This window comes from Sphingobacterium chuzhouense, from assembly GCF_014692525.1.
GTDB classification, from domain to species: domain Bacteria; phylum Bacteroidota; class Bacteroidia; order Sphingobacteriales; family Sphingobacteriaceae; genus Sphingobacterium; species Sphingobacterium chuzhouense.
Genome location: NZ_JACNYL010000002.1, coordinates 865,070 through 922,740, shown reverse-complemented (window position 1 = coordinate 922,740; position 57,671 = coordinate 865,070). Strand labels below are relative to the sequence as shown.

Genomic DNA, 57,671 nt, shown 5'->3' with positions numbered 1-57,671 from the left:
GTCAAGAACTTTTTCCCCGTTAAGAAATAGGATCCGGCCCGACAGCATGATATTCTCTCCAGTGGCAACTTCTGGCGCCAAGGTTTCTAATGCTATCGGTTTTGCATCGATAGAAGGATCATTACTTTCTTTTTTACAGCCACCGAAAAACAATAACGCTAGGCTAATAATTAGGTATTTTAATTTCATATTAAGTTAATTCCTCAAAAGTAGAAAATTTTTGTCAATGTATAATGCGGCTTGACTAAATTATTCCTTTTTGAGGGTTTGGCCTTATGTGACTGTCTTATCGGCAGCTGATAATTTTTTCTTGGTCAAGCGATAGTCTACTGCTTATGCGAATGTAATATTGTGAGGAGCCTGATGTGTAAATATTTCGTAAGTTTATCGATAAGTAGATAGAAATGAATACTAACAACAATAAGACGATATTGACAATTTATCTGGACGGGTCTACCATCACCTCCATTCCTTCGTTCTATAAACAAATCAATGAACAATTGATGCAGGAAGAAGATTGGCAATTGGGAGAAAGCTTGGACGCACTTGATGATGTATTATATGGGGGATATGGCAAGTGGAAGGATTACGATCTGTTGGAAATTGTCTGGAAATATATTGCGGTTTCGGAAAGAGCTTTGGGCATAGAAGCCACCAAGGCGTATTATGAGGCAAAACTGGGTGCGGGCAGCCCGTACAATCAGGATTTTGTTAAGGAAAAACTGAAGCACTTGGAAGAAGGGACCGGGCAGACATATTTTGAAATGGTAATGGAAATTATCGAGAGTCATCGCGACAGGGTTCGCCTGACGAAAAAATCATAATATTTCGTAAGTTTGCCGTCATTTCGAAGGCGCATTTCGGCATTGATCACGTACGGTTACCGCATTATTCGATTGATGATCATCAAAAACCGTAGACGTAAAAACCAGCGGGTATGATGATCGTAATGCATCTTTTTTAATCTCCTTACGCTTTGTCAAGCTTGACCGAAAGCATATTTAGCGAACCGCCAATAAGGACATCGTTGAACAGGGTAGGGACTTCATCTTTTTCTTGAAGGCCTAAGGTATACATCAAAGGGATGTAATGCTCGGGGGTGGGGATCGCGAGCTGAAATGCGCTGCCTAGTTTGTCGTACGCGATCAGATCTTGGTGGCTGCCGTCCAGAATAAGCTGTTTGATTTTTTCATTGGCAACTTGTGCCCAATCATAGCCAAAGCCTACTTCGCTAAGCCTGGACCAGGCTACTTGTCTTAAGTTATGAACGGTATTTCCGCTCCCGATAATCAGCACGCCTTTTCTGCGCAGGGCTTTTCGCAAGTCGTTTAACTAACGATAAGATAATATTGGATGCTGACAAACTTCTCCGGTAAAGAGCTGTTATTAAAATACGTTCAGTCAAAAAAACGATATTATGAAACAACATACCTTTTTGATCTTATTTTTCGCGATTTTCCAGACTGCCTTTTCGCAGACAGGCCGTCCTGTGCTGGATATTATGTTGACCAATTATGAATATCCTTTTGAAGTGCACTACGTAGATATGAATAATCAAAATCAGCATTTGAAAATGGCCTATATGGATGTCGCTGCGAAGAACCCAAACAGCAAGACGGTCGTACTGCTGCACGGCAAGAACTTCAACGGCGCCTATTGGAAAACCACCATAGAGGCACTTACCAAAGAAGGATACCGCGTCATCGTGCCCGATCAGATAGGTTTTGGCAAATCGTCCAAGCCAGTTGGTTATCAGTTTACCTTTCAGCAGTTGGCGCAGAACACGAAAGCCGTTTTAGATGAGCTGGATATTGATAAGATATACCTGCTCGGTCATTCGATGGGCGGAATGTTGGCCACAAGGTTTGCACTGATGTATCCTGAAAGAGTTGAAAAATTAGTGCTGGAAAATCCGATCGGATTGGAAGATTGGAAGGTGGTGGCGCCTTACACTTCTATAGATAGCAATTACCAAAAGGAATTGAAGGCCGATTATGAGACAACAAAAAAATACCAATTAGGGTTCTACTATGATAATCAGTGGAAGGCGGACTACGATGAATGGGTATATCTGCTTACGGGGTGGGCAAAACACCCCGATTACCCGATAGTGGCCATGAACAATGCCCAAACGTCTGACATGATTTTTACACAGCCCGTGGTCTACGAGTTTCCGTATATCAAAGTGCCTACACTCTTAATTATCGGAACGCGCGACAGGACGGCTATCGGCAAAGACAATGTAAAAGATCCCGAGGTTGCTGCCAAGATGGGACAATATCAGCTTCTTGGAAAAGAAACGCAAAAGCTGATAACCGGGTCACAATTGGTCGAACTGGACAATGTAGGGCATCTCCCGCATATCGAGGTTTTTGACCGCTTTATAACGCCGCTAAAGGAGTTTTTGAAATAAACCAATAATGGAATCATCGCCTGAATGTTTTATGCCTTTGCTCCTTCGTTATACAAATAGGACTATGTGTTATAGATTTGATCCTTGTTTATTTTACCCTATTCAGACGCGTCGCGATATTCTGCACTTCCTCTACCGTGAAGTTGCCTGAAATCTGCAAACTTCCTCCAGGAATCTCTTCTTGAATTCGCGGTATCGAAAGGACGGTCTTGTTAACGACAATGGCCATATACTGACCGATATGGTCTCCCGTAAAAGAAGCTAGTTTTTCTTTCCCTTCTGCCGTAAGGTTAACCGTGACAACAGGTCTGCCATCCGGTGTAAACTCATGTTTAGCTATTTCGATATCTTTTAACGAGAGAACAGCATCATCTTCCAGATGTGTATTGGCATAGTTATCCCGGTCCACTTCCTTCACCCAATAGAAACCATCAGGTTTATCGGTCGGAAAAGGTGCTTCGGCATTGACAACGTTTTCTGTATCTGGAGACCATAGTTCCAGGGAGCCTTCACATACCGCGTAGAAAATCGGAGACTTGGCAAGGGACGACGATGTCGACGGTTGATCTTCGCTTTTTTGCAGCAGTACCTTACGGTATTCGATTTGTGTTTCATCATCCGTATAGGAATGTTCCTGATAGGCTATCAACGCTTCGTATTGTGCCTTCCATTGGAGGATCTCGTCCCATTCGGTATCTTCTTCTTGTTTCTTATACCCGTCCTCGCCGCCATAGTTAGAGAGTTTGAGCACGTTACCTTCGAGCCGGCCCACAAAATCCTGATGTGCTCTGTCCATCTTGTTATAAACCAGTACAAAATCATTGTATGTCGCTGTGTTGGCAAAATGAAATGTTTTGAAGATGGCCGAGTCTTCGGGTTGATTCATCAGGGTAATATGTTCTACCGGCTGCGTGCGGTTTGTGCTGTAAGGGTAGTTAAAGCAATTCGCATCCGCATTGAAAACCCGATAGATAGAATCCTGATCGAACTGGGCAAAGGTTTCTCCTTCTTCAAACCCCATAAATTGATAGCGGGACTGCTTCCCCTCGATTTGTGGATTTTGGATACCATAGACTTCAAATAAATCACGTTTGTCAGGATAAAACAGAATTTCGTCGCCTTGAAATTGGTACCGGCCAAATACGGCTGTAGCATAGCCATAAAGCAGAAATTGGCCATCTTCAAAAAGGCACACGCCGTCATTATGGCCATATCGGCCGATGTGCTGTTGTTCGCAGGGTTGCTCTTGTGCAAAACCACTTCGCATCGTAAGATAGCAGAGTATAATTATACAGACATGTTTCATAAAATGTAGGTGTATTGTCTCAACCATTATCTTCCAACTCCCGCTTGTAAGCGGCCTTGTGCTGTTCGATTTCAGGCGGCATCTCCGGATATTGGATGTCTTTGTATTTTTTGAGTTTTTCCAATATGATCTTCGCCACCAAATACCTGGAGATAGCTTTGTTGTCTGAAGGGATGATATACCATGGGGCATGCTTCTTGGAGGTGTGCTGTATGGCTTCTTCGTAACAGGTCATATACTGATCCCACAGCTCGCGCTCTTTCAGGTCGCCCGGCGAGAACTTCCAGTTATGTTTTTCTTGTTCCAGTCGTCTTAAGAGCCTGTTTTTCTGCTCATCCTTGCTGAGATGTAGAAAGAATTTGAAGACAATAATTCCGTTTTTTACGACGTGCTGCTCGAACGCATTGATCTGATCATACCGTGTTTTCCAGAAATCCTTTGGAATATCTTCGACAGTGTCTATGCTGGGGATATTCTCGTTGAGGATATATTCAGGATGCACGCGCGTTACGAGCACATTTTCGTAGTGGGTGCGGTTAAAGACACCGAATTTACCTTTTTCCGGCAGGGCAATCACATGACGCCATAAGTAGTCGTGTTGTAGTTCTTTGGAAGTCGGTGTTTTAAAGCTGTGCACCACAACGCCTCGGGCATTGAATTTTTGGAAGACCTCCCGGATAAGCGAATCCTTACCGGCGGTATCCATACCCTGAAAACAGATCAACACGGCATATTTGTTGTGCGCATAGATGATATCTTGAATTTTTGCGATTTGCTTTCTGACCTTTTTCAATCCTTCGATAGCCTCTTCCTCCGTTATGTCTGGGCGGACATCAGTAAGATGATCCGCCATGATAAAGTGATCGTCCGCCGTGAATTTTTTGAGCAGTTTGTTCATACAACGACATATTTTAAGGTTGTTTGTTAACTATTTGGAAAGGATCGATCAAATTTACTGCCAAATATAGCTGTTGCCCATGAAGAATGCTTAGATTTATAAATACAATTTTTATTAAGTTTACACCGAATGAAAGCACGACGTATGAAATTACACTACCTATTATTGGCTGGGAGCTTGTCATTGTCGCTCACTTCCTGCGATTTTGTATCGACGGCGTATAAAGAGACGTTTCAAATCAAAAACGATACAACTGTTGATACCATGGCTGATAGTATTTTACATGCTATGACAGGAGCCGCAACGCAACAAGCTATCGAGACCGCAGAGCAGGTAAACATATTGGAGGATGCCACAAAGCTGGACCAACTACAGGAAAAGCTGCAGGCCATGTTTCCCGGAAAGCCCTTGTCCATCTATCCGCCGCATATTTACTTTGATACAGACCGCATACGGTTACAGGTGCTTGATCCAGACACGCCGGAGAACATCGACTGGTATTATTATAATGCAGAAACGGATGCATGGGAGAAGAAGGAACCGGTCAAAACGAGTGTGCGTATCGTGCGAGAACCTATTCCGCTGGCTGCGGTACAATTTAGTACGGCACATCGTGTTTACCGACAGGTCGTCGAAAAGGCGACGGAAGTAGAAGGTGCTGAAATACCCGGTAGTATATATTTTAGCTTCAACGTCCCGAAATGGAATTGGAATGCACGAATTGCAGGCAGCCGCGCAGATTATGCCTTCACGGCCGATAAAGATGGAAAACAAATGGCGTTCAAAAAACAATAATCAATAAAATATGGGGGCAAAGTTTTGGTTTTTTTATAGTGCTTTTTTTGTTTTTGTTTTTCCACTATTCTTTAGTTTTTCGGGCGGCTTTCTCTGGTCGCCTATATGGGCTACCATATCGTTCTGTATAGGTATAATTGCTTGGTGTATATTTATCTACAAGATTTACGCGCGTACAATCGTACAGCCGCTTAAAACGCAACGGAATATTCATCGGTTGCTTGAAGATGGAAAGCGGGTACAGGGGACGGTACAGGATAAAGTGATTTTGCTGAAAAAGCAACAGGAGGATACGGAGATGATGGAGATTGCTGTAAGTTTTCAAAATCTGGAAGGAACGCCGGTAAATAAGGTTTTTCAATTCGTTGACACGAAACCACATTTGAAACGGTATGAAACTGGGCGTACGGTAGATTTATGCCTCAGCCGCACATTTCAGGTGCCCGCGATTATCCTCGCCGATACGCAGACCCGTTTCTCTTGGAAGACAGGGGTCTTTGCTTGCCTTTTTGTCATTGCGTATATGTTAGGAACATTCGTTTGGCACTACGCGACCTTTAGTAACGGGCACGGTTGGCGCTTCTTATCCTTATGGCACCCATGGTTGATGACCCCATTTATGGGGCTCCTTTTGTTTAACCTGCCCTTTTTACTAGATAGATTTTTCGGTGGCGGCAAGGACAGGGAAGAAAAGCTGTTGCTGTTCGGTAAGAAAGCAACGGCTATGGTGCAGCGTGCCGAACAGACCGGCACCTATATCAATGAACAGCCGCAGATAAGATACATCTTGAAATTTACGGACGATAAAGGAAAGGAACATGTCGTAACGTTTAAGAAAATAGTGTCCCTTATGGAATTGCACACCGTCAATGCGGACACGCAGGATATATTATACTTGCCTGAGGATCCTGAACAACTTACATTCTGCTAGGGGAGTGGGGATGAAAAAGACAAAATAATCATAGTTTTGTTGTGAAATTTAATGGAAACGATATAAATAACATGAAACACAAAACGATAATTTTCACACTCTTTATCAGCGTTATCGCTGTACTATCATCATGTAATACACCGAGCGCAGACCAGTTCTTTCAACGCACGGTATTAAATACAAATATTTTACACGATTTTGCCCAAGAGTCTTTTACAAGAACATTGACCTCTACCATGGTGACACATCAAGGTGTGCCAGCCGGCCAGGAGCAAGAAAATCAAGCACAACAAATTGTCGAAGCAAAAATTGCGTATGTAGAGCAGACGATCAGCCGCATTGAAGATATGACCCCTCCGGACGATGATGCTGGAGCCATCAAAGGAAAATCGCTGGCACTATACCACTACGTTCTTCCGGTTTATAAAAAAGAATATATGGATATCGCGACGCGTTGCGATAATAAAGAAGATTTGGAAAGCATTGAACAATTAGCTTTTGATGTAGAAGAAAAATATGGAGAAGGGTTTGAAAACCTGTATGTCGAGGTATTGGAATTGGGTAAAGCTTATGCAGAAAAACATAACCTCAACGTGAAATTCGGCAACTAGTTATCGACAACAGCTGAAACAGCCCAATTTGGGTAATCTAAGTGTTGAAGAAGACAGTTGTTTGTAATCAGTCTAAATAGTATTATATTTGTGCGTTTTGAAAACGTCTACAGATAGCATACAGGTTGACAAGAAGCAGTTTGAACTGCTGTTCCATTTGTATTGGAAGCGCATGTTTTCATTTGCCGTGAAAACGGTAGAGGAAGAAGAAGATGCCAAAGAGATAGTCCAGGATGTTTTCAAATCTCTTTGGGAAAGAAGGAAAGACCTGGAGTTGCAGAACGCCGAACGGTATTTATTGCGTTCTGTCAAATTAAGGACGTTGGAGTATCTGAGAAATAGGGGAAATAGATGGAGACATCACCAAGTTATACTGCAAAATAAGACGCCTTATTACGAAGAAGATAATTTTCATTACAAGGAATTATATAATCAACTGAATACTGTTGTTGAGTCCCTGCCTAATCAATGTCGAAATGTGTATAGGATGAGCCGTGAAGAGGGGCTGACAAATAAGGAAATAGCGAATAATTTGCTGATTACCGAAAGAGCTGTAGAGTATCATATCAGCAAAGCACTGTCTGTTATCAAGTTAAAGCTCAGTAAGAGCCTAAATATGATGAAAACAAATTAGTATTAATTTGTTTTTTGTAATTTTGGTTATAAACACACGACAACATGGAAATCAATCAAGATATACTTCATAAATATACTGCGGGACAATGCTCGGAGGATGAAAAGTTATTGGTTGAAAAATGGTTGGAAAATGATTCCTGGGATAGTATTGATGAAACCAACACGGCACCGTCGGAAATTGGGCAAACGATGTGGGTCAATGTGTCCACGGACACTGGTAAGACCAAAAAAATAAGTTGGCTACGTGTCACTGCAGCGGCTTCGATTGTTGTTCTGTTCGGAATTTCTCTTTTGCATTTTAAATACGACACACGTGATGCGCATTCTTTTGCAAATGAATCGTTTGATCAAACGAAGTTTTTCGCAGCAGATCATTACGACGTATTGTTGAGCGGAAATACCAAGGCAAATATTGACCTGATTAATAATAAACTGACCTTTACGGGTGATCTTATCATTAAACCAAAACGAAATTTTACGTTGTTGGATGCCGATCAAAATACATTGAATTTTAAAGCAGGTAGAGAATACTTTATTTCTGATTCGCCTGATTTCGGCAAAATTGTGGTCTTTCAAAAAAGTGATTTGGCATTTTTGCCATCCAATATGCAAATAAAAATCAAAGAGCAATTTCGCAGTATTTAGGTGTACAGGATGAGAGCATTGGTTTTTTTGTCGTTTTTCATTTCGATTTTTCTTTTTTCTTGTAATCAGATAACGGAACAAAATATCGATCCAAATTTTGTTCTTTGTTTGTTTAACAAAGAGGAAACGCCGACCAGTTTTCTGTTGGTCGAGAGTTTGGACGAGCATGAAGATGTTTCCATACAGATTCCGTTGTCTACTTCCCGCATCGGGGAAAGGGAATACCTCCAAAAAAAAGGCTCGTTTTATCGTTTATCAGATCGTAGCAGTGTCTTTACGAAATACCAGTTGCAGGGTGCATCGCTGATCCCTGTCGACAGCTTGCAGCTGCGCAACAATAATATCGAAACGGTAAGCTGGATAGACGAAGAAAATTTACTGGCAGTATGTCGGGAAGATGTAGCGGAAAAAAAAAGTCAAGCTCGCGTGTATCAGATCAATGTGAAGGAGATGAAGATCGTGAGGGAGGATACGATTATACTGCCACATGCGACGGATGAATTTTGGGCTTTGCATGTTGGTCTGGTGGATTTCGATAAAGGCGATCTGTGGCTGGCGTATTCGTTTTTCAAATCCAAAGGCAAGTATGGACACACGACATCGGATACGACCTATTATGCGACGATAAACTACGGTAATTTGGAGATTAGAAATGTCCAAAAAGAAACCCGTTCTACGTATCCAGGGGGATATAATATCATACAGTCCTATAGCTTCAAAGATGAAATAGGTGATTATTATTTTATGACAAATCCCGGTATAGCTTTGGGAAATAATGTCAAATTGCCGACGGCGATTTTTAGAAAAAAGAAAGGGCAACATCTCGTTGATGCTACGTATATGATCAATATTTCTGACGCAATTGGCAATCATGCGTATGGAATGTGGTACGTTGGCGATGGCAAAGCGGTGATCCGTAACGAACAAAAAAATTTATATACCGATTTTTCCAATTTTCATTCGGTGTACCAGTTTGAGTATAGAGTGGTCGATTTAAAAACAGGTGCGATTGAAAAAATCAATTTTCCCTTAGACAAGGGCACGCAGAAAGAGAACGTCTGGAGCGATGACCAGTATATCTATGTTGCTATCGATGATTCGAATGACGAACATCGCGTGTGGAAATACAACCTAAAGACAAAAGAGGTTTCGAAAGGAATCAAACTTCCGAATACAACAAATTATACCGTCCGCTTGGATTACCTAAAATAATACGCCCCGGTATTATTTTACGACAAATTTATAAATCTCGTAGTCAGTTGTTTAGCTTTTCTTTGTTAAAATAGTTAACCATATACCTTCGGTAAAATTAAGTATGTGCTACTCTCCTATATATACTTAATCTAAATAAGATTTGAAGTCAACATCTATTTTTATACTATTCATCATTTTAACGGTAATTGCGGACGCGCAGACAACGGATAAGCGTTCTATTTCGGGATTTGTCAAAGACAATTTTGGAAAACCCATCCAAGGTGCTACTATCACTGTTCAGGATCAACATATAGCGACATCATCTGATGTAGACGGATATTATAAACTGGCTCCCGCAGATCTATCAAACCAGACAATCCTCCACGTCACCGCTGTAGGCTATGTGGCCCAGCAACGTACATGGAACGGAAAATACATACACGACTTTCAGCTGAAGGAAGATCGCAACGCTATAGAGGAAGTGACTGTTTCGCGCTTTGGCAAAACCGATAATGAACGAAAAGTGGCAGAAATAAAACGATCGGGTTTCAATGTGAGCGTAATTGATATGAATGTACATGCGAACCAGACTGCAAATATAAATCAAATATTGCGTACCGCACCAGGCGTTACATTTCGTGAAGATGGTGGCTTGGGGTCAAATTTTGTATTTCGTATCAACGGATTGGATGCGAAGATATATATCGATGGTGTTCCGATGGATAATTTTGGATCTTCCATGTCGCTGAACAATATCCCCGTAAACTTGGTTGACCGGATCGAAATTTATAAAGGCGTTGTGCCGGCTTTCTTAGGCTCCGATGCTTTGGGAGGCGCGGTAAACATTATTACAAAACAACGATCAAGACACTACCTGGACTTGAGTTATAGCCACGGTTCATTCAATACGCATCAGGCTGCTTTGGTAGGCATGTATACCAATCCTAAAAATAAATTGTCTGTACGTACGAATGCATTCTATAATTATTCTGATAATAATTACACGATGTATAGTGAGCCTCAGTATGGTGTGGTATATGAAAAAACGGTTGACAATAAGTTTGTTCCGATCGATAAAGTCAAAAGATTCAGAGATCGCTATTATTCGGCCATGGGGCAGATCGAAGTCGGATTACGGGACAAAAGTTGGGCGGACCAGTTCTTTGTAGGGTTGACCTATGCTGCAAATAATAAGCAAAACCAGTTGGGAGCGACTATAAATGCGGTTAACGGGGGTGATTGGAGAGCATCACAGTACGTGATGCCAACAATAAGTTATAAAAAGCAGGATTTTTTGGTGAATCGTTTGTTTGCGGATATCTATGCAAGTTCCAGCTATGATGTAGCTACTATCCGTGATACCGCTCTTTACAACTACGATTGGAGTGGAACGTGGGTTGCCGGTAAAAACCCATCAGACGTAAACCCCCAACAACACGAAGAGCAAAATACGACCAACTTTTTAGCGCGATCCAATTTCAACTATGATTTTGACGATGAACGCAACCATAGCTTGAACGTGAATTATAACGTCAACACCAATAACAGACAAACCTATGATAGGATATTAGACTATAATAAATCCGGGTTACCGAGCCGTATGACACGGCATATCGTTGGATTGTCTTGGCAAAATCAATGGTTCAATAAGCGCTTGGTGAATAATTTGGCTATTAAATATTATGGCTTGGATACATATAAAGAAGTGGATGAACGGGAGTTCGATGCGAATCATCAGCTTCTAAATGGATCGATAGTTTCTTATGCGAAATATTTTAATTACCAAGGATATAGTTTCGCATCCAGGTATCGGATTTTTACAGATGGAGGTGCAAAATTCTCTGCGGAGCGGGCATACAATATGCCGACGATGAATGCATTATATGGCGATGGCCAGAATCAAATAGCTAATTGGGATTTGAAACCGGAACGAAGCGATAATTTGAATGCTGGGTTTTATTACAATACTTTTTTGAACGATGACCATTTTATCAACCTGGATATTGGCGGCTTTTATCGTTTAGCCAAAGATTATATCAATACGCGTATCGTGACGGTTGATGGTCAATCAAAATTTCAGGCGCACAATATTCCAGGTGTGAAGCTGTATGGAGCCGAAACGGAAATCCGTTATGGTTACAAAGATGTGATTACCGCAACCGTCAATGCGAGTTACGATAAAGCGCTGGACAATAATAAATACACCGACGAAACAAATCAGGAAGTAAGCTTGACGTATGGCTATCAAATCCCGAATAGACCTTGGATATATGGAAATCTAGACATTGGCGTAGCACAAAATGACTGGTTTGAGGAAGGGAGCCGGACGCAATTATCATGGACTACACATTATACACATTGGTATTATTTGAGTGATGCACACTTAGGATCATTAGCATCGAAAAATCATATCCCAAGCCAGAATGTGCACTCCATCATGTTAAGCTATTCTTGGCATCGCAATAAGTATAATGTATCTGGCGAAGTTCGAAACCTGACGAATGAAAGGGCTTATGATAATTTTCGTTTACAAAAGCCGGGTAGAGCTTTTTATGTCAAACTTCGGGTATCACTCATGTAATTTTAACACAAATAGATAATAATAAAAAAATGAAACGTAATCGTATTTTAGCTTACTGCGCACTAGCGGTAACAGTATTGGGATCGTGTAAAGATAGTCCTAATGAACCCGATCCTACAGATAAAATCAGTACCGAATATTCCCTATGGGTTACTTCGTCTACAGGATCATATATTTTGACGACAGATGATTTAATGAAAGATACCCTATTGACGCCTGCCGGAAATAAAGGCATCGATATTTCAGGTTACCTACCAGCAGCCTACTATGGTGTATATGCATACAATTATCAGGGGAAATTCTATGTGTCTAACGACGGCACCCGTTTCAGTCAGCTTGAAATTCAGGAGAATGCAACAATGAAAGAGACGAATAACTATGCTTTTTCAAGTACATTCTATTTAGGGAAAGTATTAACTGAAATCAGTTCGAAAGATGAATTGGTCTTGACAAAAACTGCAGGAACTTATAATGAGGCAAAAAATGTACTGGAGCAACCCCTTTATTTTATGAATGTCAATGATATGACACTTAATAAAACGTTGAATGTAGATATACCATTTTTAAAATATACACCACTTACACCTGATAATAAGCCTTATATCGCTCCTTATATGGTACCAACTAGTTTTACGGTCAGGGGCGACAAGTTGTTTGTAGGACACAAATACAGAGGGTCGGATGGGACAGGCAATAAAGATATATTGGATTCAACGTTTGTTTATGTTTGCGATTATCCTTCTATGGTTAACGGTAAACTATTGAAAGACCCTAGAGGGGGCGTGGTAGCTGGTCACTGGGAAGTCAATAACACGACATTCTTAGATGACAACGACGATTTATACTTTCTGACCAAGAAAATTGCTCCCGCAACATATGGTCTATTACGTATCAAAGCGGGAGAAACAGAGATTGATAAAGACTATTTCTTTGATTTGAAAGATTATAATGTTTTCAAAAATACCTCATCTTCTACTATTCAGAAGCTGGGTAACGGTAAAGCTTATATCAGTCCGTTTGTTGTTGACCCGGCAAATAAGAAAGTAACCGCCGATTTACGAATTCTGACCGGAGGTGCAGAGCCTAAAACGACCATGAATCTGATGGAGAATGGCAAGCTATACGATGTGTTTAAAACAGATGCTTCGAAATGGTATGTCTACGAGTATGACCCAACAACGAATAGTGTAAAACGCGGCGCCGAGATTGATGGCGGTATTACGCACGTGTATCATGTAAATAAACTAAAATAACGTATGAAAAAATTAATAGTAGTTATCCTGACATTCTTTTGCGTAGTGTCGGTATCAGCACATGCTGTATTTATAGAAACGGCGTTAAAAGGAACGAAAGGTAAATCGCATACGGTAAAAGTGGTATATGGCGAGCCCGATGAGCACGAGGAAAGATCGAAATGGTGGTGGTATAAGGAGGGTATGCAGATTACATTGACGTTGACAAAACCCGATGGCAGCAAAGAATCTTTGACAACGACCGCACAAGCAGACCATCTATTGGCAACATTTATCCCAGATCAGGATGGTGTCTATCACGTCTCGTTACAGCAAGATACAGAACGAAAAGAGGGAGCTAAAACGCAATATCAAATCAATGCTGTGGCGACCATCCAAGTGGGAAATGCAACGGTAGGAAATACGGCATCAAATATTGGTAACGAGTTATTGGTCTATGCAGATGAACGCTCTTATAAAAATAAGAAGGAAGTTTCGTTGATATTTTACGAAAAAGGTAAACCGGCTCCGCATTCATTTATCCAAATTATTGCACCTAGTGGTTGGATAAGATGGATAGAAACAGATGAACAGGGTGTGGCTAGATTTACGCCGGAATGGACGGGAAAGTATTTTGCGGAAGCATCCAAAAGAGAAAAGGTTGCAGGGCAAGATTTTGAAGAGTACAGCCGGGCCAGCTCCATGAGTTTCGAGGTGAAATAAATTCAAAAATGTCTGCAAAGGGAAAAAGGAGAAATTTATCGATATTTAGATTGGTCAATAACTGGCTTCATCTTTGGCTGGGACTTATTTCGGGTATTATTGTTTTCATCGTTTGCCTGACAGCGTGCCTATGGGTATTCAATTATGAGATCATAGATCTGATGATCCCAAAGAAAGAGAGACAGTATATGTTGGCTTCTAGTGAATCGTTGATTTCTCCTTCCAAAATTCTCGCCATTGCAGACTCGCTTTATCCAGATGATTTTGTACGGAACATTACGTATACAAGGGACTATCCGGTGTCTTTTACCGTTCGCGTGAAAAGCACGGATACGACCAAAAGCGCGGAACCAGAAGTTAATTTACTGCATCCATATACTGGTGAACATTTAGGTTTGCAACAGGAAGATAATTCGGATGAAGCGAAGTTGCGCGAAAAACTAAATAGCTTCTTTGCGTGGTCACTTAGTGGTCATCGGTTTCTATGGCTTCCTAGAGATATTGGACGTCCTATCGTCAACTATGCCACGTTAATTTTCTGTATCACCTTGATCACGGGGTTGATTTGGTGGTATCCGAAAAAATGGACGAAATCAACACGGGCGAAGAGTTTTAAGATAAAGTGGAAAGCGGGATGGAAACGGATAAATATCGATTTACATAATGTTGTTGGGTTCTATTCTTTTCTGCTGGTGTTGCTGCTGGCCGTTACAGGCATGTATTATGGTATCACTTGGGTAAACCGGGCGCTCTATTGGTCTACAAACTGGGGGCAGAGTCTAGCCGAGCGTACATCGGTGAGCTCGGATACAACGAAGATTACTGATGTATCACAGTTTCCGCAGGCATTTGACAAAGAAATTCAAACGATCTTGACGCAATATAAAGATCCGCATTACCTCACGATAACGTATCCGGATACGGTCAGGAAAGAGGCGACGATCTCGGTATACATTCGAAACGATATGGATCGTCAGTTTAATAATCGTTATTACTCTTTTGATCAATACACGGGGGGATTTCTCCCGAACAGTATTTCTCTGTTTAATAAAGATTACTACGAGTTAAGTGCGGGAGAGAAATTTCGAAGGCTCAATTACGATATCCATGTGGGGTCTATTTGGGGATTTCCGACAAAAGTTTTGGCTTTCTTCTTAACATTCATAGCGGGTTCGTTGCCCGTTACGGGTTTTATCATTTGGTACAATCGGAAATGGGGTAAGAAGAAGAAAAGAAAACCTACTGTTCGTTTTCGGCCAAAGTCTACAAATATTTAAAGGTTACAATTTAATTTATATACTTAAGCTGGTTCTTCCAAAATAGGAGGGACTAAGGAGATTATTACAATGAAATCAACGATACTATCTATACTATTTTTATGTTTTGTAGCGGGGCTTTACGCACAGAAAGAGGAAACAATAGAAGCTGTAGAAGTTGTTGGAAAACAGGCGGCTATCCGGCAATACGCTGACAAAATGGTAGTTGATGTAGAGGGCAGCGTCTTGGCAGAGGGAAATAATGTGTTGGAGCTGTTAGAGAAAACACCTGGATTGGTTTCGGACGGTAAAGGAAATTTTTCCATTCAAGGACGTGCTGGTGCGAATGTGCGGATAGATGGCCGTGATATGTATGTAACAGGTGAACAGTTGGCTAGTATATTGCGTGGTTTACAGGCGTCTGAAGTTTCCAAATTAGAGCTGATGAGCAATCCGTCCGCTAGAGAGGATGCCGCAGGTACAGCGGGTATAATCAATATTGTGACGAAGCGAAATGCGCGAATGGGTTTCGGAGGGGACGTGTCCTTACGCGGCGCGAAAGGGAGAGAATTTCATGGCGGTTTTGGTGGCGGGCTCCATTATAAAGTGAATGGTATCGATATGTACGTGCAAGGGAATAAAAGCTACGACCGTACCAATAGCCATAACCTGACGGAAAGAAGTTTTTTTGAACAGGGGAACTTATTATCCTTTCAACGGCAGCATGAAAAAAAGAGGCTCGATGATGCTTCGTTTAATAGTGTACGCGCAGGTGTAAAGTATGAATTCGCTGATGGGGGTGTATTGGATGGGAGTGTGCATTGGATGACAGGTAATTATAAGCCTTACGCTACTATTGATATGGATACGTGGAGTTATCCCAGTCAGGTACATGCGGAACGCGCATGGAGTCAGAACCGGTTTGACGAATCTTTTAAAAATTGGACGTTCAATGTCAATTATGCAAATAAATATGAGGGAGAAGATCACTTCTTGAAATTCAATTTTGATTTTGCTCCGCATGGTAATGATTATAATAATCGTTTTGAAACGGATATTTCTAATCTCCAAAATGATACAAAAACTTCTACAGGACGTACCAATGTGCAAGATTTGAGCAATACAACTTACGCTGGAAGATTGGATTATAGCCGGCCCTTCGCAGATGCAAGTAAAATTGAACTCGGCTGGAAAGGGACTTACTTTTTTATCAACAACGATGTGGTCAATACCGTACTGGATAATGGAAACTGGATGCCGGATGCAGCTACGTCTAACCGTTTCCAATACACGCAACATATTGAGGCCTTGTATGCTATTTATTCGGGAAAATATAAAAAATTGGAATATCAAGCCGGGCTGCGGGGCGAGTACACGTTTATTAATGCAAATCAGGTTACGCTCAACAAGAAAAATGACCAACGCTACTTTGATTTGTTCCCGAGCGGATCTTTATTATATAATCTGAATGACGACAATACATTAAGAACTTCGTTCAGTAGTCGTATCGAGCGTCCAGGTGATCATGATATCAATGTATTTCGGATCTATGAGGACGCCTATAGTTACTTTGAAGGTAATCCTGACCTAAAGCCGGAGAAGAGCTATATCACTGAAATAGGGCATGGTTATAGAAATAAATTGTTTACTACCGTGGGTGTCTCTTATGGGCGGGATATTATCAACTGGATTATACGTCAAGGGGATAGGGTGGGTGAAAACTTAGCTCGGCCTGAAAATATCGGACGTTATCTTAATTACAGTGCGAGTGTAATGTATAATCAAAGGGTGAATTCATGGTGGTCTGCCAGTCATTATGTCAATGCGTTCTATAATGATTATACAGGGGAAATCGGAGAGGCTAATTTAGCTTCTAAAGGTTCGAGTTGGACAGCCAATAGTCGTCAGACACTTCTGTTTAAATATGGGTTTCGCTCCGAAATTTCGTTGTATTATAGCTCCGGCGTTACGACAGGGCCAGTGCGTACAGATCAACGGTATGGTATGGACCTAGCGGCTGAAAAGAAAATGTTTGGTGACCGCGGGATGATCAAGTTGGCGGTAAATGGCTTGCTTAGAAATGCCAACCCACAGTTAACAAGTACATACGGAGACTTGACAATTTTTTATTCGGACTTTCCGGATAATAGGAAGGTTTTATTGTCATTAAGTTATCGCTTTGGAAATTAACCGTTATTTTCTAACGCTCTTTTGTAAGCCTTATGCTGTCCGATTTCCGGAACACCTTCCGGAAATTCCTTTTTGCTTTTATAGAAATTTTTGTATATATTTGTTAAATCTGAATAGCGTGTGAACGCTATTTTCTATTTGCACCATTCCTGTAATGGTCATCTTTTGGGAAGAAATTCCCTCCTTATAAAATCCTTCCAGGATTTAAAACATACGGAATTTATTTTTTTGTTGAACGCATGATCTTCTCATGCATAAAATTTTTATATGGTTAATTTTAAAGTTGGTATTATCGGTGCAGGCCCTAGTGGACTGGCCATGTTAAGGGCGTTTGAATCTGAACAGAAGAAGGGTAATCCGATTCCTGAAATTAAGTGTTATGAAAAGCAGGACAACTGGGGTGGAATGTGGAACTATACCTGGCGCACAGGTGTCGGAAAATATGGTGAACCACTTCACGGAAGTATGTACAAGTATCTATGGTCTAACGGGCCAAAAGAATGTCTGGAATTTGCAGACTATACGTTTATGGAGCATTTCGGGCAGCCAATCTCGTCTTATCCGCCAAGAGAGGTGCTTTTCGATTATATACAAGGCCGTATTAACAAAAGTAACGCGCGCTCGTTTATTCAGTTTAATACGGTAGCGCGATGGGTAGAGTACTTGGAAGATCAGAAGCAGTTTCGTGTGGTCTTCGATAATCTCGTGAAAAATGAAACGTTCGAAGAGTATTTTGACTATCTCGTCGTCGGTACGGGGCATTTTTCTACGCCGAATATGCCTTACTTTGAGGGTATCGACCAATTTCCCGGTACGGTGATGCATGCGCATGATTTCCGCGGCGCCGATCAGTTTGTTGACCAAAAGTTATTATTGATAGGTAGTAGTTACTCTGCCGAAGATATCGGTGTGCAATGCTATAAGCATGGGAGTAAATCGGTGACGATAGCGTACCGCACGGCGCCAATTGGGGTGAAGTGGCCGGACGGTATCCAGGAAAAACCTTTGCTCACGCATTTTGAAGGCGACCGAGCGTTTTTTAGCGACGGAACACATGAGCAATTTGATGCCGTGATTATGTGTACAGGCTACCAGCATAAGTTCCCGTTCCTGCCGGACGAATTGCGGTTGAAAACAAACAACTGCCTATATCCAGATAACTTGTACAAAGGTGTTATATTCAATGACAACGAGCGTTTGATATATCTGGGTATGCAAGACCAATATTATACGTTTAATATGTTTGATGTACAGGCGTGGTTTGCGCGTGATTACATGCTTGGACGTGTGGATTTACCGATTAAGGAGGAACGCGAAGCGGATATCAAAAAATGGGTAGATTACGTCGATAGTACGACCACCGACGTCGAACACGTCGATTTTCAAACGGATTATATCAAGGACCTGATAACGTTGACGGATTATCCTCCATTCAACCTGGATAAGGTAGCGGAGATGTTCAAAAGCTGGCTCAACGATAAAAAGGTGAATATACTGAATTATCGTGACCAGGTATATACATCGGTTATGGATGGAACCGAGGCTGTACCGCATCACACCCCGTGGATTGAAGAAATGGACGACAGCCTGGAGCGGTATCTTCAGCAAGAAAACATCATGGAAAATGTGAGTTAATAGAGTGAATATGCGATTAGTAATGAACTCCCGGTTAATACAACCGGGAGTTTTTAGTTAAAGCTCTTCCGAAATTCCAAAGGGGTTTGATTCGTCTTTTGCTTGAATAGTTTGCTGAAGGACTGGGAGTGTTCAAAACCGAGTTCGTACGCGATCTCACTGACAGAAAGTGGTGTATTCGACAGTTTTTCTTTTGCGCGATCGATGATCGTGTTTTGGATATGTTGCCGGGCATTTTGTCCGGTAAGATGTTTTAGTGTACTGCTCAAATAATCCGGAGAGATATGCAGTTCATCGCTTAGGTATTGTACGGTAGGTAAACCTTTTTCTACCAATGCATCGCTTTTAAAATAATGGTCTAGCACCTTTTCGAATCGGGTTAAGATTTCGTGGTTGCTCTGATCCCTGGTGAGGAATTGCCTTTTGTAAAAACGTTCGGAGTAGTTTAAAAGCAATTCGATCTGGGAAATAATAATGTTTTTACTGAAATCATCCATATTGCCGGAATACTCCTGCTGGATCTGTCGGAATATTTCGAGAATAACCTTTTCTTCTTTTTCTGATAAAAACAAGGCTTCATTGACTTCATATCCGAAGAATTCATACTGCTTCATCTTCTCCGCAAGACTGGTATTCCAAAGAAAGTCAGGGTGAAGAAGTAGGATGTATCCCGATGGGGAACGGTGTACGTCGTCCTTGGTATATTGGACTTGAAGTACTTGCTGTGGCGCAAAAAACGTCATCAAGCCCTCGTCAAAATCATAGGATTGCTGCCCGTAACGGTATTTTCCTACGACGTTTTTTTTCAAGGCAATACTATAAAACGATTTCAGATAATGGAAACGTCCTTCTTCTTTACGCAGATCAGCATAGTTTACTACGCTGATCAGCGGATGATCAGGAAGCAGTATGCCGTTAAATCGGTGAAATTCAGTAATCGTATCGATTCGGATTAAGTCGTTCATATATTCTTTCCAATTGTTTTAAATATTCATGCCGCCGGAAACTTCGATGCGCTGCGCATTGATCCATTGGGCATCTTCTGTACATAAAAACGCCACGACGCCACCGATGTCTTCTGCTAATCCGGCACGGCCCAAAGCGGTAACCGAGGCAACAGCTTTATTGTATTGTTCGTTATCCCGAACGGCGCCGCCCCCAAAATCTGTTTCTATAGCGCCTGGTGCAATGGTATTAGCTCGAATTCCTTTGCTACCCAGTTCTTTTGCTAAATAACGCGAGAAAACCTCGATACCACCTTTCATCATGGCATAGGCCGCATAGCCAGGCATGCAAAATCTCGCCAGACCGGATGATACATTGATAATTCCGCCACCTGTGTTGAGTATGGGAATAAGTTTCTGAGTCAGGAAAAATACGCCTTTTAGGTGGATATTCGAAAGCGTATCGAACTGTTCTTCGGTGGTTTCAGCAATGGAATTTCCAAGTCCAATACCCGCATTGTTAACTAAAAAGTCAATTGTTTCTTTTCCTAGTTTTTCTTTTAACGTGGTTTTGACCTCCGTAATGACGGCATCAAAGCTGTCTATTTCTGAGGTGTCCAGTTGTACCGCAAAGGCTTTCTGTCCCTTGGCTTCAACGGCTTCCACCACCTTGGCAGCCTCTTCTTTATTGCTTTTATACGTCAAGACGACATCCAATCCTTTTTCTGCAATGCGCAGCGCCATGTCTTTTCCTAAACCGCGGCTCCCGCCGGTTACGAATGCTATTTTACTCATTGTTTTTCTGTCTAATGATTACCATGCAAATATCATTTTAATACCGCTGCTATTTGTATCTCAAAACTGGATACTTGTAGGCAAAACCGTTTTTTGTCCATCTTAATCCTCTCTCGATCCATCGTCTGCCATACGGACAATTCTAGGGGAGAAGGTCGCCACAACATCGACTAAATCGGATTGAGCTGACATCACGGTATGGATATCTTTGTACGCCATAGGCGCTTCGTCCATTCCGGCTCCAAGTAACGTAATACCATGTTGCTCCAGCATTGTCTTCAAATCCGCGGATGCCAGTGTTTTGATTGCCTGTGTACGGCTCATCAGACGTCCGGCACCGTGAGAGGCCGAGTTAATGGCTGCCTCTTCTCCTTTGCCTCTTACTAAGAAGCCTGGGGTAGCCATCGATCCGGGAATGATACCCATGGTGTCTTTACTTGCAGGGGTAGCACCCTTTCGGTGAACGATCACCTCTTCTCCTTCAAATTGCTCTTTCCAAGCAAAATTATGGTGGTTCTCGACCTTGACCAGCAATTCGGCACCCAATGCTGTTCTAATCTTATCGTGTATAACCTCGTGACAGGCCGACGCATAATCGCCTGCTAGATTCATCGCTAACCAGTATTCCTGCCCTTCGGCGGTATCCAGATCCAAATAAGCCAAATTTTGCGCCGCATAAGGTAGCTTACAGATATCCTTAGCGAGTTTGGTATAATGACCCGCGATCGTAGCACCCAGTCCACGCGAACCGGAATGCGTTAGTAGCGCCAAATATTTCCCTCGCGCTACGCCCAAGGCTTCGTCTGCCTCGGCAAAGTCAATCACGCCGAATTCCACAAAGTGATTCCCTCCACCAGAAGAGCCTAACTGTGTCCAGGCTTTGTCCTTTAACGACCGGATAAAATCATGGGTATCAAACAGCTCATTGTCCAAAACAGCGTGATCCACGCGTTCGTGTTTCAAATAACCGTGACCTGCCCCAAAACGTGTATTACCCATTAACACCGCTTTTAACGTATCGTGGTTGGTATCCAAATAATCAGCCGGTAAATCAAATACCGAAAGTGCCATTCGGCAACCGATGTCCACACCTACACCATAAGGAATAACGGCGTTATTGGTCGCTAATACGCCACCGATCGGTAAGCCGTAACCTTGGTGTGCATCGGGCATCAGGGCGCCTGCAACCGTTACAGGCAACTTCATCGCGACGTCCATCTGCTTTTTGGCCCCCTCTTCAATATGGGCCTCCCCATACACGGAATAGGTGTCTGGAGTTTCTTTCAAAGAAATCGTTTCTTTTTCGATCGTATCGATTTTTAACAGTACCTCTGCCAATGGTTTAAAGATGTTGTCTGTCATATAGGACTCGGGGTGATCCAGTACATCCTTGAATTTAGCCAACATCTGTTCTCGACTGAAACCCAGTCTTTTTTTATTGATCTTTAACGCCACGCCCATAGCATGGTTTTCTTTGTATCCTAAGGCAAGTAAATCGTTGCCGCTAATTCTTTTATTTTCCATTTTTTTCTTCGTTATTAATATACATATTTTCAGCCAAATAAAATTTTTCTTACTTAAAGGTGACGAAGCAATCATGCTTTCCTGTAAGCAAGGAACAACAACCTCTTTACGTTGTTCCTTGCGCCTCTTTATTGCGAATGCTATTTAGCAAACAATTGTTTTAACTGATCGAGGATTTGACCGTTGCCGGAAACCAGGACGCCATTTCCAGTTAAAGGTTTCTTTGTGCCTTTCGGCACATATCTTTATGGCAATGATTTGCTTTTCTTCATCAAAGAACGATTGTCATACCCGACATGACAAAGGTGCAACCGGATATGCGCAGTTGTTTTGCGTAGTACGATGTATTTGATTAATAAAGTTTAATGCGTTGATATATAGTGGAATAATTTTCTGTTTAACATCTTAAATAACTTGAAATATCAATTCTACGCAGATACGTTGCGTAGAATAAATAAAGTCAGTAACTTTAAAACGCCACGCTAAACGCAAAAACGATATGTCAATTAATAAACTGGCTCTAATTCGCTATAAAATCATCGATAATTGCCTACGGCAAACACATCGAAAATGGACGTTGGACAATCTGATTGAAAAAGTTTCGGATGGATTGTACGAACTGGAAGGTATTCATACCGGTGTCTCCAAAAGGACGATACAAAGCGATATTCAGCTGATGCGCAGTAACAAACTCGGATATAATGCACCTATCGTTGTGGCCAAGCGCAAGTTTTATACGTATGAAGACCCGAGCTATTCTATTAGCAACTCCCCATTATCGGACGGTGACATGTCCAAAATGAGAGATGCGGTCGATATTTTAAAACATCTGAACGGATTCTCTTACTTCGACGAAATGAGCGATATGATCGCCAGATTAGAGAACAACCTCTCCAAACAGGAGAACAGATCAACCTCTTGTATCCAATTAGAAAGCAATAAGTTGTTGAAAGGGTTGAATTGGATAACACCGATACATAAAGCTATACGGGAAAAGATCCCGTTACTGATCATGTATAAGTCCTTTAAATCCCAGTCGCCACAGGAAGCTGTTTATTTCCCGTATCTGCTCAAAGAATATCGGAACAGATGGTTTTTGATCTGCAAACCGAAAAAAAGAAAAACACTCATCACCCTCGCGCTGGATCGCATAGAGGATATCGCCGAAATGGCAAAATCAGGATTTGTGGAATACGACGGCGTCGATTTTGAACGTTACTATGAGGATACGATTGGAGTCACTAAATCGGAAAGGGATAGGGGGCATCGGGTCATCTTGCAAGTCGACCCAAGCAATGCGCCGTACGTGCTGACGAAACCTATGCATGCTTCGCAACAACTTCTGAAAACGGGGGCGGATGGCAGCATCTGTATCCGATTGGATGTGGTGTTAAACTATGAACTGGAACGTGAAATACTTGGTTTTGGAGAGTGTATCAAAGTGCTTGCCCCTAAGATATTGCAGGATAAGATGAAACGAAGGGCGTATAAGATGTTACAGCAGTATAATTCCTAGGTTAAACTTCGGTTGTCACCTTCGCAAACTTGTTTCTGTACTCAATAGGAGTAAGCCCCGTAATCTTCTTAAAGATATCTCGAAACGCTTTGGTGTCGGTATAGCCTACATCAAACATGATTTCGGTGACGTTCTTTCTGGATGCTTCAAAGAAATTTTTGGCGGCCTCTATTCGTACCCGCTGGATATATTCGATAGGCGTGTTATTGGTGGCTTCCTTAAATCGTCTTTCAAAAGTTCGACGGCCTATATGCACTAAATTGGCTAATGTCTCTATGGATATTTTATCTCGATAGTGCGTTTCGATGTAATCCTGTACTTTCTGGATAGCATCGTCCCCATGATTGCGTTGGCCTTTGAAAATAGCAAATTGAGATTGGTTATCGCGCCCGATATCCAACGCGAAATATTTGGAGATCATAATGGCTGTTTCCCTATCGGAAAACTTTTCGACCAGATACAGGATCAGATTCCATAGACTATTTGCTCCGCCACTGCTATAAATATTATCGTGCTCGGTGATAATCGCACCGTCTTCGACTTCCACGTCGGGGTATCGTTCTTTAAATTCGTTCACATGCGCCCAGTGTGTAGAACACTTCTTACCGTGTAGCAAGCCCGTTTCAGCTAAAAGAAACGCCCCGATACAAAGGCTGGCGAGGCTTGAACCTTTTTCGTAAAGCTTTTTAAAGTATGGGATCGCTTCTGCATTAGCTTGGATTCCTTTGACGGTATCACCAAAGGTTGGCGGAATGATCAATAAGTCTGTTTCGACGACGTCCTTAAGTAATCTATTGGTTTTAATCATGTACTCCCCGTTATTGGCCGGTACGTAATCCTGCAAACCAACATACTCAACTGTAAAAATGGATTTCTTGCCGAATACGGTTAAGAACTCGTTGGCGGTTTGAAAGGTTCTGAATGCTGGTGTGACGGCTTCTATAACCCCATATTCAGGAACAAAGACAGAAATCTGCATAGCAACGAAATTATTTAGGATAACAAGTTAGCAAATAGTTTTGTCATAATTTACCCCTAAGGCTGTCGTTTTCACAACAGCTTAGATTTGCTATTCTCCGGTAACTTTGTATTGTTGGTTATGGGAATAACTTTCAAATAAAGGAGAAGTAAAAAATAAATAGTTCACTTAAATATTTTAATATCATGAAAAATTCAGTTTCATTACACAGGGTAATTCAAGCAAGTCCCGAAAAGGTTTTTCGGGCATTTTCAGACCCAATAGCGCACGCTACTTGGCTACCACCTTATGGCTTTGTATGTACCGTACAACAAATGGACTTTGAAGTAGGAGGTAAGTACCATATGACATTTATTAATTTCAGTACCGGGAATGGCCACTCTTTCGGAGGAACATATGTGGAAATAAAGCCCAATGAGTTTATTAAATACACCGATAGTTTTGACGATCCTGCCATGCCGGGGGAGATGACAACGACCGTATGGCTAAACGAGGTTTCATGTGGTACAGAGCTGAAAGTGCTGCAAGAAGGGATTCCGGAAATGATTCCTGCAGAGATGTGTTACCTAGGTTGGCAGGAATCACTGGACAAATTAATAAAGCTGGTAGAACCGGAAATACCGGATGGGCAATAAAGTTATGACCATTCTTCGTTCCGGTAGATTCGTGAGTGCTGTCTTCATTACTTTTTCCGGTAACTGCAGAGAAGCACTCACCTATTACCAAACTTGCTTTGGCGGTTCAATTCGGTTCGAAACTTTTGAAAAAGAAGAGCTGGGATCCATAGAAAAGCCAGTGGTTATCGGTTCACTTTTTTCTGATGAGATCACTGTCCACGGTTCAGATCTCGTACATAACGAAGGAAGGACACTAGGCAATTATATGGCTGTTTTTCTGTATTGTAAGACTGTGGATGAGAGGCAGACGCTGATTAAGAAACTTGAACTCGGTAAAGAACACCCTACCTTTATTGATGATAAAGACCAGAAATTGGTAGAAATAATCGATATATTTGAAGTGAGGTGGATATTGGCAGTGTAATTATCGCTGCAAGAGGTGCGTGACTGGCGAAACGGATAAATCAAACAACATTGTAAACGACTATTCTGCTTTCAATTTCCCTTTAAACACTTTTCTGAATTTTTCCAGCTTTGGTTTTATGACCATCTGACAATATGCCTCATTCTTATTATTGACATAATAATCTTGATGATAATCCTCCGCCTTGTAAAATTTACCATAAGGGCTCACCTCGGTCACGATCTTCTTGTCGTATGCGCCTTCGTCATCTAACTGCTTGATGTAAAAGTCCGCGAGTTTCTTTTGGTCTTCGTTGTGGTAGAAAATAGCTGAACGATATTGTGTGCCGACGTCCGCGCCCTGGCGGTTTAGCTGGGTGGGGTCATGGGCGACAAAAAAGGCGGCGAGCAGTTCGTCGTAAGATATTTCGTCGGGATTGTAAATAATGTTACAAGCCTCGGCATGCCCCGTCCTGCCTGTAGTGACTTGTCGATAAGTTGGATTGCGGACATGACCACCCGTATATCCGGATATGACGGCAGTGACACCGTCTAATTGTTTGAATTGCTCTTCAACACACCAGAAACAGCCAGCGGCAAATGTGGCTGTATCCAGGGCTAAATTACTGGTCTGACGATTATCCGTAAGATTTGAACCACTGTCGGATTTCGTTTGCGCACAAGAGATTGACAGCACAAACAGTAAAAAGAAAGTCAATCTGCTACCATAGGGTATTATATATGGAAATTTCATGTTGGTATCCTATTAAAAATTAAGCGACATCCCGCAAATCCACGGGCACGACACGTGAAACCCCTTGCTCTACCATCGTAACACCGTAAATAATATCCGTGCTGGCTATTGTTCGTTTGTTGTGCGAAACGATAATAAACTGGGAATTCTTCGAAAAGTCTTTGATGATGTTGTTGAACTTATCAATGTTGGTATCGTCCAATGGCGCATCCACTTCGTCAAATATACAGAACGGGGCGGGTTTCAATAGATATAATGAGAATAGGAGTGCAGTAGCGGTCAATGTTTTTTCACCACCGGACAACTGGTTGATCGATAATGGGCGCTTGCCTTTCGGACGCGCGATAATATCAATATCCGATTCCAATGGATTCGCCGGATCGGTCAATACCATATCACAGGAATCTTCCTGGTTGAACAGTGAACGGAACACATGCACAAAGTTTTCACGGACGGTATTGAAGGCGTACATAAATTTATCATTGGCCGTCTGGTCTATCTCGTTGATAGTCGCCATCAAGGATGCTTTGGCGTCCAATAAATCGCTTTTTTCCTTAGAAATAAAAGTGTGACGCTCCTGTATTTCGTCGTAAGCCTCTTTAGCCATCGGGTTGATAGAACCATACGAATCCAGTTGTTTTTTGAGCTTATCACAGGTTGTCGCCAATTCTTCTTGGCTAGCGGATATTTCCGGCATATCACCTTCAAGCAAGGAATTGATGTCGATATTGAACTCAACCGATAGACGCTCTTTTAAGCTATTGAGGTCAATCTGTAGAGCAGTCTTCTTATCTTTCAATTCAGACAGCAGGAAATCGTTTTGGTCTTTGCTACGTCGTAATTGGGTGATCTCTTCTTCCAGTTCGTTGATGATGCGGCGTGTCGTATAGAAATCCTCTTCAATTTCTTGGAGACCTTTTTCGAGCTCCTCTTTTTGGGCATACATCGCCACAAGGTCTTCATCATTATGGTCTGCAATATGGGAAGTATCTTTCATATCGACTTTCACCTGTTCATATTCCAACGAATTTTTCTCTATCCGGGCTTCGAAGGCTTCCTGTTGGCTTTCCCGATATTCCAAATCCTTTTGTAAGCTGGATACTTTATTTTGCTGCTGGTGGAAACGGATGTTCTCTTGATTAAAGGAAGCGGACTTCTCATTCAGCACTTCCACGATTTCGGCATGGGCATGTTGTAATTCCGCCAATTGCTTTTGTCCCGATTCTGCTTCGACTCTCCATATTTGCAGTTCCGGCTCCGCCTTTTGCAATTCATATTGGATGACCGTAATCTTGCTTTCAATATCCTGTTTACGGTTCTGGCTGTTGGTAATGAACGTCTGATATTGTTCTTGCTTGGTTTTTACTGAAATCAATTCGTTGTGCAGACGGTTTAATACCATGCGAAGTTCGTCGATAACATCTTTTTGCGACGCCGTGCGTAATGTCACTAGCTTATCTACGTTATCCGCTTCGTCCTGCTGTAGTTTTTCGATTTTTTGGTTAAGCTCCTTGATCTCTTTGTTAAGGCTTTCGAGGTTTTTTGCCCTACCGATACGCTTACCTTCAAACAGGCCGACAGAACCTCCGTTTAAGCCTAAGCGGTTTTTAGAGAATTTTCCCTCAGGGTGTAAGATAACTAGGTCGTCTTGAGGTAATGTCTCTGCCAAGCTATCCGAAGCTTCGGGTTTTAGTAAAAATACATGTTGTAGCAGTTGCTCGCAGAGCAAGCTGTATTTCTTATCTACCTTAACAACCTCTAATGCAGGGATCATATTTTCAGGTGTTTGAGGCTTTGTTTTGACCGTTTGGATAGCATCCAATACGAAGAAATTTGCTTTCCCGCGGGATGCATCACTCAATAACTGAATCGCCTGTACGGCTTCCTGTTGGTCTTGCACAACATAGTGGTTCATGACGGATTCCAGGTAATTTTCGATTGCAACACGGTATTCTTCCTTACAAAAGAGAATATCGGAAAAGAGGGGATAGGATTTCTTCCATCCGGCATTTTTGCGCAAAAATTTAATGGATTCCGGAAATCCCTCGAGATTATCCACCAAGGACTTGGTGAGGTTGTACTCGTTTTGTTTCGCGTCTACCAAACGGGATTCCCTATTTAGTTGCGCACGGGTTTCGTCGAGTTGTTCTTCAACCGCATGGATTTGCTGCTGTAATTCATTCTCCGCTTGCATAGCAGCATCATATTGGGTTTGTTGCTGCTCGACCCGTTCTTCCAGATCTGCAACCGCCTTGTTGAACTCGTTGAGCTCTTCCACCTTCGCAGAAGCGTCGGTCATTGTACGTACCGATTCCTGTTGTAGCGCCTCTTTTTGAATGTTCAGTACCGCAATGTCCTTTTCCAGTTTATATATCCTGTTTTGAAGTTCGCTGCTCTGTTGGGTAAAACTATCCAGCTTTGCTTTTGCAGATGATTGCTGCCCCCGAAGCTCTTCAACCTCCGTTTGGTTGCGGTCAATGTCTAACCGAAAAACATCCAATTTACCTTGTTCCTCAAAAAGCTCCTCATTCAGTCTTTTGATCGTATATTGAACATGTTCCAGTTGCTTTTTGTCGTTGTTAAGTTCGGCCGTAATCCGCGTTTCTTTTTCTTGCAAATGAATGATACGCTCATTCTTTATTTTTTTATCAGATTCGTAGCTACGGATTTTGTTCGCATATTCGTTGGTGCTTTTTTGCTGCGTAGCAAGATTTTTTTCTTTGGAAAGAATGTCCTCGCGCAATGTGCGTAGCTGATTCTCCTGGTTTTCAATTTTAGCCGATGTTTCCTTAATGCGCTCCTGCTGTCCTTTTTCTTGTTCGGCAATGCGTTCTAGATCCGTACTGAATCCCTCCAATCGATAATACGCCAATCCGACACTGGCTTCGCGATATTCCTCTTTAAGCTGGAAATATTTGTCTGCTTTTTTAGCCTGTGTTTCTAATTGTTTTAGATTCTTGTTGATTTCATAAAGGAGGTCATCGACACGATCCAGATCGGCTTCGGTATCCTTGAGTTTCGATAAGGTCTGTTTCTTGCGTACTTTGTATTTAGAGATGCCGGATGCTTCCTCAAACAGATTCCGACGCGAGTTGTCCTTGTTATTGATGATTTCGTCAATCATCTTCAATTCGATGATCGAATAGGTGTCCGCACCTAAACCGGTATCTAAAAAGAGATCGGTAATATCTTTCAAACGGCATTTAACGTCGTTCAAGCGGTATTCGCTGTCGCCATTACGATACAGCTTACGCGTAATGGTAACAGTCGAAAATTCGGTCGGGAGCAGTTTGTTATTATTCTCAAAGGTTAAGGATACTTCGGCTAGGTTTGCCGGCTTCCGGTTTGCCGTTCCGTTAAAGATGATGTTTTCCATCTTCTCGGAACGTAACATACGTGTACTCTGTTCACCCAATACCCACCGAATAGCATCCACCACGTTCGATTTGCCGCAACCATTGGGGCCGACAATGGCGGTTACACCTTCATTAAAGTTAATGGTGATCTTGTCACCGAAACTCTTAAACCCTTTAATCTCTAATTTTACTAACTGCATACGCTATGCCTTATTCCTCTAAAAATAAACAGACGAAAATACAGTTTTTTAGGCAGAACTAAAAAGCGTACTGCCCTTGAACAGATCGAGGGTGAATTTAATATTTCTGTATCTTATTTATAATAATTTGTCAAAGCCGCTGTCCGCATACCATTTTAAAGTACGATAATACGCGTGTGCCGTTTTTTCATTATCTGGATGGGGAATGTAACAGGTTAAACCTGAATTTTTGTCGATTGCAAAACCGTTGAAAAGCGGTGTGTTAGCCTTGTATATAACAGATTCTTGCAGTGCGGTTTTTAACTTTGGAAAGGAGGCGGCATGGTTATAATTCTGTTCGATAAAGTCTAGGAAGTCAAATGCGATCAGTGGATTTCCAATTCGATCAAAATCCATGCGCTGTACCTGATCACGGTTATAGTCTGCATGGGCAGGTTGTTGTGAAAGAAGAACTTGTTTGGTTTCCCGAGCCACGTCTTGTAGCTTCGAAGCATCAATAACAGATATGGTGGCTGACCGATGTAGACCGGAAAGATTGTCGTAATGGCTGTGGTATTTTTTTGCCAAAATACTATAGGCATTAATGTCGGAAGAGAAGAGATCGTTGGTGATTTTGTCATAGGGCATACCATTAGCAATAACTTCACCAGGTGATGCAATGAAATATTTCGCTTTTTCCTTGATTTCATATAGCACTTCTACGCTTGCCATTGAACACGCATCAAATAGGATGAAGTCAAAGGTGTAGGGTAACGCAGAATGGAAGTCTTTAATGTCCATTTGACTACCGCCGTCATCTCCGAAGGATTTCAGTTTAATGTTGCCATTACTGCTGGGTATCCAGCCCGTGGCGTGCGACCATAGCACCAATCCATACGTTTTTGCCGGAAATAGATTTCTAACGTCCTCTAAAACAAGGCGCATGGTAGCGGGGTCGCTAGAATCATGCGGCTCGTAGTCCCTAATCTTTGTTTTCCCGGCATTTGCACCATTTTTCTTATGGATGTGATAGAGTGATGATCGCTTGTTGGGTAGTTTTGTATAAACAATCAAGTTGCCATCGATGTCGCCCAAGGACTTTTCCATCTGTTCTATATTTTTATAGGCCTCGAGTTCTAGGTTATTGTTAGCGGCCAAGTATACCACTACCGTTCGGAACTTATCTTCGTGATCCGGTTTGATGTCGGTATGTTTACACGCCTGGAATACACAGAGCAGGCAAATAATAAAGTGAAAGAGGCGGGTTCTCATGGCGTTTCTTCTGTTAGCTTATCAAATGTAGAGAATTTTGATGGAGTTCAGCTGGACTGTTCTCTTTGAAGTTTTGCTTTCACGCGTTGTGCGATGAAAAGCAATATGCCGCTGGCAGTCATGTAGCCTACGGTCTCTATTATTTCTATATTCATAATTTTTTGGAGTAAAAAAAGGAAATTTTAGAAGAAGGGTGGTATGGAAACATACCACCTTCTTGCTATTGTTAATAAATTGAACTATTCCGTATTTGAATAATATAGAACATTAGTTTTGCGGGTTAACGACCACCTTAACTTCTTGCTCAATGTCAGAAAGGTTGTTGTTTGCGCCGTCGTTGTACCTGTTGGTAACTTTGATCTTGAATACTAATGTGATCGGTTGTGTGATCGTATTTGCACCGTTGTTCGTCCAACGAGCTGTAGCTGATCCACCGACGTTCACAATCGATACAGAAGTGGTTGCTGGTAATGATCCAGAGATGTCAACAGAAGGATTGCTGTTGTAGTATGCCCTATCCAGTGTCACCGCAGATGTCGATAACGTAGGATTCAATGCGCTACCGCCGAATACGGTGATACCATAACGTTGTAACCTCGTGTTGTCATATGCATTGTTGCTGTTCAAGACGCCTTGATAGTTGAATAATGTAACACCTTGATAATCTTCCACGCGCACGAAATTGCGAAGGGCTACATCCTGATTGTTGTTACCGCCTTGTTTGTCTGTTACGGTGGCTGCACCATTGTTTTTCAACACAACTGTTTTCACGGGGTTCTTGAAACGAACAGGTATCGATTCAGTTTTGAATGGAACTGGATTACCGTTTAAATAGTAGTTCACACGTACTGTGAAGGTATTTTTGGTAAATGTCCATCCTGTGATATAGTTGAACGCATCGCGGGCCGCGTTGGAATGGTGTTGCGGTGCCGCAGGATTTACCACGTGCAATTGCTCGCCACCTAATGCATTAACGATAGCGCTGGAAGACAGGTTGCCTGTTCCGAATGCCGCGATTGCTTGGTGATCAGCTGATGGGATAGAGAAGTTGTATGTTACACCAGGACCAGAAATGGTGTTGTTTAAGGTGATATACTCGTTCATGTCGCCACCCATGTACCAACTGCTGCCATTAGGTGTACCGTAAACACGTGCTGCATTGTTTTCCCAATAAGCAGGGATCGGTGCGTAAGAGATATTACCGTTGATGCTTACTTTTACCAAAATTTCTACGTTAACCACCGGATCTGACGAATTGGAAGCTGTTGGAACGTAACGACCAGTCAATTTGTAAGTTCCCGGATTTACCAGTGTTTGGTTGATTTCTACTTTTCTTGTTACGGCTTGTGTTGTGTTGTCCATGTCATGGAAAGTGAACCATGTTGTTGGAACAGTACCAAGCTGTGCAGAACCAGATGGGTCAGCAATAGTTCTTACGGCAGCATCAAATACCCAGTTGTAAGAATTGTGGAAATCGTTCGCTGATTTTCCTGTGGTGTTGTACGCTGCATCTAATGTTGTTGGTACGATCCATTGTACATCTTTCGTCGCAGACGCTGTGCTGGTTAAAGCATGGTTGATGTTTCCTTTTACGTCAACTGGTTGTATTACGCCCTGTGTGAAACCTACTTTTACGTAGCGGGTCGCGATAGACGTGGTTGAAGTAGCAGTAGCATACAAGTCAGCTTTTACAATTGCATGGTTGCCCAAAGCAGCCGTATTGTATTGACCGGGAGTAGACTCTTTTACGGAAATGGCACCTGTAGCTGCATCCACTTTCAGCCAATTTGCTTCTGTGGAGTTTGGATTTGCTAACGCAAAACGAAGGTCATAGCCATCTAGTCCGTTATCGTCCATAGATACAATTTGGTTGCCTACCTGTGCACGGCCGAAGAAACCTCTTAGTTCTTTTTCCAGCTCGATAGCACCTTCATAAGAATTTCCGCTGCCCAAATCGTTTTCGGCGTTATTGCGGATGTGCAGCGTGAAGTGCGCGTTGGTTTTCGCAGCGGCAGCAGTATTGCTCAATGATAAGTTTGGAGTGCCTGTGCCTGCCTCCACGAACGCACTACCGGTAAATGCTCCCGAACTATAACCATTAACTAATGTGTAAGGAGCAGTTTCCGATGCTTTAATAGCTTTTTCGATTGTTACTTCGTCTGTTTCGATGATCTCTTCTTTGGCAAGATTGAAAGGAGAGGCTACATATTGTTGGTTGCTCGCTGCTTTGTTATTTTTCACTTGCAATGCGATATGCAAATGCTCATTGCCTGACGGATTCGGGAATACGCTGTTCCCTGTATTGTTTACAGGTTTGTATTTCACCGTGATGTCACCAAAAGTTTTGGCTTCGCCTACTTTTGTAAAACTTGCGCTTGGTGTTGCTCCAGACGAACGGAAAGATACTTCCTCTGTTTTTTCGGTCAACAATCCGCTAGATTCATAGTTGGCGGTAGCTACTCCGAAAGGATTCAAGTTATACGTAATAGTAGCGTAACCTTGCATGTAAGTTGTTCTGCTGGTCGCATTATTGACAATGCGTGGGAACAGGACAACTGGTGTGTTGGAACTGTGAAGAGATGGAACCAATGTTAGGCTGCTAACCGCGACAGCTTCTGTTGCTAAAAAGACGCTGCTGGAGGAATTTCCTTCCGCATCGGTAAACACTACATTGTAGCCTCCATCGGTAGCAATCATGGCGATATCGCCAAAATAAGCTTGGACACCCGTATTTTGTCCATCAATGTGCCAGTATTGTTTGCCCCCTATCGTTTCGATAGTGACCACAGAGCCGTCTTGCCCTGGTGCTCCATCTTCACCATCCTGACCATCTTGGCCATCCTGACCTGGTGCTCCGGGTTGACCCGGTTGACCTGGTGCACCAGGCGTTCCTTGATCACCTTTTGCTTTGATACCCGTATCGACGTAATCAGTACCATTTTGGGCAATTTCCCAATTGCCACTTGTGGCGTTGATACGGATTAGCGGTGAGGTACCGTTGTTTCCTGTATCACCTTTATCCCCCTTATCGCCTTTATCTCCATTAACAATGTCATAAGAGAACGTGGTACCATCTGGACGTTTAAAAGTGATTTTGAAGCCTCCAGTTATAGAGGTGACCGATTCCACCACGTTGTTAGCGGCGAGTGTCGCAAGTTGTGTTTTCAGGCTGGCGATATCAGAACTGTTCTGCTCGATGCCTTGTTCAAGTCGTGTGATGTCGTCATCATACTTCTTACAGCCTTCAAACATGATCGCACTACTGAGTGCAACCGCTAAGGCTACTTTGGATAGTTGTTTGATTTTCATATTTGTTTTTATTAATTAATTTGAGATCGGTTAATTCTTAATTCGTCTCGTAATTTGTTTATAGTTATTTATTTTGTAAATATACAATATAATATTGTAATAAAAATTTTTTTTGAATTTATATTTTTTACGGGTAAGTTTTCAGTTCGATCTGAAAGGTGAGAACTGATCCGTCGATGTCCGTGACCTTAATTTCGTAATAATCGGTCTTGCGTTTCTTTTCTATAATAAGATGTTCTTTTACATAGTTTTTATCTTTTATTGGTATTTTACTTATTGATAATAAGTTCATTACTTCATTTACTGTGATTTCTTTTACGCCTTTTTCATCTTTTATTTTTTTAATTGAATCCATAGCTCATAGGTTATCATTAGTTGATGTTAGTAGGGTTATTTCCGTTTTCTTTTTATTGTTGACATGCTTATTTTAACTATGTTTGCGTGCAAAGATAATGGAATTGTTGATAAGAAAGCAATAATAAATTGTAATTTTGCAATTAATTATTGGTTTTATGTTAGTTTTTGCGTTTTGGCTTGAAATTTGTAAACTATGCATGATGTTTTATATCTTTACACAAATAGAATTTTGAATATGTCAGATTGGGCAAGATTAGACCGGGTTATACAATATTTCGGGCTAAATGTCAATTCCTTTGCAAGGGAAATCGGTTTAAATAGAGCCGAAAGACTGTATCAGATAAAAAAGGGAAACTATTCCATCAGTAAAAACCTAGCAGGTGTTATTGTCAAACACTTCCCCGAGGTCAGCGAGACATGGTTGTTAACCGGCCAGGGACATATGCTTGTTTCCGGCGCTGGTGTTGCCAAGATCCCATTGTACAGCATTGACCTGGACGCCTTTGGAACTGACCTGTCGACGCTTCCGGTTACCGACGAGCTGGAAATTCCCCTCTTGGCAGCCAGCGATTTTGCTTTTGTTAACCCCGGTGAGGCGATGAGCCCGGAAATAGGCAATGGAAGTGTGGTGTTCGTAAAGAAAGTGGATAAGGACGCTGTTGTGTTTGGCGATATATATCTTATTCTTTCTTCTCGCATGAATGTTGTGCGGTATGTTCGCGGGCTGGATGACAAAAATTGGCGACTGGTGGCTAAGAATGTGACAAATTTTGATGATATCATCATGAGCAAAGCCGATGTGAAAGCGGTATACAAAGTAAAGGGTGTCCTCTCCATGATTTCTATTTGAGGAGATTCGCTTTTCACGGTGTCGTAAAGTGGTTTCGTTTTCATGTCTTTATAGGGTTAGTTCGTTTATCCATCTACACCAGATAACTTCTTTTAGCCTGTCCCCGGCTGTCCATGTGCTATCTCTCCATTTGATGTAAGCAAAGTTATCGCCATCGCGCCATACGTATCAAGCGTAGCATCGCGGTATTTACCCCCGTGAAATCCCCCTCCCATGCCAGGTAGCGCTACGGTATTTTAAAAAAGTTAATAGTGTGGTTTGTAAAGACGGAATAGCCGCTAGGGACTATCTATGGTGCGGTTTACCTTGTAATGATGCAATTCAATAATTGACTTTTTGGAATGGGTATTGCAAAAAGATGAAATAATATTGTATCTTGGGGCTACAATTAACTAACATCATTTTTTAATAATATAAAATATCAAATTATGGAGCAAAAACTTCCAATTAGAACATTTATTTCTACGCCTGTGGGCGATGCGAGACAAAACTGGTACAAGACCAAAAAGAAACCGATGCTTGACAAGCTGGATGCTAGAATTCAGGCACCAGAAAATTTTGCGATAAGCTATATAAGGGCGTTTATCGAAAGTGTAAACAAGCTTATTAAAACAAATGGCAACCTAGCGGTGTATCTTGGTGCGGAGACGGAGGGAAAACCGGACTTCGTCTTGCTCTTTGCGGGCATTAAAAAATGGTCTAATCTTCCGAATACGTATCTTCTGTTGAACAAAGAGGGGAGACTGGAAGAGATTTCTACAGAAAGTGGAAATATGCTGCGGAACAATTATCAAAATGGTATTCAGCCTGTTTTGGCTGGATCAACTGGTGATGGGGATATTGAAACAGAGTATGTTTATTTCGAGAAAGATATTATTGCGGAAATATTGGGAGAATGCAAATTTCAGGCGGATCAAGGTCGAGTGGATGGCTTAAAAGTTCAGCTGGTTTCTTATGCCGATAAAGAAGCGGAAGTTGGTTTTCCTCGAAGCAGGGATACGGAACGTATATATCTGGAACGGCTTTCTATTATGTTTACGTATACAAAGGATGGCCGGGATACCAGCTTTGAAAAGATTGACCCCAAGAGGTATGAAGAAACTCGACGTAAGCAAGAAGAGGATAAAAGCGGTTTGAATAGTGGACGACCTGTTCCTCCGCCACCACCGCGAGGAGATATAAAGTAGTTCATGTCTCATGAATACCACGTATTATATTTATCTCGGAGTATTAACGATAGCTGCATTGACGGCTATCGTTAACCTAAAGCGGGGACATTCTTTGCCGGTTCAAGTTATTGCCCTCGTGGTGTTGTACACCGGTTTGGTAGAGTGGAGCGTTTTTTACAAAACTGAATTCTCATCAGAGACGACGAGCGTACATATCTATAACTTTTTTCATCTTGTACAATATTTAGCATTTGCTTACTATTTTCGACAACTCGTCAAATCACGTGTTTTTCGAAAAATCATGCAGATTTTTTTATACTTCTATCCGGTATGCTGGTACTTTCTGATATTCTTTGTTTTCCAGTTCGACGAATGGAATAGCTATGTGTTTATATCGGGAGGTGTGTGCACAATTCTTTGGGCAGTCGTCTACTGTTATCAATTATTAGCGGCAGACGAACCTGTGATGTTGCGGTTTAATGGTAATTTTTGGATTGCCATTGGTTTGATTTTCTTTTATGTATGTAGTGTCCCTTACATGGGGATGTATCGTTTTTTAACCGAATATCATCTTAATCTAGCTACGCTATTGTGGATTCCTCTGCAAATCTCCAATATCGTCATGTATTCCCTGTTTACCTATGCCTTTATATGCCAGTTGACCATTACCAAGAGATCTTAGCCGTCATCATTACGGTGGTTGTACTGTTCATGGCCTTGCTGTGTGTGATGGTATTGATTATGTTCAACCATCAGCGACGCAAATTCCGATACAGGGAAGAGAAAAGAGCGATGTCCGAAGCTTATCAGAAGCAATTGCTGGAATCGCGGTTGGAGATGCAAGAGGAAACCTTTGATACTATCAGCCGGGAGATACACGATAACGTAGGGCAATTGCTGAGCTTAGCCAAAGTACAGCTGAACATTGCTGGGCAAAGCGCCACGGCCGACAAGGATCTGCTCGAAGATATCAAGACAAACGTAGGGCAGGCGATGACCGATCTGCGCGACATCGCCAAAAGCCTGAGCAGTGAACGGTTGCAATGGATACCGCTAACGCAGGCTGTTAGCCAGGAACTGCAGCGCATCGGCCGCAACGGTTTGATGCAATGCCACCTACGTATGGTAGGCGAGGAGCACCCTCTTCCGGAGCAGAGTAAGACCATCGCTTTTCGTATGGTGCAGGAAAGTCTGCAGAATATCTTGAAACATGCACAGGCTACTGAAATAAAGGTCTTGTTCGACTTTGCCGACATCGGATTGCATATTCATATTCATGATAACGGTCTCGGTTTCGATACCGAAAAAGTTGCGACAGGAGGCCTCGGCCTACAAAACATCAAAAACCGGGCGGCGCTTATGGGTGGTCACGTCGACATCAATAGCGCCTCCGGAGAAGGTACAACTATTATATTACACGTTCCTTATGACTAATATCAAATATATCGCCATCGTAGATGATCATGCTCTTTTTCGTAAAGGATTGGCTGGACTCATCAACTGTTTTCCGGGCTACCAAGTCATCTTGGAAGCTTCTAATGGAAGGGATATGATCCATCGCTTACAAGTGGAACAATTGCCTGACATTATCCTGCTCGATATCAGCATGCCAGAAATGGATGGCTATGCCACGGCCGAGTGGTTACGGATCAACCACCCCTCTGTCAAAATACTTGCGCTTAGTACCATGGATGCGGAGTCAGCTATCATCAAGATGATCAGGCACGGTGCCAAAGGCTATGTGCTCAAAGATGCTGAACCTAGCGAGCTCAAAAGGGCATTTGAGGACGTACTGTCGATAGGTTATTTCTTCAACGAACTGATTACGCGCAAAGTGCTACTTTCCATACAAACCTTAACCGAGGAAAGCGATATCCGAACTTTTGTCAAGCTCACAGACCGCGAAACGGAATTTCTCAAGCAGATCTGCTCCGAAAAGAGCTATGCAGAAATTGCGGACGAGATGTGTGTCAGTGTACGCACGGTGGAAGGCTACCGTAATGCCGTATGCGAAAAACTGCAGCTCAAAACACGAACCGGCCTAGCGATGTACGCCATTAAAAATGGGATTGTAAAATTAGATTAGTTAAGGTAATTCATGTTTAACCCCTTCAAACGTCATTTTCACTGGATTGATAAAACCTTGATCATCAAACGTCATGCGATCAATGCAGGTTTCCCGTTCGTGCGCTTCTGTTTTATCTAGCGGACGACGATGGTAAACGATATAATAGGTGTCCTCGTTGGGAATTTTGATGACAGAATGATGCCCTGCACCGGTCGCGATAGTCTTATCCTGCTCCAAAATAGTTGCGATGCGTTTAAATGGGCCGAAAGGGCTGTCGGATATAGCATAGGCGACTTTATAATCTGGCCCGGTCCAACCGCCTTCTGACCACATGAAATAGTATTTGTTGTTTCGGATAAACATGAAAGGACCTTCCACGTAATTTTCGGGTGTTACTTCTTTGTAAATGGTGCCGTCATCGAAAGGCACCAAGCTTTTGAAGTCGTCGCTGAGCTTCGCTACATTGCAATGACGCCACCCGCCGTAGAATATATAATATTGTCCGTCTTTATCTTTAAAAACAAATTGATCAATAGGTTGTGCGCCGTGGACGATTTCGTTGATCAATGGTTTTCCCAACAAATCTTTATATGGACCTTCAGGCCTGTCTGCAACGGATACACCTATACCTCCGACTTCTCCTTCGTGGACATCATTCGCGCTAAAGAAAAAGTAATATTTACCGTCTTTCTCTATAATACTTGGTGCCCACATGGCTTTGTGCGCCCATTTCACTTCCGATGTGTCGATAATCCGAGAATGCTTTTTCCAGTTCACTAAATCTTTGGAAGAAAAAGCATCGAAGAATACCTGTTGTTCGTATGGTGCGGAGTAAGTTGGGAAAATCCAATATGTATTGTCGTATACGATACCCTCAGGATCGGCATACCACCCCGGAAAGATAGGGTTTTGTTGTGCCGATACAACAGACCATCCTAATAAGAGATAAAAACAGATAAAAAACGTTTTCTTATTCATAGCACGACGATTATATTCGTTCTAAAGATAAAAAAACAATCTGTTTTTTATGTACTTATAGTCCCAGTTGTTCTCTTCCCGCTTCACTGATATTGTCAATGCTCCACTCGGGTTCCCATACCAATTCGATTTTCACTTCACGGTTGGGAAAAGCCTCGTGCAAAACATTGATAACACCTTGTTCTATGGCGTCGCCCATCGGACAGTGGGGAGTGGAGAGTGTCATCGTTACCGTGATAACCTGTGGATGACGAAAATCAACACCGTATACCAAACCAAGATCAACGATGTTGACATTCAATTCGGGATCTATTACCTGCATCAATGCCAAATTTGCCTGCATTTCCTCTTGCGCAAATTCATTAGTTAACGATATCTTCATAGCCTATGTTGGTTTTGTGAAATATAACACGAAAGACATTATAGCCGTATAGCAGCGATACGATAATCCATAAGATACCGGTTATCTGCAATAGAAACGATTGTTCGAAAACAATACCTATACACATGGATAATAAGGCGCCTAGGTATAGATAATATTGGTAAGGAATTAACCTCTCGTGATACAGCTGCTTGGGCATGGGGATCTTTGCCTTCCCGTTTAAGTTTTTATAACGTTTATTCCAAACGATAAAAGGAAGTGTTTTAAAAGTTTTTCCCAGAATAATACCGGTAATCCACCCTAAAAAAATAAAAGTGCCATAAAGCGCAGCCCATTTCGTTTCTGACGATACAAGGATAACCGGAATGAACATAAAGGCAAGGCTTAAACATAAGAAAGAGAAACCGGCATGTTTCATTAACAAATCCACTTTTTTACGGGCACGATGCCTGTATGTGTCGATGATATAAAGTAACCAACAAGCGGTTCCCAATGCGACTAATACACCGTGCATGGACATGCGTAAGGTAACAGGGTTAAAATAGCCGTCTGCCAGAAAAAGGATAAGTCCGACGTTTTGTAAGATCAATGCGGCGTATAGCAGCCATGTTCTTTTCGATTTGCCCAGCAAAAACATCGGAATAAGCTTCGCGCCGACGCCACATATCAATTGCAGAAACCATCCCGCTATACCCGCATGTGCGTGCAGCTTGAGTATATCCAAATGGTTGCGTGGGATAAAGGTATAACGTAGATTGATTGCCAATAATAATCCTACCGTCGTAGTAAAACAGAGCCAAAAGGCAGAGAGCAACAAAAAATGCTGCTGCACTTGTGATTTATTGGAATCGTTGGCAGTTTGGTACAGATTGAAAGCATAGAGATAGCTACTGCATAGCACACAGGTGCCCGATATGATCATTAACCACTCCATATCAAATCTCCAGAAACACCAAATCATTCCGCAGGTGCCTATTGTTAACAATATATACGATAGGAACGCCAGGTGGTTGCTGAAAAGTTCCCGTTCGCAAATAACGGGGAGTAGCTGGTACGCTGCACCGAAAATCACCATCGTTGCCCAACCTAACGCCGCGGTATGCACGATGGCTAATATAGGTGGATTAAAATAATGTCCGGTAATCTCTGATGCGGACATGAAAAGTAAAATGCAGAGTACAATAAAGAAAAGGGCAGCCGTACCATAAAACGGGATAACGGCAAGCTCCTTAGGGGCTTTATTTACAAATATATCAGCCATATTTTAGCGTTGTACCATGAGGTGTATGTTACTTTCGATGTATCAAAAGTCGGACATCGCCGTCGGAAACCCCGCAAAGCTTGACGATAAATTCGTAGTTTCCCATCTCTTCCAGAAGATGTAACGGAACACGTCGATGCCTTACGTAGAGTGCCTTACCATTATCGAGTTCGGGCAATGTATCCAGAATTCGTTCCATCGGCTGGGGCATGGGAAGATCACGGACATCCAACTGAATAATATCCGGTTCTTGATAACGCTGTAGCAGGGCCTGGAAGTCTTCCCAGCTTAATGTTGAGATTTGGGTTTCTTGAACCTGTTCCTCTGTAGCATGCTCTTTCAAGAAATAGGTGAGATATTCGTTCTCGTTGACTTGCTCGACAAATGTTTTAGCGCCTTTCTTTTCCAATAAAGTAATGAGCGGACTGGGAATGAACGTATTGATGATGCAGAGAATATTTCCGGCGGACAATTGCCGATATTGTTCATTGATCTCCCGTAAGGGATCATGTCCTTCTTCAATCGCCTGTCTTACATCTAAGTGGGTGCATTTTTCCTTATCTAACCAGACGGGCTTCTCGGAAGCGGCCGTCTGGCTAAGTGATTGTAGGTTTTCATTTGTTTCTAACGACAACGAGAAGCCTAGTGGTTCCAATACCCGTTTAAAATCTGATAATTTGCAACCGCCTATCTTGGCAGCTTCGGAAATGGTTACTCGCGAAGCGAGGACTTTCCGTAACAATGGATTCTTTAGCTTTTGCAACGGCTTAGACAGGGCGGCAATAGCGCCAATACTTTGACTATTAGCGCGGATAAGCTCTGATATTCGGGTGTTGGGTGTAATAGTTATCATAAGGTACTTAACTCTTTACGACAGGTGTCGATAATTTTCGGAAATAGGATATTGTTTTCCAAATGGATATGCTGCAATAAATCCTGTTCAAAAGCTTTCATACTATCAAATAGATAGGTGTAAGAATTGCAGGCATTCTCGGGAAGTGTATAGTCTCTCGTCAATTGCTTGAATGCTGTTAACTCAGCACCTGCGTCCTCGTGCTCTTTTCGCAATTCATTTACGATATAGGTAATTTTTTCTTTTGACAGGGAAGATAGCTCTTTTGTGAGCGGGAACAATATGTCCTCTTCTTTTTGTAAATGATCGTATAAATCCGTCATGAATAGGTGCATATGCTGAGCAAGTTCCAATAGCTCTGGATGTTCGTTGCCGTGACGCAGAGCAACCTTATCTGCCAATTGTTCCAGTGTTGGGCCAAACTCACGGACATATCCATGGTGGATATTTCTGATATAATCGGCAAGGAATGTAATATCCCAACTGTTAAAATCAAGATGTACGGGGATACTGCCTTGTTTGTCTGCTGCTGCCAATTTTGTCCGCAGTTCTTCTTCGCTCAATCCGATGGTGGAAGCGGCTTCCTTCAACGTTGTTTTTCCACCGCAGCAAAAATCTATTCCCAGTTTTTTAAAGACTTCCGCTTTGCGCATGTCTGCAGCAGCAATTTCACCTACCGTTTCTTCCTGGTTTTCTTTTGCCGGTTTAGCGATGCTAACGCGCCACCATTCCGGTCCTGATTCCAAGTATTCCCATTGGAAGAAATTTCCTCTCTCGCCCAATAATTGATAATATAACGGACGGGGATCATGGTCGTTTAGAATGATGAAAGACTCGCCTTGTTCCAAGGCATCAAAATGATCAAAAATAGTCGGATGTTTTAGTCTTGGTTCGATGGCTGTGACATCTAATATGGCTGTTTTTATCATGGCTTTTATGTATTAAATATGAATTATTACACAAAGTTATATCGTTGATATCTGGTGTTTTATGCGTGGACTCATAAGGGCGAAAAAACATGTCAGAATAATGTTTTTTTTGTGTTCTTTTTTCCGTAAAAAGAACCAAAACCTCGTCGCCTAAAACCTTTGGCATATAGGATAGTACTAAGATAGTATTTGTACAGTTGCCAAAGCTTTTGATGCGACATTAGGTGTTAAGGAGGGGATGGTGCAATCGCGTAAATGAACATGGGTAGTCATAAATTGTGGTGATGTGGGATAAAATGGCCTTATATTGTTTTGCGGTCATTTTTCAGCGGGCTATTCCGTAAAAAACAGCATTATGTTTGAGCGAAGCGAGTTTTATGCTGTTTAGGAATAGCCAAGGAAAAATAGCAAAACCATATTCAGCCTTGATTTTTTGGTTACTTTTTTATCAAGAAAAAAGTAATATTAAAGATCCTTCTTCTTAAAGTACCGGGTAGCAAACCAAAGGGGTAGTGCCGTCCATAACAACATCACGAAACCGGTGATCAACATCCCGGTATGTGTGCCAAAGAAATTTCTAAAAATAGCACCCGTATAACCCATCATGGCGGAGAGGTCTATTTCTAACAAAATTAAGATGCGGCTGATATCTATTGGATTCAGCATAGACACCGCTATCATCATTTTTTCGATGGGATAATCGGCGAATTGGAACAACAAGAACAATAGCATGGCATCGAAAATCACTGCGAAGTACAACCATAAGATAATCGCCAAGCCGATTCCCTTTGATTTATCACGGATACGTACCGCCGTCCACATAGCGATGGATACAAATATCAGTGATAGCAATAAACCGCCAATAACGAGTGTTATGCCTGATGAACTATAAGCAAAGATAAAGGTCGGTATGCCCACGCCAACAAGAAAAGTTAGGGTCATCGCACTGGCGAGTCCAATGAATATGCTGAGCCATATACTTTGCCGTTTTAAAGGTTGGCTAACAAGCAATGCAATAAATTCCGTACTGTTGTATAGGTAAATGGTAGAAAATACGATACACACCAATGGTACAACAAACAGTACCAGATTCAACATACTGGCAATACCCTTATCGGTATTGTCTTCCATAAAAAAGATACTCAGCGAAAGAGCAAGAAGCACCAAGGTATAGAACAATATGGTGCGATTGCGCAACAAATCGGAAATAACGTATTTGATAATCTTATTGTTCATGGATAACTTCTTTGGTCAAATTTTTATATCCCATAACATGGGCTATAGCTCTCGATAGTTTATCGGTGCCGGTGTCGGCTTTCAATTCCGCAAGGGATTTGTGAAAACGTAACTGACCGTCTTGCATATAGATGATTTGGGAGACAAGGTCGTCCAGATCACTGAGTACGTGCGAGGTAATCAGAATAAGTTTGTTTTTCTCTTTCTCTTGGATAATTTTCTCTTTCAGGATTTCCGTAGCTACCGGATCTAGTCCCGCTGTGGGTTCGTCAAGAATCAATACTTTGGGATTAAACATAAAGGCGAGACAAGCACTTACTTTTTGGCGCGTTCCGCCGGAAAGGGTACGCATTCGTTTGTCCAGCATGCTCTCCAATTCAAATTTTTCGTAGAGTTCGTTGTCGAGTAGGTGAGAAGGTGTTTTGCGTATATCGATCATCATATCCAATACTTGGCCAATGCTCATGTTTTCCGGATATTCTCCTTTTTGCGGCATATAACCGATATCGCTACGGTATGCCCATTCCCGGTTTATATTTTTATCTTCAAAATAAATACTGCCGGAACTTGGAACGACCATGCCAAGAATGGATTTGATCAATGTTGTCTTTCCACTGCCATTAGGGCCGATGAGTGAAATACATTGGCCGGGCATTAAGGATAAATCGATGTTCTTTAACGCCTGGAGCTTACCAAAATGTTTAGAAAGTTTTTCAATTTTAATCATCGTATAGCATGTTTCGTCGAGCTTTCCGTCAGTTGACGGATCGGTTTCATCAAGGGCTCTTCGTCTTTTAAATTTTCTGGTGTCAAGCTTGGGATCATTTTTTCGCTACGGTCAAATAAGGTAACCATAAAACTACGGAAAAGTAGCATAGCCGCAGGATATCGCTCGACAAGCATAGAGAAAAGGCTGACCGGGTGATGCGGTACATCGCCAATGCCGTCTTTGTTAAGATCATAACCTTCGTAGTTATCCCAATAATTGCCCTGAAAGGTATTCGTCATTTTGCCACCGTTCGTGGCAACGTCAAATGTATTTTGGATAAAGGTATTTCTGCTTAATGTATTGTGCATGCAGCTGGTGAATATCTTGATGGCCCAACCGTTGTTCTCAAAACTGTTCTGCTCTATTTGAATGCGGTTACTGCCTTCCATGAAGATGCCTGTGGTATTTTTAACGAATGTATTGTGCTGTATATGGCTATCCGTGATGTCTTTCAGCAGAAGTCCGTACGTAGCATCCCCCCAGTTTTCTTCAAAAATATTGTGTTCCATGCGCACGCGTTGCGTATACATTACGGCTACGCCAGCGCCGTTCGCTTTAAATGTATTATAGTGGTATTGGTTGTCGTGCGAAAACATAAAATGTAGACCGTAGCGGAGGTTGTGTTGCGCTACATTTCGGTCTACTTGTGTATGGGTCACGAATTCCAGGTAAATACCGTCGCGGTGTCCGAAAATTTCGTTGTTAAGAATGGTGATACTGTCGCTTTTCCATGCGTGAATGCCGTTTCCGACTAAACGTTCCGTTTCGCCGTAAGTTTGCAGCCGGTTGTTTTCAATGTGGCAATTTTTTGCATTCTGTAAGTAAATCCCGAAAAAATTATTGTCGAGTATATTATTTTGTATGGAGACATATCGGCCATTATAGATTTTGATGGCGGCAACGTCTTTTATGGAAGAATGGGCAGAATTTTTAATCGTGAATCCCTTTATCGTGACATGGTTTGCCTCGATGGAAACGGGTTCATGTTTTTTTTGTGCGTCGATGACGGGGTTATCTATCCCGATAAGAGACAGACTTTTAGTAATTAAAATATTTTCTTCCTGATAAAGCCCACCATGTACGATAATCGTATCGCCATTTTCTGCTTTCGCAATGGCCTGCGTGATGGATTGGATGACGTGCTGTTTACCTACATGAATGGTAGTGGCACGTGTCGTACCAACTACCATACATAAATAAACACCAGTAATCAATATATGAAATAGAAAATTCTTCATGGCCATATCTTTACTCCCAAAGGTCTTCCCATGTGAGCGGTGTACCACCAACTTCTTTTAATGTCTCTTCCATATCGCTTTTATTTACAAATGCTGCGATATCACCCCGCATGGGGCTTTTTAACGCTTCGCTTTTCAAATAGAACATGTCTTCAGCGGGTTTAAGCTCGCTGGTTTTGAAGTCAGGAAGATAGAAAGCTGCTACATCATCGCGGTTTATATCGCCGTCTTCGACGTAGGCAATCATACATTGTACGTCATCAAAATTATAAGCGCGCCCTTTTTTTGTGACCAATTGGGTGCCAAAGCGGGCATCACTGATGGTCATTTTACAATATACGCATTGATCTTTTCCGTATTGAATAGGTTGCGGGCCGGCGTTGCTTGTGCAGGCATGTAGGCATGTAAAAACAAAGACCATAATAGCACTGAATAAAGCAATTTTAAAACTGATGTTTTTCATTTGAAGTATTTTTTTTAGATAACCATATTTCCCGTGCAGTGCAATATGCCAATAACACACCTACAGCGATAAAAGTCCAGCCGCCGATATCCGGAATGGAGAATGCGCCAAAGTTGAGCAATTGCTTAAAGCCGATAAGCGGAGGTTGATAGGCCATACCGGGAACGATAATAGGTGCATTAGGGTCGAGATCATGACCGTAATCGTACAGCCACCTGTAAAAATCGACCATAGCTACAATCCCGAATAAGAGGAAAGCAGCAAACAGCACATATACCCATTTCCTTTTACCACTTATTGCTACAGCCAGGAAGCTCAATGCAAAGAAACCAATGATATAGGGTAGGACAGTAAATTCGATGAAATCATCGGCATGAAGTGTTTTCATGCCGATGTAGTGATTCAACCCGTTGATAATCTCCACATTACCGGCTAGCTTATTGCTGTATATCTTTAATTCCAGTCCTTCGGGATATTGCGCTGCATCCAGCTCAATACGCCAAATCGGGAGAAAGATAACCGCAGCTAGGGCTAGGCTGCATACGATGAGTATGATGCGGTTCGCAGATGTCATAAGTGTTGAATTTTTCACGTCGTATATAGTTAGATGGTTACGTTGTTGGTTTGCTTTCGCCCGTATAATATTTAATAGGCGTGCTACTTCCTTTTGGTGAAACCCTGACGTAGCCAGACATTTCTTGGTGTAAAGCCGAACAAAAATCTGTACAATAGAAAGGGAAAATACCCGTACGGTCAGGAACCCATTTTAACGTGGTTGTTTCACCTGGCATAATCAAAAGTTCCGAGTTGTTTGCACCTTTAATAGCAAAACCGTGTGGCATATCCCAATCCTGTTCAAGGTTGGTGACATGGAAGTAAACTTCGTCTCCCATTTGGATACCCTCAATAACGTCTGGCGTGATATGGGAGCGTATCGTTGTCATGTAAACGCGTACGATATTACCCTCGCGTACCACTTTTGCTTCTGCTTCCCCATTTGTTTTGTATGGGTGTTTGTTCGCATTGATGTCGTAAATTTGAAGCGACTTATCCATCAACAAGTTGGCAGGTAACGCCTGCGCATAGTGTGGCTCGCCGATAGTCGGGAAGTCGAGCAACAACTCCATCTTATCGCCGCTGATGTCAAACAATTGTGCACTATGGCAAAGCTCTGGCCCGGTAGGCAAGAAACGATCTTTTGTGATTTTATTGTAAGCAACTAAATATTTACCGTAAGGGTTTTTCGAGTTTCCGCCAGCTACCATTAAGTGTCCAACAGAGTAATAAGTAGGCTGTCTGTCCAAAACCTCTAACGTTTCGATATTCCATTTTACAACTTCGGAAGAAACGAAGAATGATGTATAAGCATTTCCTTTCTCGTCAAACTCGGTGTGTAACGGACCCAATCCTGGTTTTTCAACTTCGCCGTGTAGGGCTGATTCGTATTTTACGACCGGAATACCATCGTAGCGCTCGCTTTCAAAATCACTATTGCTAATCGCGTTTTGAAGTTTTTCAAAACTGAATACGGGGATTAACGCTGCAAGTTTACCACTACCTACGATGTATTCTCCCGTTGGGCTCACGTCGGCGCCGTGAGGCGATTTCGGACAAGGGATTAAATAGGCCAAGTCTTCAAATTCTGTGATGTCCAGTACCGTAACTTCTGTTTTGATCTCGTGTGTTGCAGAATGTGTATGCTCATCCCATTTGTTGTGCGCATAGCGTACGTTGGTTTGTTTTTTGCCTCTTCCTGCTTTGAAATATTCTTCGGCTTTCTTCCAGTTGATCGCCATAATGAAGTCTTTATCGTTTTTCGACGCGTTAACCTCCAATAAGGTGTGAGCTTGCTCTGAGTTGTAGCAACTGATGAAGAGCCAGCCATTGGATACACCTTTACCAGCACTGGATAAATCGAAATTTAATCCTGGAGTTTTCAACTGAAAGGCGATGTCAAATTCGCCACTTTCCTTGTCTACGCTCACAAAGCTGATATGTCCTTTAAAGTTCTCTTTATAAGAATCGATAGCTACGTCTCCCTCACCATCCGGTGGAACACTGAAACGTGTCGCGGCAATGACGTATTCGGAGTTCTCTGTTGTAAAGGGCGAACAGTGATTACCACCCGTATTCGGAATCTCGATGATTTCGTCCGTGCGGAAAGTCTGTAGGTTGATTCTTGCCAAACGTGGGGTATTGTTGGAATTCGCAAACATCCATTTACCGTCGGGCATTCCGTCTGTGAAAGAAGACTCGATATGGTGTAAGTCATCCCATGGGACAAATCCGTGTGACGTTTGCAACATCGGTTTGGTTTCTTCGCTAAAGCCCCAACCTTTTTCAGGATCTACAGAGAATACGGGAATGACACGGAATAAACGGCCGCTAGGCAATCCGTATACACTCATCTGCCCACTGAATCCACCGGATACGAAATTGTAAAACTCATCGTACTGCCCGGGAGGGATGTACGTTCTCTGTGCTGCATCGCCTGTTACGGCGTTGCCCGCTCCTTTTGGACGACACGCCTGAAAGGACGTCGCCATGGTCGCCGCAGCAAGGCTTAATACTAGATACTGTTTTAGTTTCATAGTTTTATGTATTTTATGCTAACAATTAATTATTATTTTTTTGTTATTTAACGCCGTCGTTCTGACGCATAAACTCTAAGATACTCCGAGCTTCTGACTCGCTTAAGTTCTGGTTAGGCATACGCACTAAACACAATTCTAACTGCGCCTGTAATTCGGGGTCTTTATCAATCATCGGATCGGGATTCGTAATGAAATTCATGATCCATTCTGGTTTATGTTTTTCGGAGACGCCAGCCCATCCTGGCCCTACCAGACGTTCCTCTGTATATTTATGGCAGCTAGCGCATTTGACGTCAGCAATAGTTTTACCTTCTTTGGCCATAGCCACATCCAGCTTGTCGCCCACTTCTACGGCATCAAATTTACCTTCACCACGTTTGGGATCGTATTGGCTTGCGTCGGATGTCTTGGCTTTTTCTTCTGGAAATGAGCGTTTCGTTTGCTGTTCGTTGTTACTGTTGGAAGAACAGGCATATAAAAAGATGCCGATAATACCGAGGGTGATGATTTTTTTCATGGTCTTTTCAATTATGTTTTTATCTGATTCTCTCTGTAATATTTGTTTTACAAATTTACTTTCGGGGTCAGGTTCATTTTATGCGTTCAGTCATAAAATGACTTATATAGTAATTGTTTTTTGTTGTAAGTATTTGTATTTTAGATTGTTATATGTCTATTTGATTCTTGTCACTTATTCGTGTGACCTATGTCAATTGATTTATCGTTGACAAGCCCTTCCTTTGTAAGAGGATTATCTATAAAGTCGAATGTTATGATTCCTGTCGATTTACTTTTGCAAAAAGGAGCAGCCTACCGGAAAACAGAACCCGGAGAGATTATCTTTAACGAGGGCGGAATTGCGACTTATTATTATCAACTGGTATCGGGCCGTGTAAGATGGTGTAACCTTATGGACGACGGGCGTGAAGTACTTCATAAGGTTGTTGAGCCCGGTGATGTTTTTGGTGAACTCCCCCTTTTTGATGATGGGGTATACGCAGCGAATGCCATATCCGATACAGCCTGTACCTTATTGCGGCTGCGAGTTGATACGTTTAAACAGTTATTGGAGGATCATCCAGCCATTCATTTTGATTTTTCCAGATCAATGGCGAGCGACTTACGTTTTAAGTTTATGTTGACAGATATCATTAGTCGAAATTGTCCCGAAGATATTATTACGTTATTAATTCAATATCTTAATCAGGAGAAGAAATTGATTTGCCAAGAATGCAATCGCTTAATGTTGACGCGACAGCAACTAGCGAACATGACTGGTTTACGGGTGGAGACCATCATACGGGCAATAAAAAATATGGAGCGAAATGAACGTTTGAGTATTGTAAAGGGAAAAGTTTTTATTCCTGCAGATGGCATGGGGGGGATTTCGTGATGCTAGGTTTTATTAGGAAATGTACTATTCGCCGTTGGCTTATCATTGCTGTCCTCAACCTGTTGATGGTGGCGGGGGCGGGGCTTTTGATGCGTATAAAGATGATCTTTCCTTTAGCATGGGCTAATCAAAAGTACATTATGCACGCTCATTCACACTTTGCTTTCGCCGGATGGGTATCCCATGCTTTAATGGTCTTGATAATAATGGCTATATTTCGTTTGCGTGCAAACAATCCTTTGCCTTTGCGCTATCAATATATCATTACTGCTAACCTATTTGCATCTTATGGTATGCTTATTTGTTTTGCAGTGCAGGGGTATGGGTTATATGCGATCATCTTTTCTACGTTAACCTTGCTGATATCTTTTATTTTCGCGGGATTCGGTTGGCGTGATATAGGGCAATCTACTGTCCCGTTGGTGGTGAAATATTGGTTTAAAGCTTCATTGTTCTTTTCTGTGCTATCGTCTCTAGGTACATTCTCACTGGTAAGATTGATGGTTACACAACAGTTAGACCCCCTAAAGCAATTAGCATCGGTATATTTTTACCTCCATTTTCAATACAACGGATGGTTTCTGTTCGGCTGTGTGGGTTTATTTCTTTATTGGCTTTATGACAGTAGTGGGGTAGTCGCTTGTAGTAAAAAGCTTTTTTGGCTGTTCTTTTCTTGTGTTATTCCGGCCTATTTCCTTTCCGTTTTGTGGTGGAAGGCGTTTCCGGATTGGCTATATATAATTGTCTTAGTCACCGTCTTGCTGCAAGTAAGCGTATGGATTTGGTTTGTACGCCATGTTTTGCTGTCTCTTAAAGGAAGGAAAATCTTGCAGATGATAAATCCAACAACTAAAATCATTTGGACAGGAGTGGTGACAGCTGTTTTTCTTAAAATATTATTGCAAGCTGCCTCAGTGATACCATCGTTGAGTCAACTGGTATATGGCTATCGGCCTATTGTGATTGCTTATCTCCATTTGGTGCTTTTGGTTATCATTTCGCTTTTTATTTTAGGATTTGCTTTTCAGATGCAGATCTTACGTCTAAGCCAGATGGCGCATCGATGGATGATGGGATTGGCAATTGGTGTTGTACTCAATGAACTTATTTTGATGGTACAAGGGATTGGCGGATTATTGAAAACGTATATTCCGTTAACCAATCATTTTCTGGTGCTCGCTGCGGGGATTATGGTGGTTAGTATTTGTGGTATTTTGTGGAAACAACGGAAATTCCAGTAGAGACACACAATCTTGTATCTCTACTGAATATCAACATATAATTAATGATGTTCGACGACACCAATGTATAATGGGGTATCCTCATCGTTGGCTTTACCTGTCAATATGATGGTGTAATATGAGTGGTACCGTTGGCCGTTTATTAACTCGCTTCTTTTTAATTCCCTTCCTTCTCTTGTTGCCAGTACGTTGCCACTTGCATCAGTGACTTTAAGCGTATAAGTACCGCTTGTTTGTGCTTGGAAGGCTTGGTGTGCTACCACTGAAGCACCTGTTTCGATAGGTCGATTACTGTACAATGGTTCATCTTCGCCTTCGATAAGTAAATTTACAGCGTCTACACCGTGTGCCAGGTTCAAGAAACGTATACCGGATTCATTTTCAGTTAAATTTTCCACGACCTTATCCTGCGTCATCGCAAATTTAGGCTGCGCGTTCGTGCCGTATACAAAAGAGGTATATCCACTGTCAACTTTAATGGTCAATGTCGTGTCTATTAAGACGCTTTGGTCAACGTTATGGTTTGTTATCGTTAATTTACGGTTGCCCGGATGCAATAGTTGTGCGCCAGAAAACTCTTGATATGGCAGTACCATGAGCTTACCGTTTAAAGGGTTACTAATGACATTGCCGTCTAAACTGTACAATAGACCCGACGTCGCATCAGGATAGGCGTTTACGAAATACATAACACCCGCCGGCGGATTATTCCATGGACCATCATCATTATCTTTCAAACAACTGCTAAAAGTGAAGGCACTGATAAGTAATAAGAAACAAAATTGTAGTGATAACTTTTTCATTGTATTAAATTGTTTTCCATATCCTAATGAACTTTCATACAACCTTTTGCCAGTCTCTTCCTTAGATAGTAGCTTATGCAAGTTTCATTTGCTCGATATGTTTTGGAATTAATACGAAATACGCTAAGAAAATGCTACACCTTAAAAAAATATTTTTTATTAGTCTTCCCTGTTCGTAACCTCTTTTTTCTTTTCGTGTCTTTGATTGAAATTGGATAATGCCATAATCCGTGGGATGCTGCTTTGTGGTGCCAATTCGCGTAGCTTTTTTATCCGTTTAGCACGTTTATAAACCTTGACTTTTTTATTGTTTTTGTAAAGATTCCAATTCATTAACAAGACACTACCCAATACGACAACTAAGCCTATAATCTGCAAGGAAGTCACACGATGGTTGGTGAAATAGTGTGCTAATAGCAAAGCTACAATGGGGTTTATATACGCGTGTGTGCTAACCTCGGTAGTCGGACGATACTGGAGCAACCATATATAGCTGCCGAATGCTAAAATAGAACCCATGGTTGCGAGATATATAATAGCTCCCCAGTCTTCAGGCAATACATCACGTATCTGAAAGCGGGCGTATTCGCCATTTACAGTAGCAACCACAGTAAAGGCGATACCTGCGCAAACCATCTGCCAAGCAGTTTTTACCATGACGTGTATATCTTCTTCTCCACGCTCCTGCATCTGCCGGGTTCTTTTTTCCCTACTATATTTGGATGCCAAAGATCCTATTGTCCAGGCAATTGTCCCGCAGACAAGGACGAACATGGCTGTTATCTTCATGTTTTTATCTCCCGAAGCATCCTGTGCAAAAAGCTGTTCGGCAAACAACATAAAAACACCCAAAAAGCCAAAAATCAATCCTAAAACCGTAGGTAAACTGGAAAAATTCTCTTTCCATTTTGGCTTGTCAAGAACAACAAACCATATCGCTGTCGCTGCCGCGATAATGCTGACGATACCACTCGATATATACTGTTCTGACCAGATAACGGCAGCCATATCGACAAAGAGCAATAAAAATCCTACAAAGAGCGCATCCTTAACAGCCGTCTTCGCGAAAAGCTTATATCCTTTAGCATAACAATATCCCATCAAGAGGGAGCCTGCTAAGATAAACCGGATAGAACCCAGGACGAAGGGGCTAAAACTATGCAATGCCTTTTCTATAAAGAAAAAGGTAGAACCCCACACGATGTATACTACAAGGTATGCAAAGATAATACTGCTTGTGGCTGGCATATTTTGATTTCCTTTTGTCATATTCGTATTAATCTTCTGTTGGAATAACGAGTTTTTGTTCTTCTTTTACTGTCTCTAAAACGATAGTGGTACGTGTGGAAATAATTTCTTCTATTTTTCCTAGTGAATTGCGCATCAGATCTACTAATCCGGATGCATCATTAGTGCGTACCTTAATGAGATATCCGTCGTCACCTGCAATATCATGGACCTCTTGGACCTCCGGAATTTTAGCTAAGAGCAATCCTACTTTTTGCGTTCCAATTGGATCCTGTGCTTTGATGAAAATGAAAGACAGTAACTTCTGGTCAAGCGCATCCGGATTAATTTTCGCATTGTATTGTAGGATGACCTGCTTCTGTTCCAATTTCTTAACCCGCTCGAGAATCGCAGAAGGTGCCATTCCCAGCTCCCGCGCAATATCCGCATTGTTCGTGCGCGCGTTTTCTTGCATAATACGCAAGATCTGATAATCAATTTGATCTAAGCTAAACTCCATTTTTGTCGTCATGCTGCAAAGATAAGTTTTTGTGAATAATATTCAAAATATAATAATATATACAGAATAATATTCTTATAATATTATTTATTAATGATTATTGTTTACTATTTATGTGTTTTATAAAATTGTGCAAAAATCTTTTTCAGTCTCTTTTTCGTCTACGCAAATGCACAATCCCCCCTTAACAATAAAATGCCGCATCCGAACTATTCTCGATGCGGGATAAGTGCGGGGCAGTGGGACGCATTAAATGTTTTACAACTGTACAAATTCATCCTTGGTACTGCCCTACATGTAAAAGATTCAAAGCGGCGACGTTTATGAACATGTGTCTATTTTGGTGTTCATGAGCTCCCGTTGGTCGGTTTGCTTCTTTTTACGGGAAAAAGAACATAAATTTGTTTCTGTCAAATACGAGAACAAACGTGCAGATTATAGATGAACTAAACCGACTATCTTCCCTACTAACGGGAGAGTTGTTTTATTTACCCGAGAATCCAAAGCATCAGACTATGCGGTTGGCTTATGCAACCGATGCGTCCGTGTACCAGGAACTTCCGCTTGCTGTGGCAATCCCACAGGGCAAAGATGACTTGAAGAAACTTATTTTGTTTGCTGGAGAACAGCATCTAACGCTCATTCCGCGGACAGCAGGTACGTCACTGGCCGGTCAGGTGGTGGGAAGTGGTATCGTGGTTGATGTATCTCGTTGTTTTAACCAGATATTGGAACTGAATGTCGAGGAACGTTGGGTGCGTGTACAGCCCGGTGTTATTCGCGATGATTTAAACAGCTATCTCCGGACGCATGGATTGATGTTCGGCCCCGAAACTTCCACAGCGAGCCGTGCAATGGTTGGGGGTATGATCGGTAACAATTCATCCGGCTTGCATTCTATCGTTTGGGGGGATACCCGCAAGAATTTATTGGAAGCGAAGGTGTTGCTCGACGATACTTCGGAAGTAATTTTTAAGGCTTTAGATGAAGCTGCTCTTTTTGAAAAGCTAGCGTCCCAGACACGTGAAGGCGAAATTTATCGGCAACTGAATACGTTGCTGTCGCTTCCGGAAAATAAACAGGCGATTGTATCGGGATATCCTAAAAAAACATTGACCCGACGAAATACGGGATATGCGTTAGATTTTCTGGTGGACAATGAAAAACCATTCAACTTATGTGATTTGTTGGCGGGGTCGGAGGGAACGATTGGTATAGTGACCGAAGCCAAGTTAAGTTTGATGCCCCTTCCTCCCAAAGAGATTGGTTTGTTGTGTGTGCATTTTGCTGACATGGTAGAATGTATGGAGGGCAATATTGTCGCATTATCCCATTATCCTGAAGCGTCCGAATTAGTTGATAAATATATTTTGGATTTTACCGTAGGGCATCCGACGTATCAGTATAACCGCTTTTTTATCGAAGGGGATCCACAGGCGTTACTCATTGTCGAATTTCGTGCAGACAACGAGGCGGAGGTTTACCAGAAAGCGGAAGCATTGAAAAAAGATCTAATCGATAAAAGTCTTGGCTACGCGTATCCTTTTGTTATTGGGACGCAGCAAACTAATTTGGTTTGGGATGTGCGTAAGGCGGGATTAGGTCTGATACGTAATCTGCCTGGCGATGAACAACCGGTTAATCTCATTGAGGACTGTGCAGTTTCTCCCGAAGATCTGCCCGCATATGTAAAAGATATACAAGTTTTACTGAAAGAGGAAAACGTACATGCTTCCTATTATGCGCATGCCGGTGCCGGTGAATTGCACATCGAACCGTTTATCAATCTAAAAACCACAGAAGGACGTCGGAAATTTCGGACGATATTGGAACGCACCACGGATTTGGTGTTGAAGTACAATGGTTCATTGAGCGGTGAGCACGGCGATGGACGTTTGCGAGGTGAGTTTATTGGAAAAGTATTGGGCGAACAAGTGTATCAATTGCTGCAGGAGACAAAAGCAATTTTTGATCCTCGGGGCATATTCAATGCAAATAAGATCGTTAATACGCCACCAATGGATACGTCCTTACGTTATGATAAGGTGGTGGATGGTAGGCAAATAAAAACCTATTTTGATTTTACGAAAGATGAAGGAATTCTACGCTTAGCGGAGAAATGCTCTGGTTCGGGTGATTGCCGGAAAACGGAAATTACGGGTGGCACGATGTGCCCGTCGTTTATGGCGACCCGCAATGAAAAAGATACGACAAGGGCAAGAGCCAATATGCTTCGTCAATTTCTGACAAATTCGACGAAGACGAACCGGTTTGACCATGAAGAGATAAAGGAAGTGATGGATTTGTGCTTAAGCTGTAAGGCATGTAAAAGCGAATGTCCGTCGCGTGTAGATGTGGCTAAGATGAAAGCCGAGTTTTTGCAGCATTATTATGATGCACACGGCGTGCCTTTCCGCTCGTCTGTCATCGCTAATTTCACCAAGAGTCAGCGATTAGGTTCTTATGTCGCGCCAATCTATAACTTTGTTGTCAACACACCGTTTCTTGCCGATGTGGTAAAATCGGTGGTTGGATTTGCTCCCAAGCGCTCCTTGCCAACCGTCCATTTCACTACGTTATCCAAATGGGCACGGAAGCAGCCTGTACAAAACCGCAAACGAAAAGTTTATCTGTTCAGTGACGAGTT

The 57,671-nt window shown here is 42.1% G+C and carries 54 protein-coding genes (2 of these 54 running past the window's edge); 25 read left to right on the top strand and 29 right to left on the bottom strand.

Annotated features, from left to right (window positions below; all coding sequences use genetic code 11):
* Positions 1-189 carry the start of an IPT/TIG domain-containing protein gene (locus tag H8B21_RS10380; protein ID WP_190313676.1) on the bottom strand. The gene continues 1,485 nt to the left of window position 1, outside the view, so the window shows 189 of its 1,674 coding nt (coding positions 1-189); it begins with the start codon at positions 187-189; its stop codon lies off the left edge, out of view.
* A gap of 215 nt (positions 190-404) precedes the next feature.
* On the opposite strand from H8B21_RS10380, the gene H8B21_RS10375 reads away from it, so the two are divergent.
* Positions 405-824 carry a barstar family protein gene (locus H8B21_RS10375; RefSeq protein ID WP_190313675.1) on the top strand — a complete coding sequence of 140 codons (420 nt, stop codon included), beginning with the start codon at positions 405-407 and terminating at the stop codon, positions 822-824.
* 145 nt (positions 825-969) lie between these two features.
* Here H8B21_RS10375 and H8B21_RS10370 read toward each other — a convergent pair whose 3' ends face one another.
* Positions 970-1,323, bottom strand: coding sequence for a dioxygenase family protein (locus H8B21_RS10370; protein WP_190313674.1), 354 nt, complete (start codon positions 1,321-1,323; stop codon positions 970-972).
* A gap of 94 nt (positions 1,324-1,417) precedes the next feature.
* Between H8B21_RS10370 and H8B21_RS10365 the strand changes: the two genes are divergently transcribed.
* The gene (locus tag H8B21_RS10365) at positions 1,418-2,413 is read left to right on the top strand and encodes an alpha/beta fold hydrolase (protein WP_190313673.1); all 996 of its coding nucleotides are present in this window, start codon (positions 1,418-1,420) and stop codon (positions 2,411-2,413) included.
* 88 nt (positions 2,414-2,501) lie between these two features.
* On the opposite strand, the gene H8B21_RS10360 is transcribed toward H8B21_RS10365, so the two are convergent.
* Positions 2,502-3,719 (bottom strand): SecDF P1 head subdomain-containing protein, encoded by a 1,218-nt coding sequence (locus H8B21_RS10360; protein ID WP_190313672.1) that lies wholly within the window; start codon positions 3,717-3,719, stop codon positions 2,502-2,504.
* Between the two features lie 19 nt (positions 3,720-3,738).
* A complete protein-coding gene (locus tag H8B21_RS10355; protein WP_190313671.1) occupies positions 3,739-4,617 on the bottom strand; it encodes a PPK2 family polyphosphate kinase in 879 nt (292 codons plus the stop codon).
* 144 nt (positions 4,618-4,761) lie between these two features.
* Here H8B21_RS10355 and H8B21_RS10350 point away from each other — a divergent pair, with 144 nt between their 5' ends.
* From H8B21_RS10350 to H8B21_RS10295, 12 genes are all read left to right on the top strand, one after another.
* Positions 4,762-5,412, top strand: coding sequence for a hypothetical protein (locus tag H8B21_RS10350; RefSeq protein ID WP_190313670.1), 651 nt, complete (start codon positions 4,762-4,764; stop codon positions 5,410-5,412).
* A gap of 10 nt (positions 5,413-5,422) precedes the next feature.
* A complete protein-coding gene (locus tag H8B21_RS10345) occupies positions 5,423-6,343 on the top strand; it encodes a hypothetical protein (protein WP_190313669.1) in 921 nt (306 codons plus the stop codon).
* 71 nt (positions 6,344-6,414) lie between these two features.
* On the top strand, positions 6,415-6,954 hold the full coding sequence (locus H8B21_RS10340) for a hypothetical protein (protein ID WP_190313668.1): 540 nt from the start codon (positions 6,415-6,417) through the stop codon (positions 6,952-6,954).
* A gap of 97 nt (positions 6,955-7,051) precedes the next feature.
* Positions 7,052-7,588 carry an RNA polymerase sigma-70 factor gene (locus tag H8B21_RS10335; RefSeq protein WP_223814957.1) on the top strand — a complete coding sequence of 179 codons (537 nt, stop codon included), beginning with the start codon at positions 7,052-7,054 and terminating at the stop codon, positions 7,586-7,588.
* A gap of 44 nt (positions 7,589-7,632) precedes the next feature.
* A complete protein-coding gene (locus tag H8B21_RS10330) occupies positions 7,633-8,235 on the top strand; it encodes a hypothetical protein (RefSeq protein ID WP_190313667.1) in 603 nt (200 codons plus the stop codon).
* 9 nt (positions 8,236-8,244) lie between these two features.
* Positions 8,245-9,447 (top strand): hypothetical protein, encoded by a 1,203-nt coding sequence (locus H8B21_RS10325; protein ID WP_190313666.1) that lies wholly within the window; start codon positions 8,245-8,247, stop codon positions 9,445-9,447.
* Between the two features lie 142 nt (positions 9,448-9,589).
* Positions 9,590-12,010 (top strand): TonB-dependent receptor, encoded by a 2,421-nt coding sequence (locus H8B21_RS10320; RefSeq protein WP_190313665.1) that lies wholly within the window; start codon positions 9,590-9,592, stop codon positions 12,008-12,010.
* Between the two features lie 29 nt (positions 12,011-12,039).
* Entirely contained in the window at positions 12,040-13,263 is a 1,224-nt protein-coding gene (locus tag H8B21_RS10315) for a hypothetical protein (protein ID WP_190313664.1), read from the top strand.
* Between the two features lie 3 nt (positions 13,264-13,266).
* Complete coding sequence (locus H8B21_RS10310) at positions 13,267-13,965, top strand: DUF4198 domain-containing protein (protein ID WP_190313663.1); 699 nt, start codon at positions 13,267-13,269, stop codon at positions 13,963-13,965.
* A gap of 8 nt (positions 13,966-13,973) precedes the next feature.
* Complete coding sequence (locus tag H8B21_RS10305) at positions 13,974-15,242, top strand: PepSY-associated TM helix domain-containing protein (RefSeq protein WP_190313662.1); 1,269 nt, start codon at positions 13,974-13,976, stop codon at positions 15,240-15,242.
* A gap of 69 nt (positions 15,243-15,311) precedes the next feature.
* On the top strand, positions 15,312-17,411 hold the full coding sequence (locus H8B21_RS10300; RefSeq protein WP_190313661.1) for an outer membrane beta-barrel family protein: 2,100 nt from the start codon (positions 15,312-15,314) through the stop codon (positions 17,409-17,411).
* A 267-nt stretch (positions 17,412-17,678) separates the two neighbouring features.
* Positions 17,679-19,046 carry an NAD(P)-binding domain-containing protein gene (locus H8B21_RS10295; RefSeq protein WP_190313660.1) on the top strand — a complete coding sequence of 456 codons (1,368 nt, stop codon included), beginning with the start codon at positions 17,679-17,681 and terminating at the stop codon, positions 19,044-19,046.
* Between the two features lie 53 nt (positions 19,047-19,099).
* On the opposite strand, the gene H8B21_RS10290 is transcribed toward H8B21_RS10295, so the two are convergent.
* The 3 genes from H8B21_RS10290 to H8B21_RS10280 form a co-directional block, all read right to left on the bottom strand.
* Entirely contained in the window at positions 19,100-20,011 is a 912-nt protein-coding gene (locus H8B21_RS10290; protein ID WP_190313659.1) for a helix-turn-helix domain-containing protein, read from the bottom strand.
* An 18-nt stretch (positions 20,012-20,029) separates the two neighbouring features.
* Positions 20,030-20,734: an SDR family NAD(P)-dependent oxidoreductase gene (locus H8B21_RS10285; RefSeq protein WP_380906769.1), complete on the bottom strand. Its 705-nt coding sequence runs from the start codon at positions 20,732-20,734 to the stop codon at positions 20,030-20,032.
* Positions 20,735-20,887: 153 nt separating this feature from the next.
* Positions 20,888-22,309 (bottom strand): RtcB family protein, encoded by a 1,422-nt coding sequence (locus tag H8B21_RS10280; RefSeq protein WP_190313657.1) that lies wholly within the window; start codon positions 22,307-22,309, stop codon positions 20,888-20,890.
* A 499-nt stretch (positions 22,310-22,808) separates the two neighbouring features.
* Between H8B21_RS10280 and H8B21_RS10275 the strand changes: the two genes are divergently transcribed.
* Entirely contained in the window at positions 22,809-23,825 is a 1,017-nt protein-coding gene (locus tag H8B21_RS10275; protein ID WP_190313656.1) for a helix-turn-helix transcriptional regulator, read from the top strand.
* Between the two features lies 1 nt (position 23,826).
* Here the strand turns inward: H8B21_RS10275 and H8B21_RS10270 are convergent, their stop codons facing one another.
* Positions 23,827-24,804 carry a GlxA family transcriptional regulator gene (locus tag H8B21_RS10270; protein WP_190313655.1) on the bottom strand — a complete coding sequence of 326 codons (978 nt, stop codon included), beginning with the start codon at positions 24,802-24,804 and terminating at the stop codon, positions 23,827-23,829.
* A gap of 182 nt (positions 24,805-24,986) precedes the next feature.
* On the opposite strand from H8B21_RS10270, the gene H8B21_RS10265 reads away from it, so the two are divergent.
* Positions 24,987-25,439, top strand: coding sequence for an SRPBCC family protein (locus H8B21_RS10265; RefSeq protein WP_190314019.1), 453 nt, complete (start codon positions 24,987-24,989; stop codon positions 25,437-25,439).
* On the top strand, positions 25,429-25,845 hold the full coding sequence (locus H8B21_RS10260) for a VOC family protein (RefSeq protein WP_223814955.1): 417 nt from the start codon (positions 25,429-25,431) through the stop codon (positions 25,843-25,845). Before H8B21_RS10265 ends, H8B21_RS10260 begins: the two co-directional genes overlap by 11 nt.
* Positions 25,846-25,905: 60 nt before the next feature.
* On the opposite strand, the gene msrA is transcribed toward H8B21_RS10260, so the two are convergent.
* The 5 genes from msrA to H8B21_RS10235 all read right to left on the bottom strand — a co-directional run bounded on the left by msrA (position 25,906) and on the right by H8B21_RS10235 (position 35,048).
* Positions 25,906-26,577: a peptide-methionine (S)-S-oxide reductase MsrA gene (gene msrA, locus H8B21_RS10255; RefSeq protein ID WP_190313653.1), complete on the bottom strand. Its 672-nt coding sequence runs from the start codon at positions 26,575-26,577 to the stop codon at positions 25,906-25,908.
* Between the two features lie 19 nt (positions 26,578-26,596).
* Positions 26,597-30,133, bottom strand: a complete 3,537-nt coding sequence (smc, locus tag H8B21_RS10250) for a chromosome segregation protein SMC (RefSeq protein ID WP_190313652.1) — start codon at positions 30,131-30,133, stop codon at positions 26,597-26,599.
* A gap of 117 nt (positions 30,134-30,250) precedes the next feature.
* Positions 30,251-31,384: a clostripain-related cysteine peptidase gene (locus H8B21_RS10245; RefSeq protein WP_190313651.1), complete on the bottom strand. Its 1,134-nt coding sequence runs from the start codon at positions 31,382-31,384 to the stop codon at positions 30,251-30,253.
* Positions 31,385-31,651: 267 nt separating this feature from the next.
* Positions 31,652-34,693, bottom strand: coding sequence for a collagen-like triple helix repeat-containing protein (locus H8B21_RS10240; protein WP_190313650.1), 3,042 nt, complete (start codon positions 34,691-34,693; stop codon positions 31,652-31,654).
* Positions 34,694-34,820: 127 nt separating this feature from the next.
* Positions 34,821-35,048: a hypothetical protein gene (locus H8B21_RS10235; RefSeq protein ID WP_190313649.1), complete on the bottom strand. Its 228-nt coding sequence runs from the start codon at positions 35,046-35,048 to the stop codon at positions 34,821-34,823.
* Positions 35,049-35,285: 237 nt separating this feature from the next.
* On the opposite strand from H8B21_RS10235, the gene H8B21_RS10230 reads away from it, so the two are divergent.
* Complete coding sequence (locus H8B21_RS10230; protein ID WP_190313648.1) at positions 35,286-35,900, top strand: S24 family peptidase; 615 nt, start codon at positions 35,286-35,288, stop codon at positions 35,898-35,900.
* Positions 35,901-35,992: 92 nt separating this feature from the next.
* Here H8B21_RS10230 and H8B21_RS20745 read toward each other — a convergent pair whose 3' ends face one another.
* Positions 35,993-36,115 carry a hypothetical protein gene (locus H8B21_RS20745; protein ID WP_262891552.1) on the bottom strand — a complete coding sequence of 41 codons (123 nt, stop codon included), beginning with the start codon at positions 36,113-36,115 and terminating at the stop codon, positions 35,993-35,995.
* Between the two features lie 213 nt (positions 36,116-36,328).
* On the opposite strand from H8B21_RS20745, the gene H8B21_RS10225 reads away from it, so the two are divergent.
* Genes H8B21_RS10225 through H8B21_RS10210 form a run of 4 tightly spaced genes read left to right on the top strand, consistent with a single transcriptional unit; the run spans position 36,329 to position 39,155 of the window.
* Positions 36,329-37,087: a hypothetical protein gene (locus H8B21_RS10225; RefSeq protein WP_190313647.1), complete on the top strand. Its 759-nt coding sequence runs from the start codon at positions 36,329-36,331 to the stop codon at positions 37,085-37,087.
* A 10-nt stretch (positions 37,088-37,097) separates the two neighbouring features.
* Entirely contained in the window at positions 37,098-37,751 is a 654-nt protein-coding gene (locus H8B21_RS10220) for a hypothetical protein (protein WP_190313646.1), read from the top strand.
* Positions 37,721-38,503: a sensor histidine kinase gene (locus tag H8B21_RS10215; RefSeq protein ID WP_190313645.1), complete on the top strand. Its 783-nt coding sequence runs from the start codon at positions 37,721-37,723 to the stop codon at positions 38,501-38,503. The genes H8B21_RS10220 and H8B21_RS10215 overlap by 31 nt, the downstream gene beginning before the upstream one ends.
* Positions 38,496-39,155 carry a response regulator transcription factor gene (locus H8B21_RS10210; protein WP_190313644.1) on the top strand — a complete coding sequence of 220 codons (660 nt, stop codon included), beginning with the start codon at positions 38,496-38,498 and terminating at the stop codon, positions 39,153-39,155. Before H8B21_RS10215 ends, H8B21_RS10210 begins: the two co-directional genes overlap by 8 nt.
* Here H8B21_RS10210 and H8B21_RS10205 read toward each other — a convergent pair whose 3' ends face one another.
* The 12 genes from H8B21_RS10205 to H8B21_RS10155 all read right to left on the bottom strand — a co-directional run bounded on the left by H8B21_RS10205 (position 39,156) and on the right by H8B21_RS10155 (position 50,357).
* On the bottom strand, positions 39,156-40,115 hold the full coding sequence (locus tag H8B21_RS10205) for a glycoside hydrolase family 43 protein (protein WP_190313643.1): 960 nt from the start codon (positions 40,113-40,115) through the stop codon (positions 39,156-39,158).
* A 55-nt stretch (positions 40,116-40,170) separates the two neighbouring features.
* Positions 40,171-40,497 carry a metal-sulfur cluster assembly factor gene (locus H8B21_RS10200; RefSeq protein ID WP_190313642.1) on the bottom strand — a complete coding sequence of 109 codons (327 nt, stop codon included), beginning with the start codon at positions 40,495-40,497 and terminating at the stop codon, positions 40,171-40,173.
* Entirely contained in the window at positions 40,478-41,758 is a 1,281-nt protein-coding gene (locus H8B21_RS10195) for a hypothetical protein (RefSeq protein WP_190313641.1), read from the bottom strand. The genes H8B21_RS10200 and H8B21_RS10195 overlap by 20 nt, the downstream gene beginning before the upstream one ends.
* A gap of 28 nt (positions 41,759-41,786) precedes the next feature.
* Positions 41,787-42,611: a DUF2249 domain-containing protein gene (locus H8B21_RS10190; protein ID WP_190313640.1), complete on the bottom strand. Its 825-nt coding sequence runs from the start codon at positions 42,609-42,611 to the stop codon at positions 41,787-41,789.
* Positions 42,608-43,540, bottom strand: coding sequence for an iron-sulfur cluster repair di-iron protein (gene ric, locus H8B21_RS10185; protein WP_190313639.1), 933 nt, complete (start codon positions 43,538-43,540; stop codon positions 42,608-42,610). The genes H8B21_RS10190 and ric overlap by 4 nt, the downstream gene beginning before the upstream one ends.
* A 465-nt stretch (positions 43,541-44,005) precedes the next feature.
* Positions 44,006-44,776: an ABC transporter permease subunit gene (locus tag H8B21_RS10180; RefSeq protein ID WP_190313638.1), complete on the bottom strand. Its 771-nt coding sequence runs from the start codon at positions 44,774-44,776 to the stop codon at positions 44,006-44,008.
* Positions 44,766-45,503 (bottom strand): ABC transporter ATP-binding protein, encoded by a 738-nt coding sequence (locus H8B21_RS10175; RefSeq protein ID WP_190313637.1) that lies wholly within the window; start codon positions 45,501-45,503, stop codon positions 44,766-44,768. The genes H8B21_RS10180 and H8B21_RS10175 overlap by 11 nt, the downstream gene beginning before the upstream one ends.
* Positions 45,500-46,783, bottom strand: a complete 1,284-nt coding sequence (locus H8B21_RS10170) for a nitrous oxide reductase family maturation protein NosD (RefSeq protein ID WP_190313636.1) — start codon at positions 46,781-46,783, stop codon at positions 45,500-45,502. The genes H8B21_RS10175 and H8B21_RS10170 overlap by 4 nt, the downstream gene beginning before the upstream one ends.
* A 10-nt stretch (positions 46,784-46,793) precedes the next feature.
* Entirely contained in the window at positions 46,794-47,246 is a 453-nt protein-coding gene (locus H8B21_RS20605) for a nitrous oxide reductase accessory protein NosL (protein WP_223814954.1), read from the bottom strand.
* A complete protein-coding gene (locus H8B21_RS20600; RefSeq protein ID WP_223814953.1) occupies positions 47,227-47,820 on the bottom strand; it encodes a hypothetical protein in 594 nt (197 codons plus the stop codon). Before H8B21_RS20600 ends, H8B21_RS20605 begins: the two co-directional genes overlap by 20 nt.
* 37 nt (positions 47,821-47,857) lie before the next feature.
* Entirely contained in the window at positions 47,858-49,837 is a 1,980-nt protein-coding gene (nosZ, locus tag H8B21_RS10160) for a Sec-dependent nitrous-oxide reductase (RefSeq protein WP_190313635.1), read from the bottom strand.
* A 43-nt stretch (positions 49,838-49,880) separates the two neighbouring features.
* Positions 49,881-50,357, bottom strand: coding sequence for a c-type cytochrome (locus H8B21_RS10155; protein WP_190313634.1), 477 nt, complete (start codon positions 50,355-50,357; stop codon positions 49,881-49,883).
* A gap of 255 nt (positions 50,358-50,612) precedes the next feature.
* Here H8B21_RS10155 and H8B21_RS10150 point away from each other — a divergent pair, with 255 nt between their 5' ends.
* Both H8B21_RS10150 and H8B21_RS10145 read left to right on the top strand, forming a co-directional pair.
* Positions 50,613-51,233, top strand: a complete 621-nt coding sequence (locus H8B21_RS10150; RefSeq protein ID WP_190313633.1) for a Crp/Fnr family transcriptional regulator — start codon at positions 50,613-50,615, stop codon at positions 51,231-51,233.
* Positions 51,233-52,474: a hypothetical protein gene (locus H8B21_RS10145; RefSeq protein WP_190313632.1), complete on the top strand. Its 1,242-nt coding sequence runs from the start codon at positions 51,233-51,235 to the stop codon at positions 52,472-52,474. Before H8B21_RS10150 ends, H8B21_RS10145 begins: the two co-directional genes overlap by 1 nt.
* A 41-nt stretch (positions 52,475-52,515) precedes the next feature.
* Here H8B21_RS10145 and H8B21_RS10140 read toward each other — a convergent pair whose 3' ends face one another.
* The 3 genes from H8B21_RS10140 to H8B21_RS10130 all read right to left on the bottom strand — a co-directional run bounded on the left by H8B21_RS10140 (position 52,516) and on the right by H8B21_RS10130 (position 55,036).
* Positions 52,516-53,277, bottom strand: a complete 762-nt coding sequence (locus H8B21_RS10140; protein ID WP_190313631.1) for a DUF4397 domain-containing protein — start codon at positions 53,275-53,277, stop codon at positions 52,516-52,518.
* A 159-nt stretch (positions 53,278-53,436) separates the two neighbouring features.
* The gene (locus tag H8B21_RS10135; RefSeq protein ID WP_190313630.1) at positions 53,437-54,546 is read right to left on the bottom strand and encodes a DMT family transporter; all 1,110 of its coding nucleotides are present in this window, start codon (positions 54,544-54,546) and stop codon (positions 53,437-53,439) included.
* 7 nt (positions 54,547-54,553) lie between these two features.
* The gene (locus H8B21_RS10130; RefSeq protein WP_223814952.1) at positions 54,554-55,036 is read right to left on the bottom strand and encodes an Lrp/AsnC family transcriptional regulator; all 483 of its coding nucleotides are present in this window, start codon (positions 55,034-55,036) and stop codon (positions 54,554-54,556) included.
* A 416-nt stretch (positions 55,037-55,452) separates the two neighbouring features.
* Between H8B21_RS10130 and H8B21_RS10125 the strand changes: the two genes are divergently transcribed.
* Positions 55,453-57,671, top strand: partial view of an FAD-binding and (Fe-S)-binding domain-containing protein gene (locus tag H8B21_RS10125; protein ID WP_317170387.1) — the 5' portion only. Its footprint extends 703 nt past the window's final position; the window shows 2,219 of its 2,922 coding nt (coding positions 1-2,219); it begins with the start codon at positions 55,453-55,455; its stop codon lies beyond the right edge, outside the window.

Bases quoted from the DNA above. Each gene is read 5' to 3' on its own strand.
- H8B21_RS10215 (WP_190313645.1), top strand. From the start codon at position 37,721: ATGCCAGTTGACCATTACCAAGAGATCTTAGCCGTCATCATTACGGTG.
- H8B21_RS10330 (WP_190313667.1), top strand. From the start codon at position 7,633: ATGGAAATCAATCAAGATATACTTCATAAATATACTGCGGGACAATGC.
- H8B21_RS10270 (WP_190313655.1), bottom strand. From the start codon at position 24,804: ATGCAGATTTCTGTCTTTGTTCCTGAATATGGGGTTATAGAAGCCGTC.
- ric (WP_190313639.1), bottom strand. From the start codon at position 43,540: ATGATAAAAACAGCCATATTAGATGTCACAGCCATCGAACCAAGACTA.
- H8B21_RS10220 (WP_190313646.1), top strand. From the start codon at position 37,098: ATGAATACCACGTATTATATTTATCTCGGAGTATTAACGATAGCTGCA.
- H8B21_RS10275 (WP_190313656.1), top strand. From the start codon at position 22,809: ATGTCAATTAATAAACTGGCTCTAATTCGCTATAAAATCATCGATAAT.
- nosZ (WP_190313635.1), bottom strand. From the start codon at position 49,837: ATGAAACTAAAACAGTATCTAGTATTAAGCCTTGCTGCGGCGACCATG.
- H8B21_RS10360 (WP_190313672.1), bottom strand. From the start codon at position 3,719: ATGAAACATGTCTGTATAATTATACTCTGCTATCTTACGATGCGAAGT.
- H8B21_RS10340 (WP_190313668.1), top strand. From the start codon at position 6,415: ATGAAACACAAAACGATAATTTTCACACTCTTTATCAGCGTTATCGCT.
- H8B21_RS10200 (WP_190313642.1), bottom strand. From the start codon at position 40,497: ATGAAGATATCGTTAACTAATGAATTTGCGCAAGAGGAAATGCAGGCA.
- H8B21_RS10345 (WP_190313669.1), top strand. From the start codon at position 5,423: ATGGGGGCAAAGTTTTGGTTTTTTTATAGTGCTTTTTTTGTTTTTGTT.
- H8B21_RS10355 (WP_190313671.1), bottom strand. From the start codon at position 4,617: ATGAACAAACTGCTCAAAAAATTCACGGCGGACGATCACTTTATCATG.
- H8B21_RS10195 (WP_190313641.1), bottom strand. From the start codon at position 41,758: ATGGCTGATATATTTGTAAATAAAGCCCCTAAGGAGCTTGCCGTTATC.
- H8B21_RS10145 (WP_190313632.1), top strand. From the start codon at position 51,233: ATGCTAGGTTTTATTAGGAAATGTACTATTCGCCGTTGGCTTATCATT.
- H8B21_RS10240 (WP_190313650.1), bottom strand. From the start codon at position 34,693: ATGAAAATCAAACAACTATCCAAAGTAGCCTTAGCGGTTGCACTCAGT.
- H8B21_RS10155 (WP_190313634.1), bottom strand. From the start codon at position 50,357: ATGAAAAAAATCATCACCCTCGGTATTATCGGCATCTTTTTATATGCC.
- H8B21_RS10140 (WP_190313631.1), bottom strand. From the start codon at position 53,277: ATGAAAAAGTTATCACTACAATTTTGTTTCTTATTACTTATCAGTGCC.
- H8B21_RS10230 (WP_190313648.1), top strand. From the start codon at position 35,286: ATGTCAGATTGGGCAAGATTAGACCGGGTTATACAATATTTCGGGCTA.
- H8B21_RS10295 (WP_190313660.1), top strand. From the start codon at position 17,679: ATGGTTAATTTTAAAGTTGGTATTATCGGTGCAGGCCCTAGTGGACTG.
- H8B21_RS10210 (WP_190313644.1), top strand. From the start codon at position 38,496: ATGACTAATATCAAATATATCGCCATCGTAGATGATCATGCTCTTTTT.
- H8B21_RS10205 (WP_190313643.1), bottom strand. From the start codon at position 40,115: ATGAATAAGAAAACGTTTTTTATCTGTTTTTATCTCTTATTAGGATGG.
- H8B21_RS10130 (WP_223814952.1), bottom strand. From the start codon at position 55,036: ATGACGACAAAAATGGAGTTTAGCTTAGATCAAATTGATTATCAGATC.
- H8B21_RS10150 (WP_190313633.1), top strand. From the start codon at position 50,613: ATGATTCCTGTCGATTTACTTTTGCAAAAAGGAGCAGCCTACCGGAAA.
- msrA (WP_190313653.1), bottom strand. From the start codon at position 26,577: ATGAAATTTCCATATATAATACCCTATGGTAGCAGATTGACTTTCTTT.
- H8B21_RS10300 (WP_190313661.1), top strand. From the start codon at position 15,312: ATGAAATCAACGATACTATCTATACTATTTTTATGTTTTGTAGCGGGG.
- H8B21_RS10290 (WP_190313659.1), bottom strand. From the start codon at position 20,011: ATGAACGACTTAATCCGAATCGATACGATTACTGAATTTCACCGATTT.
- H8B21_RS10225 (WP_190313647.1), top strand. From the start codon at position 36,329: ATGGAGCAAAAACTTCCAATTAGAACATTTATTTCTACGCCTGTGGGC.
- smc (WP_190313652.1), bottom strand. From the start codon at position 30,133: ATGCAGTTAGTAAAATTAGAGATTAAAGGGTTTAAGAGTTTCGGTGAC.
- H8B21_RS10235 (WP_190313649.1), bottom strand. From the start codon at position 35,048: ATGGATTCAATTAAAAAAATAAAAGATGAAAAAGGCGTAAAAGAAATC.
- H8B21_RS10170 (WP_190313636.1), bottom strand. From the start codon at position 46,783: ATGAAGAATTTTCTATTTCATATATTGATTACTGGTGTTTATTTATGT.
- H8B21_RS20605 (WP_223814954.1), bottom strand. From the start codon at position 47,246: ATGAAAAACATCAGTTTTAAAATTGCTTTATTCAGTGCTATTATGGTC.
- H8B21_RS10350 (WP_190313670.1), top strand. From the start codon at position 4,762: ATGAAATTACACTACCTATTATTGGCTGGGAGCTTGTCATTGTCGCTC.
- H8B21_RS20600 (WP_223814953.1), bottom strand. From the start codon at position 47,820: ATGACATCTGCGAACCGCATCATACTCATCGTATGCAGCCTAGCCCTA.
- H8B21_RS10280 (WP_190313657.1), bottom strand. From the start codon at position 22,309: ATGGAAAATAAAAGAATTAGCGGCAACGATTTACTTGCCTTAGGATAC.
- H8B21_RS10285 (WP_380906769.1), bottom strand. From the start codon at position 20,734: ATGGCGCTGCGCATTGCAGAAAAAGGATTGGATGTCGTCTTGACGTAT.
- H8B21_RS10325 (WP_190313666.1), top strand. From the start codon at position 8,245: ATGAGAGCATTGGTTTTTTTGTCGTTTTTCATTTCGATTTTTCTTTTT.
- H8B21_RS10190 (WP_190313640.1), bottom strand. From the start codon at position 42,611: ATGATAACTATTACACCCAACACCCGAATATCAGAGCTTATCCGCGCT.
- H8B21_RS20745 (WP_262891552.1), bottom strand. From the start codon at position 36,115: ATGGGAGGGGGATTTCACGGGGGTAAATACCGCGATGCTACGCTTGAT.
- H8B21_RS10315 (WP_190313664.1), top strand. From the start codon at position 12,040: ATGAAACGTAATCGTATTTTAGCTTACTGCGCACTAGCGGTAACAGTA.
- H8B21_RS10135 (WP_190313630.1), bottom strand. From the start codon at position 54,546: ATGACAAAAGGAAATCAAAATATGCCAGCCACAAGCAGTATTATCTTT.
- H8B21_RS10180 (WP_190313638.1), bottom strand. From the start codon at position 44,776: ATGAACAATAAGATTATCAAATACGTTATTTCCGATTTGTTGCGCAAT.
- H8B21_RS10260 (WP_223814955.1), top strand. From the start codon at position 25,429: ATGGGCAATAAAGTTATGACCATTCTTCGTTCCGGTAGATTCGTGAGT.
- H8B21_RS10375 (WP_190313675.1), top strand. From the start codon at position 405: ATGAATACTAACAACAATAAGACGATATTGACAATTTATCTGGACGGG.
- H8B21_RS10245 (WP_190313651.1), bottom strand. From the start codon at position 31,384: ATGAGAACCCGCCTCTTTCACTTTATTATTTGCCTGCTCTGTGTATTC.
- H8B21_RS10365 (WP_190313673.1), top strand. From the start codon at position 1,418: ATGAAACAACATACCTTTTTGATCTTATTTTTCGCGATTTTCCAGACT.
- H8B21_RS10305 (WP_190313662.1), top strand. From the start codon at position 13,974: ATGTCTGCAAAGGGAAAAAGGAGAAATTTATCGATATTTAGATTGGTC.
- H8B21_RS10175 (WP_190313637.1), bottom strand. From the start codon at position 45,503: ATGATTAAAATTGAAAAACTTTCTAAACATTTTGGTAAGCTCCAGGCG.
- H8B21_RS10310 (WP_190313663.1), top strand. From the start codon at position 13,267: ATGAAAAAATTAATAGTAGTTATCCTGACATTCTTTTGCGTAGTGTCG.